Source organism: Methylobacterium sp. WL12 (assembly GCF_008039475.1).
GTDB lineage: Bacteria > Pseudomonadota > Alphaproteobacteria > Rhizobiales > Beijerinckiaceae > Methylobacterium > Methylobacterium cerastii.
In genome coordinates this window covers 55,662-106,807 of the sequence record NZ_VRUW01000010.1, presented here as the reverse complement: position 1 = coordinate 106,807, position 51,146 = coordinate 55,662, and the positions used below count along the sequence as shown (strand labels likewise).

Sequence of the window (51,146 nt, the reverse complement as noted above, 5' to 3'; positions counted from 1 at the left end):
AAGCAATATATATTTGTTTCGTTTTGACTTAATTGTATATTGCTGTTCAGATCGTGATCCTTGAACAAGAAACCGGACCTTGGAACTCAACACGTCAATTTCTATAGATCCGAAAATAATATTTATGAAAATGTTATATCTAATAAACAATATTCTTCATAATCGAAGAACGTACGGAATATGACTCAGCTGCCTTTTAGTAAATAGCTTCATAAGGTCGTTACAGAGCGCTTGGCAACTGTTTGCCAAAGGCCGCGTTATTTAGTCCCCATAGCACCGAGTTCTTGCAGGCTTACCATCGGGCCGAAGCCTATATCGACGCCTCAAACCCCTGGCTCTCGGAAGCTGCGATTCGTGCCAAAGCGGTGATCCAGGCATTCCATCTCGTTGAACCACCTTGGCTGTGATGGGGTGGTCAAGCAGGGGTCAAGCTTGTCACACTGGTGTCACAACGGCAGGGCGGAAGCAGCTTAAATCGAGGTCCTTGCTTGAAGTCCGGCCTTGAACTACGATTGTCCAATCCACGGCGTAACAGATTGGTCTTATTCGCGAATTTCTTGTGGGATACTGGTGTCGCACGGTCAGCACCCGTAGCTCAGCTGGATAGAGCGTTGCCCTCCGAAGGCAAAGGTCACACGTTCGAATCGTGTCGGGTGCGCCATTTCCATAGAAAACCGCGAACACGATGCGCGGCCGATGAGTCGGCGTCAGCGATGACGGTTTTACGGATTGGCTTTGTCCCCTCCAATCCAGAGTAAATCGATCTCGACGCGATCGGCACGCCTCGAAGCCAAGCTTCGTCGAACGGGTTTCGACCGCCTGTAATGCGCTCGCGTCTGAACGCACCGAAGCCTTCGATCAGTCTGCGGTAGATCAACCCGCCGGAAGAACCCGACGAGGTGCGGGGCAGGGGCTGCGAGCTGCCGGCGCGGGGCAGGTGTTTCGCGAGCATGTCCGCGTGGCGCTGGGCCGCGCCTTGGAGGGCATGCGGACCGACGGGGCGGCTTTGCGACGAACGCCTGCTCCCGGCCTCGTCGAGAGACCGGGAGGGTCCGCGAGCCCGGGCATACCGGGCGCGATCAATCGACGGCCGCGGCCTCGAGCGTCACGGCCTTGGTCCGGGACGGCTGGACCAGGATGCGGTCGCCGGCGCGGCTGATCTCGATCGTCTCGGCAGGCGCGTCGGCCTGGCGGGGGGTCGAGAGCGTGACGCTCTGGTCGTCGGCCAGCACCGTCTCGAAGCGGACGGCCGGGGCGGCGGCCCGGGGCGCCAGGGTGACGACGACGCGGTAGCCCTTCGGCTCGGCCGTGTAGTAGGCGACGCCCGAGAGCGTGCCGAGATCGACGCTGCCGGCCTGGGCCGGCTTGATCTCGGCGGCGGCCGCCGTGCCGAGGCCGGCGGAGAGGGCGAGGATCGCGGCGAGGGCGACGGTGCGGCTGCGGGTCTTGGTGAACATGGTCGTGTGACTTTCGTGCTGCGAAGGGCCCGATGCCCTTGCCTTGGTCACGAATATGTTCTGCAGTGCAGCATGGATCAAACCGATCGTATCGTTGATGACTATCGATCATATCGATCTTAGCCGCGTCGACCTGAACCTCCTCGTCGCCCTCGACGCGATGCTCGCCGAGCGAAGCGTGACGCGCGCCGCGGCCCGGATCGGCGTCGGCCAGTCGGCGATGAGCTCGAGCCTCGCCCGCCTGCGCCGGCTGTTCGACGACGAGCTGCTGACCCGCGCCCCCGACGGGATGCGCCCGACCCCGCGCGCGCTGGCGCTCGCCGAGCCGGTTCGCGCGGCCCTGCGACAGATCCAGGCGATCGTGCGCCGCGAGGCGGCGTTCGACCCGGCGACGACCGAGCGGACCTTCACCGTGAGCCTGCCGGACAGCACCGAGGTGCTGCTCGGGCCGCGGCTGCTCGGTTACCTGCGCGCGGAGGCGCCGGGCATCCGCCTGCTGCTGCGCTCGGTCGATCGCACGCACATCCTGGAGGAGCTCGACGCGGACCGGGTCGACCTCGCCATCGGCTTCGGGTTCGAGGGCCAGACCCATCACAAGCAGCGGCTGCTCTACCGCGACACCTACGTCTGCCTGTTCGACGCCGGCCAGGTCGGGCTCGTACCGCCGATCTCGCTCGACGACTACCTGCGCTTCCCGCACATCCTCACCAGCCTGCGCGAGACCGCCCACGGGGTCGTCGACGACGCGCTGGCCAAGATCGGCCGGGCGCGCACCCTGGCGCTCACGACGCCGCGCTTCCTGGTGGTGCCGTTCCTGGTGCGCGCCGCACCGGTGATCACGACGATGCACGCGCGCCTCGCGACCTACTTCGCCGACGCCCTCGGCCTGACGGTGAGCCCGGCGCCGGTGCCGCTCGAAGAGGTCGCCGTCTCGATGCTCTGGCACGCCTCCTACGACGACGACCCGGCCCACCGCTGGCTGCGGCAGGTGCTGGTGCGGCTGGCGGGGGAGGCGGCGGAGGCCGAGCGGCTTTGAGGGGGTGGAGGCGGGCCAGCGGCATTCGCATCGCGCGGTCGTCGATCGACGCATATCCTGGGATATGCCGGGCCTCGCATTGAACCTCGGCAGAGAAAGCCGCGCATCCCCTCTCTCCGCACGCGGGGAAAGGGCATTGCCGACCCCGTCGTCGGCAACACGAGGCGGCAGCCGAAGGCGAAAGGGCGCGAACGGGCGAGACTTTTCCGGCCGCTCCCCCTCACCGCCGCTGCGGCTTCGCCTTCGCTACCCGGCTGCACGACGAGGTGCAGCCGGGCCTCTCCCCGCGTGCAGGGAGAGGGGAGACCCGCGCCGTCCGCTCACGCCAGCGTCGTCAGGTCCTGGAACCAGTGCTGGGCCTGGGTGTAGCTCTTCACCTTCTTCGAGAGCGCGTGCGGGTTGGTGTCGTGCACGACCCAGACCTGCACCGCCTCGTCGACCACGATCTCGTGGATGCGGGCCAGGAGCTTGTCCTGCTCGACCGGGTCGAGGCTGGCCTTGACGTTGTCGCAGAGGGCGTCGACCTCGGCGTTCTTCCAGTGGCTCCAGTTCACCCCGTTCGGCGCGACCTGGCGCGAATCGTAGAAGCGCAGGATCGCGTAGAACGGGTCGGAGGTGACGTAGGCGATGTTTCCGGCCGAGATGCCCTTCTGGCTCGGGTCGGCCGCGCCCTGGCGCCAGCCGGTGTAGGCGACCTCCAGCTCGACGGTCTTGAACTCCACCTGGATGCCGATCTCGGCCCAGCTCTGCTGGATGAACTCGTTGATCGGCAGGGACAGCATCTGCCCGGTGCCGCCGGTGGGAATCAGGATCGTCGCCTTCACCGGGTTCTTCACCGAGAAGCCGGCCTCCTCGACGAGCTTCTTGGCCGCCGCGACGTCGGTCTTGATCTGGAAGGTCGGCTTGCCGAACCACGGGCTCGACGCCTGGACCTGCCCGACGGCCGGGGCGGCGAGGCCGCCCATCAGCTGGACCACGCCGTCGCGGTCGACGGCGAGGTTGGCGGCCTTGCGCAGGCGGATGTCGCGCCAGGGCGAGCCCTCGACCATCGACAGGTGGTAGTTCCACACGTGCGGCGTGTCGTTGCCGACGATCCGCATGCCGGCGGCCTTGAGGCGCGGCACGGCATCGGGCGCCGGCAGCTCGATCAGGTCCACGTTGCCCGAGAGCAGAGCGTTCACCCGGGCGAGGTCTTCCGGCACGCAGGCCAGCGTCAGCTTGGCGAGCTTCGGCGCACGCTTGGGGTTCCAGTAGGCCTCGTTCGCCACCAGTTCGAGGCGGACGCGGGGCTGCAGCACGCCGATCTTGTAGGGGCCGGTGCCGGAGGGCTGGAACGCGAATTTCGACCAGTCGCGCCCGACCGCCTCGAACTGCGCCGGCGACGAGATCAGGAACCACAGCATCTGGTACGGGAACAGGCTGTCGGCCGTCTTGGTGGTGACCTGCACGGTCATCGCGTCGAGCTTCTTGTAGGACGCGACGCCGGGCAGGCGCGGGCGCACCTGGGCGGCCTGGCGCTGGTCGAAATGCGGCGCCTCCTTGTTGAGCACCTTGTCGAAGTTCCAGATCACCGCGTCGGCGTCGAAGGCCGAGCCGTCGTGGAACTTGACCCCGTCGCGCAGGCGGAACGTCCAGTTCTTGCGGTCGGCCGGGTCGCTCTCCCATGCGGTCGCGAGGCCGGGCACCATCTTGCCCGGACGGTCCGAGACGTCGAGCTCCCAGGCGATCAGCGGATCGTAGAGGGTCAGCCCGGTGAATTGGTAGCCGCCCGCGCCCTTGTCCGGCTGGCCGGTGGTGAGCGGCAGGTCCGACATCGAGATGCCGTAGGTCAGGCTGCCGGAGGGCGCACCTGCGGCCGGCGCCGGTGCGCCTTGCGCGAGGGCGCCGGGCGCCGCGAGCGGCCAGCCGGCGGCGAGCGCACCAAGGGCGGCGCTGCCGAGCATGAGGTGGCGGCGCGTGAGCGAAGTCTTGTCCATCGGGCACTTTTCGATCGCGGGGCGGGAACGGCCCGCGCGTCGAAGGACCCGGCGACGCCGCCCGCCAAGCGGTCGGCCTACCGTGTCCGCGGCAAGGAGGAGCCTCCTTGCACCGTGCCGCGCAGGCATGCGCCGGGGAGAGGCACACAATATGCCAAGCGGCGGTTCCGCGCCTTACGACCAGTAGTTTGCGCCGTCGGGCTGTCCCCTCAGGTCACCACGCTCGGCTCGGCCCGGCCGGTGAGCGCCGCGATCTCGGCGAGTTCGCCGGCGACGGCCACCAGGGGGGCCAGCATCTCCGCCACCGGACGCTCGAGCCGGTCCGGCGCGGCCTCGTAGCGCTCGATGTAGACGCGCAGCGTCGCGCCCGCCGTGCCGGTACCGGACAGGCGGTAGACGATGCGGGCATCCTCCGCGAAGGTCACGCGGACGCCCTGGTGCTCGCTCACCGAGCCGTCCACCGGGTCGACGTAGCGGAAGTCGTCCGCCGCCGAGACCGTGAAGTCGCCGATCCGCCGTCCCGGAAGGGCGGCGAGCTTTTCGCGCAGGCCGTCCATCAGGCGGTTGGCGGCGTCGGAGGCGATCTCCTCGTAATCGTGGCGGGTGTAGTAGTCGCGCCCGAAGCGCGCCCAGTGCTCGCGCACGATGGCGTCGGCACGCTTGCCCGTCACCGCCAGGATGTTGAGCCAGAGCAGCACCGCCCAGAGCCCGTCCTTCTCGCGGACGTGGTTCGAGCCCGTGCCGGCGCTCTCCTCGCCGCAGAGGGTGATCAGGCCGGCATCGAGCAGGGTGCCGAAGAACTTCCAACCGGTCGGCGTCTCGTAGGCGCCGATCCCCAGCGCCGCGGCGACCCGGTCGGCGGCGCGGCTGGTCGGCATCGAGCGGGCGATGCCGGCAAGGCCCGCGGCGTAGCCCGGCGCCGAGGTCGCGTGCGCGGAAAGGATCGCGAGGCTGTCGCTCGGGGTGACGAACAGGCCCGGCGCGACGATCATGTTGCGGTCGCCGTCGCCGTCCGAGGCGGCGCCGAAATCCGGCGCGTCTGCCCCGAGCATCAGGTCGTAGAGGTCGTGGGCGTGGACCGGGTTCGGGTCCGGGTGGTGCCCGCCGAAATCCTCCTTCGGCTCGCCGTTGACCACCGTGCCGGGGGCCGCGCCGAGCATGCCTTCGAGGATCGCATGGGCGTAGGGGCCGGTCACCGCGCTCATGGCGTCGAAGCGCATGCGGAAGCCGGAGGCGAACAGGCCGCGGATCGCCTCGAAGTCGATCAGCGCGGCCATCAGCGCGGCGTAGTCGGCGACCGGGTCGATCACCTCCACGACCATGTCGCCGATCCGCGTCGTCCCGACTTGGTCGAGGTCGAGGTCGGGCACGTCGGCGATGCGGTATTCCGTCAGGGTCTTCGTGGCCTCGAAGATCGCCTCGGTGACGCCCTCGGGCGCCGGGCCGCCGTTGGCGGTGTTGAACTTGATGCCGAAATCGCCGTCCGGGCCGCCGGGATTGTGGCTCGCCGAGAGGATGATGCCGCCGATCGCCCCGTGCTTACGGATCACGCAGGAGGCGGCCGGCGTCGAGAGCAGGCCACCCCGGCCGACGAGCACCCGCCCGAACCCGTTGGCGGCGGCGATCTTCAGGGTGGTCTGCACCACAGCGCGGTTGAAGAAGCGGCCGTCGCCGCCGAGGACCAGGGTCGCGCCCTCGCGGCCGGAGACGGACTGGACGATCGCCTGGACGAAAGTCTCGACGTAATGGGCTTGCCGGAAGTGCGTGACCTTCTTGCGCAACCCCGACGTGCCGGGTTTCTGATCGGAGAACGGCGTCGTCGGCACGCGTTTCAGGACCATGGTTCGCTCGATCTCTCAGGGACTTTCCGCCCAACAACCCGGTTTCGCGGGAGCGGTCAATCAGGCGTCCGGTGAGAGGAAGCGGGCCACGAGCATCCGGGCGAGGTCGATGGGCGCCGCGTCCGTCAGCGCCCCGAGCTTGCCCGAGGTAGAGAGCGAGGCGAGCCCGTGGAGCGAGGCCCACAGGGCGGCGACCGCCCGGGCGCGCTCGTCGGCGTCGGGAAGCAGCGGCTTCAGCGTCGCATCTACGAGATCGGTGGCGCCCGCCAGCGCCTCCCAGTACCAGTCCGGCACCGCGGCGCCGCGCGCGGGCGCATGGTCGGAGACGAGGCTCCAGACCGCCGGGTCCGCGGCGACGAAGCCGAGGTAGGCCTCGGCCAGGGCCGCCGCGTTCGCCCGCGGCGACGCCTCGGGATCGATGGCGGCTTCGAGGGCGGCCTTCAGACGGCCGAAGGTGCGGGCGTTCACCCGAAGCAGCACCGCGTCGAGGTCGCCCACCGCGTTGTAGATCGAGTTCGGCGCGTAGCCGATGGCGGTCGCGAGCGGCCGCATCCCAAGGGCGCGCACGCCCTGGTCCCGGACGATGCCCTCGGCGGCCGCGCAGACCAGCGCGACGAAGCCGGCCCGGTCGAGGTCGCCGCGCGGGCCTGCGGCGCGCTTCTTAACGGTCTTCACGCTATGGCCCCGGCTGCATCTCGTGCGGTCGCGCACGGGATCGAGCGATAGATTGCACGGCGTGCAAGAACAAGCTTGCGCGCAGCCGCAGACTGCATAGTTTGCACGTTGTTCAAATTCCGGTGGCGGGGCGCGGCGGACTTCGGTCCTCGGCCAGCGCAGGACCGGGATTTGACGCGACCGCACGGGTTGAGCCAGTCATGGCCCAGCCGGGGAGACCGCCATGTTCCGTTCGCTGATGACCGCCCGGCGTTTCGCGCCGCTGTTTTGGTGCCAATTCTTCTCGGCGTTCAACGACAACTTCCTCAAGAACGCGCTCGCCTTCCTGATCCTGTTCAAGGTCATCCAGGCGGGCGAGTCCGACGCCGGCATCCTGGTGACGTTGGCCAGCGCCGTGTTCATCGGCCCGTTCTTCATCCTGTCGGGCTTGGGCGGAGAGCTCGCCGACCGCTACGACAAGGCGGTCATCGCCAAGCGCCTGAAGTTCGCGGAGATCTTCGCCGCCGGCACCGCCGTGCTCGGCTTCTTCCTCGCCTCGGTGCCGATCCTGTTCGTGGCGCTCGGGCTGTTCGGGACCATCGCGGCGCTGTTCGGGCCGATCAAGTACGGCATCCTCCCCGATCATCTGAAGCGTGAGGAGCTGCCGGCCGGCAACGCGCTCGTCGAGGCCGCGACCTTCCTCGCGATCCTGCTCGGCACGATCGCGGCGGGCTTCGCCAGCGCCATGGGCGGCTCGCACCTCGTCTTCGGTGGCCTGATCATGGCCTTCGCCGTGCTGTGCTGGCTCGCCGCCCGCGCCATCCCGGCGACCGGCGAGGGCGCCCCCGACCTGCACGTCGACCGCAACGTCGCGCGCTCGACCGTGGCGTTGCTGCGCGACCTGTGGGGCGACCGCCGCCTGTGGCGCGGCTCGGTGATCGTCAGCTGGTTCTGGCTCGTCGGCGTCGTCGTGCTGTCGCTGCTGCCGCTGCTGGTCCGCCACGACTTCAACGGCTCCGAGACGGTGGTGACGCTGCTGCTCGCCGTGTTCTCGGTCGGCATCGCGCTCGGTTCCGGCGTCGCCTCGTGGCTGTGCAGCGGGCGGATCGTGCTGTTGCCGACCCCCGTCGGCGCGGTGCTGATGGGCCTGTTCGGCCTCGACCTCGCCTGGACGGTGGCCCACCACGCGCCGGAGACCGGCGCGATGGTCGGCGCCGCCGACTTCCTGCGCACCGGCTCGGGCCTGCGGGTCGCGGTCGATTTCCTCGGGCTGGCCATGGCCGGCGGCCTCTACATCGTGCCGTCGTTCGCCGCGGTGCAGGCCTGGACCGACAAGGACAAGCGCGCCCGCATCATCGGCGCCGTCAACGTGATGACGGCGGCCTTCATGGTCGGCGGCACGCTGGCGCTGGCCGCCCTCCAGGGCGCCGGGTTCTCCAGCGCGACGCTGCTGGCGCTCGTGGCTGTGCTCAACCTCGTCGTCGCCGTGATCGTCCTCGCCACCCTGGAGACGAGCCCGTTCCGCGACTTCCTCTCGATCCTGTTCCGGGCGTTCTACCGGCTCGAGGTCCGCGGCCTCGACAACGTCGAGAAGGCCGGCGCGAACTGCATCGTCGCCCTCAACCACGTCTCGTTCCTCGACGCGCCGCTCGCCCTGTCGCTGCTCGCCCAGGAGCCGGTCTTCGCCGTCGACCATGGCATCGCGCAGCGCTGGTGGGTGAAGCCGTTCCTGCGGGTCACCAAGGCGATGCCGCTCGACCCGACGCGCCCGCTCGCCACCCGCCAGCTGATCAACGCGGTGAAGGGCGGCGAGACGCTGATCATCTTCCCCGAGGGGCGTCTCACCGTCACCGGCAGCCTGATGAAGGTCTACGACGGCGCGGGGCTGATCGCCGACAAGTCCGGAGCGATGGTCGTCCCCGTCCGCATCGAGGGCTTGGAGCGGACCGTGTTCTCGCGGCTGTCACGCGACCAGGTTAGACGGCGCTGGTGGCCCAAGGTCGTCGTCACGGTGATGCCGCCGGTGAAGCTCGACATCGACGCAAGCCTCAAAGGCAAGGCTCGGCGGCAGGCTGCGGGCGCGGGGCTCTACGGCATCATGTCCGAACTCGTGTTCGACACCACCGACATCGACCGCAGCGTGATGACGGCGCTGATCGCGGCCGGCGAGCGCTTCGGATGGCGCCGGACGGCTTTGGAGGACCCGGTCTCGGGCAAGATGACCTATTCGCGTCTGGTGATGGGTGCCAACATCCTCGCCCGCAAGCTGATGCCGATGGTGGCGGAGGGCCGTGCGATCGGGCTGATGCTTCCGAACGCCAACGGCGCCGCGGTGACGTTCTTCGCGCTGGCCTCGGCCGGCCGGGTGCCGGCGATGATCAACTTCTCCGCCGGCGCCGCCAACATCCTGTCGGCGTGCAAGGCGGCGGAGGTGACGAAGATCCTCACCTCCCGCGCCTTCATCGAGAAGGGCCGCCTCGGCCCGCTCGTCGAGGCGATCAAGGACAAAGTGGAGCTGGTCTACCTGGAGGACGTGCGCGCCACCGTTACGGCGGGCGACAAGATCCGCGGCCTTCTCGCGGCCCGAAAGCCGCTCGTCGCGCGCACCGGCGAGGATGCGGCCGCGATCCTGTTCACCTCGGGCTCGGAGGGGACGCCGAAGGGCGTGATGGTGGCCAACCGGGGCATGCTCGCGAACGTCGCCCAGGTCGCCGCCCGGATCGATTTCGGACCGTCCGACAAGGTGTTCAACGTGTTGCCGATCTTCCACGCCTTCGGGCTGACCTCGGCCCTGGTGCTGCCACTGGTCTCGGGCGTGCCGGTCTACCTCTACCCGTCGCCGCTGCACTACCGGATCGTGCCGGAGCTGGTCTACGGCTCGAACGCGACGGTCCTGTTCGGCACCGACACCTTCCTCACCGGCTACGCCAAGGTGGCGCACGCCTACGACCTGCGTTCGCTGCGCTACGTCGTGGCCGGCGCCGAGCCGGTGAAGGATACGACCCGCCGCACCTACGCGGAAAAGTTCGGCCTGCGCATCCTCGAAGGCTACGGCGTCACCGAATGCGGCCCGGTGGTCGCGGTCAACACGCCGATGTTCAACCGCTTCGGCACCGTCGGCCGGCTGGTGCCGGGCATGGAGCACCGCCTCGACCCGGTCCCCGGCATCGACGAGGGCGGCCGCCTCGTGGTGCGCGGCCGCAACATCATGCTCGGGTATCTCCACGCCGAGAACCCCGGCGTGCTGGAGGCCCCAGTGGACGGCTGGCACGACACCGGCGACATCGTCGCGATCGACGCGCAGGGCTTCGTCGCGATCAAGGGCCGCGCCAAGCGCTTCGCGAAGATCGCCGGCGAGATGATCTCGCTCGCCGGCATCGAGGCCACCGCCGCCGACCTCTGGCCCGACAGCCCGAGCGCGGTGGCCGCGGTGCCCGACGCGCGCAAGGGCGAGCGGCTGGTGTTGTTCACGCAAGCCAAGGACGGGACCCGGGCCGCCTACCAAGCCTTCGCCAAGGGCCGCGGCGCCCCCGACCTCGCGATCCCGGCGGAGGTGGTGGTGATCGACGCGATCCCGATGCTCGGCACCGGCAAGGTCGATCAGGTGGCGGTGACCAAGCTCGCGCGGGATCGCGCGGCCGGGCAGGAGGCGACCGCGGCTTGATCACCTGAGAGCCACCGCTTCTTCCTTCCCCCTCTGTGGGGGAGGGAAGAAGCGCCCCAGACTCATATGGCTGAACCATAGCAACGAAGAGGGCTGTCGCCTCCGATCGCGTCTCGCCTATAATGGCGAAAAGCCCGGCCCCGATCGAGAAGACCGCCCATGACCTCCCGCATCCCGAACTTCGCCGAGATCGCCTGGGGCGCGGACGCCGTCGCCGTGCCGCCGCCGCCGTCGGGGGAGCCTTGGATGACCCCCGAGGGCATCCCGGTGAAGACCCATTACGGGCCGGAAGACCGGGCGGGGCTCGAGTTCGTCGACACCTATCCCGGTGTCGCGCCCTATCTGCGCGGGCCGTATCCGACGATGTACGTCACCCAGCCCTGGACGATCCGTCAGTATGCGGGGTTCTCTACGGCCGAGGATTCGAACGCGTTCTACCGGCGCAACCTCGCCGCCGGGCAGAAGGGCCTGTCGGTTGCCTTCGACCTCGCGACCCATCGCGGCTACGATTCCGACCACCCGCGGGTGTCTGGCGACGTCGGCATGGCGGGCGTCGCGATCGATTCGATCTACGACATGCGCACGCTGTTCTCCGGCATCCCGCTCGACGAGATGACCGTGTCGATGACGATGAACGGCGCGGTGCTGCCGATCCTCGCGCTCTACATCGTCGCCGCGGAAGAGCAGGGCGTGCCGCCGGAGAAGCTCGCCGGTACGATCCAGAACGACATCCTCAAGGAGTTCATGGTCCGCAACACCTACATCTATCCCCCGAAGGGATCGATGCGGATCATCTCGGACATCTTCGCCTACACCTCGAAGAACATGCCGAAATTCAACTCGATCTCGATCTCCGGCTACCACATGCAGGAAGCCGGCGCGACCAACGACCTCGAGCTCGCCTACACGCTGGCCGACGGCGTCGAGTACATCAAGGCGGGTCTGGCCGCCGGCCTGACGATCGACCAGTTCGCCCCGCGGCTGTCGTTCTTCTGGGCGATCTCGACGAACTACTTCATGGAGATCGCCAAGATGCGGGCCGCGCGCCTGATCTGGGCCAAGCTCGTCAAGGAGTTCGAGCCCAAGAGCGAGAAGTCGCTGCCGCTGCGCACCCACTCGCAGACCTCGGGCTGGTCGCTGACCGCGCAGGACGTGTTCAACAACGTCACCCGCACCTGCATCGAGGCGATGGCGGCGACGCAGGGCGGCACGCAATCGCTCCACACCAACGCGCTCGACGAGGCGCTGGCGCTGCCGACCGACTTCTCGGCCCGCATCGCCCGCAACACCCAGCTGTTCCTCCAGCAGGAGACCGGCACCACGCGCATCGTCGATCCGTGGGGCGGCTCGTACTACGTCGAGAAGCTCACCGCCGACATCGTCGCGCGCGCCTGGGAGCACCTGCGCGAGGTCGAGGAGCTCGGCGGCATGGCCAAGGCGATCGAGGCCGGCATCCCGAAGCTCAGGATCGAGGAGGCGGCGGCGCGGGCCCAGGCGCGGATCGATTCCGGCCGCCAGACCATCGTCGGCATCAACAAGTTCAAGCCCGACGACGAGATGAAGATCGAGCTGATGCGCGTCGATAACGGCAACGTGCGCACGCTGCAGATCGACAAGCTCAAGCGCCTGCGCTCCGAGCGGAACCAGGCCGACGTCGACGCGCGGCTCGCGGCCCTCACCAAGGCGGCGGAAGGGGAGGGTAACCTGCTCGAGCTCGCCGTCGAGGCGGCGCGCGCCAAGGCGACGGTGGGCGAGATCTCCGATGCGCTGGAGAAGGCCTGGGGCCGGCACCGCGCCGAGATCCGGTCGATCTCGGGCGTGTACAAGCGGGAGGTGGGTGGCATGTCGCCAGCGGTCGAGCAGGTGCGTGGGCTGGTCGAGGCCTTCGAGGAGAACGACGGGCGCCGCCCGCGTATCCTCGTCGCCAAGATGGGTCAGGACGGGCACGACCGCGGCCAGAAGGTGATCGCTTCGGCCTTCGCCGACCTCGGCTTCGACGTGGATATCGGGCCGCTCTTCGCCACGCCGGCCGAGGCCGCGCGGCAGGCGGTGGAGAACGACGTGCACATCGTCGGCGTGTCGTCGCTCGCCGCCGGCCACCTGACGCTGGTGCCGGAGCTGAAGGCGGCGCTCACCGAGCAGGGCCGCGGCGACGTGATGATCGTGATCGGCGGCGTGATCCCGCCCGGCGACTACGACGCGCTCTACGCGGCCGGCGCCTCGGCGATCTTCCCGCCGGGCACGGTGATCGCGGAAGCCGCGGTCAAGCTGATCGAGGAGCTGAACGGCCGGCTCGGCTACGTCGCGCAACAGGCCGCCGAGTAAGGCTACTCCGACGGCGTCCGCGTCGGCAGGGCCGGCGCGGCCGGGGTGATCGAGCCGGTGGCCTCGGGGCCGCCGGCGCGGAACAGGGCCTGGGCGGATTGCTCGGCCCGCTCACGGTCGAGCTTTTGCGCGGCCAGCAGCGCGCAGACCACGAGCAGGGCTACCCCGAATACCGCCTTGGCCGTCGTCCAGATGCGATCGAGCATGCCCCGTGGTGGCATGCCGTCGGTTAGCGGGATGAGAACGCCGGCACCTTTTCCACCGGCGCTTTCCCGCCAGCGGGTCTTGGGCCTGCGCCGCGCTACTTCGTCTTCTTGCCGGCGGTCTTGATCGCGGCGCTGACCATGTCCTTGGTCGAGGGCGCCGCAGCAATCGTCTTGGAAACCGCCTTCTTCGGCTTTTTCGTCTCGCGGTTTCCGCGCTTGTTCTCGGTCGCCATCACGTTCTCCCGTTTGCGTTCGCGGTGATGATGGCACGGTTTTGGGTGTGCGCGCCGACAAAAGACTTTTTGCGCGCTTTCGTGATGCACACGGATACATCGGGACGGTCGGAAATTCGCTGGCGAAGCACGTCGGTAGAGGGATGGAACGATCCGCAAAGTGATGCGCCCCGGCAATGCGGACCCGCGTCGGAGCACAGCCACCCGGCAGCGTATTAAACCGCAGGTTGCAACAAATCGCTTGCCGGATTCGCAGGCTCGGGTTACTTTGCATTGCAAAGCATGATCCGGTCCGGAGAGCTTCATGCACGACCTCGACAAGGCCCTGGCGGACATCGTCGCGATCCGCTCGCAGATCGCGCGGGACACCGCGTTTCGCGGCCTCGGCTCGGCGGCCCTGGCCGCCACCGGGGTGCTGGCGCTCGCCACCGCCTGCGGGCAGGCGCTCTGGCTCGGCGATCCGAGCGCGCGGCCGCTGCTGTTCTTCGGCCTGTGGATCGCAACGGCCTGCGCCGCGGGTGGGCTGATCGGCATCGAGACCGTGCGGCGCTCGCGCCGGCTGCATTCGGGCCTGGCCGACGCCATGGTCTGGAACGCGATCGAAGGGTTCCTGCCGGCTGCGGGCGCGGGCGCCTGCCTCGCCGTGGTGATCGCCCGCTTCGCGCCGGATGAGATCTGGATGCTGCCCGGCCTGTGGCAGGTTCTGGTCGGGCTCGGCCTGTTCGCCTCGGCGCGGATCCTGCCCCGCGCCGTCCAGGGGGCCGGCGCGTGGTATCTCCTAGCCGGCCTGACGGTGCTGGCGATCGCCAGCGAAACACGGGCGCTCTCGCCCTGGCTGATGGGGCTGCCCTTCGCGGTCGGGCAGGGCTGGCTCGCCCTCGTCATGTCGAACGCGGGAGGCGGCGATGGCGACCTCTGACCGGGCCGACGGCCGCTTCTCCTACGAAGGGCTCGATCGGGTGATCCACGAGAAGGCGCGGCTGAGCGTGCTGACCTCGTTGGTCGGCCACCCGAAGGGCCTTCCGTTCCCCGACCTCAAGCGCCTGTGCGGGCTCACCGACGGCAACCTCAGCCGGCACCTCGCGGTGCTGCAGGAGGCCGACTTGGTCAGCCTGGAGAAGGGCCACGCTCACAACCGGCCGCAGACCCTGTGCCGGCTGACCCCGGCGGGGCGGACGCGCTTCCTCGATTATCTCGCCGTGCTGGAACAGGTGGTACGCGACGCGGCCAAGGCCGCCCGCGCGCCGGATTCCGGCCGGCTCGATGCCAACCCAGCCTGACCGCCGAACGCCCCTTTTGCGCCTCCGCCTGCCACGCCGCTTCCCGTCCGGAGCCTTCACACGATGCAAAGCCCATCCGACCCCAGGCCGGGCCTCCACGCGGCGATCATCATGGACGGCAACGGCCGCTGGGCGACCCGTCGCGGGCTGCCGCGCGCCGCCGGCCACCGCACCGGCGTCGAGGCGATCCGGCGCACGGCCGAGGCCTGCCCAGGGCTCGGGATCGGCACGCTGACCCTCTACGCCTTCTCCAGCGATAACTGGCAGCGCCCGGCCGACGAGGTCGGCGGCTTGATGCGGCTCCTGCGCGTCTACCTGCGCAACGAGACGGCGCGGCTCGCCCGCACGGGCACCCGCCTCAGCGTCGTCGGCCGCCGCGACCGGCTGCCGGCCGGCCTGCCCGAGGCGATCGAGCGGGCCGAGGCCGCGACCGCCGAGGGCCGCAAGCTCCACCTGCGCATCGCCGTCGACTATTCCGCCCGCGACGCGATCCTCGCCGCCGCCGCGCGGCTCGCCGGAGAGCCGACGTCGCGCGCGGCGTTCGGGGCCGAGGTCGCCGGCGCGATGCACGGCTCGCCGGTCGACGTCGACCTGCTGATCCGCACCGGCGGCGAGAAGCGTCTGTCCGATTTCATGCTCTGGGAGGCGGCCTACGCCGAGCTCCACTTCACCGAGCGGATGTGGCCCGATTTCGGCGAGGACGACCTCGCCGCCGCGATGGCCGAGTTCACCCGCCGCGACCGCCGCTTCGGCGGCCTGACCAACCCGAAGGTCTCCGCCGCGGCCTGAGACCGGCCCGGATCGCACTGGACAGGCCGGGGGGTCGGCGCCAGATCGGCGGTGTCGCCACCCAGGCTCGAAGATCGTTGCATGTCCGCTGACGCACCCCCGCCCGCCCTCGACGACGAGACCGTCGCGTTCGCCGGCCGCCTGTTCCAGTACGCGCGGATGGGTCATGCCGCGGAGTTGGCGGAGCTGTTCGGGCAGGGCCTTCCGGCCAACATCCGCAACGACAAGGGCGACAGCCTGCTGATGCTGGCGGCCTATAACGGCCAGGCCGAGACCGCCCGCGTCATCCTGGAGGCGGGCGGCGACCCGGAACTCGCCAACGACCGCGGCCAGACGCCGCTCGCCGGCGCCGCCTTCAAGGGCGACATCGCGATCGCCACGCTGCTGCTGCTGCATGGCGCCGCCGTGGACGGCACCGGCGACGGCAGCCGCACGGCCCTGATGACCGCTGCGATGTTCGACCGTACCGCGATCGTCGCGCTTCTGCTCGCCCACGGCGCCGACCCAGGTCGGCGCGACGCCGCCGGCCAGTCGGCCGCCGACATGGCGCAGGCGATGGGCGCGCAGAACACCCCGGCGCAGCTCGCGAACGCGCGGCGGCTAGGCGCCTAATCGATCATTCGCCGTCGGGCGGCAGCGCTTCGGTGACCTGGACGCGCTGGGCCGGCTGCTCCTGCACGGGCTCGGCCGTCTCAACCGTGGGCGCGATGGCGGTGACACCTTCGTAGCGAGACAGGCGCCGGTCGATCATGCCGTCGATCCGGTCGTAGACCTCGGCCACCGTGAGATGGCGGCGGGCCTTGCCGGCGGCCTTGTCGGCCTTCTGGGTGAACAGCGCCCGGTTGGCCCGGGCCGCGTTGCGGAACTCGCGCTCGGCGACCTCGTCCGGGCGATCGACGTTCATGGTGAGGAAGCGCCCGGCGCTCGACGTGCCGAGGAAATGCGCGAAGTACAGCTCCGAGGTGGTCAGCACCCGGCCGACGCGGGCCTCGATCCGCCCGCGGTCGCGCTTGATCAGCTCGGCCGCCATCAAGGCGGCGACATAGGGGTCCTTGCGGAGCGACAGCACCCGCTCGCGCATCGGCGCGGCCACGGTGATCGCGGAGCCGCGCCCCTTCACTGCGGCCGCCTCGGCGTCCAGCCCGTAGCGGGCGCCGAAGTCGCGGATCATTTCGAGCCAGGTGGCGGTGACGAACTGGAACAGGCCTTCGGCGGACGAGGTCTGCGCCTTCACGTCGGTCGAGAAGCTCGACTCCTTGTCGGCCAAAGCCATCAGGTAGACTGGGTCGACGCCGGAGGCGGAAGCAGCCTTCAGGATCGTGTCGACGATCCGGCGCGGCACGCCGACCTTGCCGAACCGGATCGTGTCGTCGGTCTCGGGCGAGGGCCGGGGCAGGGCGGCGAGATCGCCGGCGATCAGCGCGCTGGTGGCCGGCTCCTGCTCGACGACCGGAACGCCGCTCCACGCGGCAGGGTTGTCGGAGGGCTCGGCCCTCGCAAGTTCGGTCGCAGCACGCGGGCTCTGGTCGATCCGGTCGTGGGCCAAGGCAGCCGGGGCGAAGGCAGTCTGCGGCAGGGCGAAGCCGGCGAGCAGGGCGGCCAGCCCCATGGCCGCGGTGCGGCGGCGCAACGGCGAAGGGCGGCGGAATTTAGCGTCGTTCCGCTGCGTCCCGCAGGCGGACCGCGGCAGCCAAGCCACGGTATCATCTTCACAATTCGACCCGTTGGGCACGAGTCGGCTCACGTCGTCGGCGCAACGCGCCGGCTCCGGGAAAACCCCCATTGCTGGTCCTTTTCGTGCCGCGGCGTTCATGGGCCGGGCTTCGATCGAGCGGCGGCTCTATCGCCGGATGCCGTGACCAGAATGGGACGGCTCGGTGATCCAACCGTGGCGCGCTTAAGGAGCCGTTAACGCTGACGTTTCACGGTTTCTTAACCAGTCGTTCGGGCGCCATTCAGCCGTAGGTTGGCATCAAGATGTCGCATTCGGGCTTGGAACGTTGCCCCCGAGCGCCAGTTAGCTAGGGCCACGCAGGGCGGTCCGCCTCGGCCCGTTCGAAGCTCTGCGTCCGAAGCGTTTAAGGAATTTTCTCCCCATGAGCATGCAGACCGGTCGTCGCGTCGGCGTTGCGTTTGTCGGCATGGGTGGCGCAGTCGCCACCACCGCCATCGCCGGCATCGAGATGATCAAGTCCGGATCGAACCGCCTCGACGGGCTGCCTCTCGCCGGCGTCTCGGTGGCCGGGATGGCCGACTACAAGGATCTCGTCTTCGCAGGATGGGACCTCAACGGCGACGACCTCGCCTCCGCCGCGCAGGGGCACGGCGTGCTCACCAAGCAGGACATCGAGAACGGCGCCCAGGTGCTCAAGGGCATCCAGCCCTGGCCGGCGGTCGGAAGCGCGAAGTTCTGCAAGAACATCGATGGCGCCAACCGCATCGTCGCCGCCGACCACCGCGAGGCGGTGTCGATCATCGCCGCCGACCTGCGTCGCTTCAAGCAGGAGAGCAACCTCGACGAGGTGGTGGTCGTGAACCTCGCCTCCACCGAGCGCTGGCCCGACCTCACCGCCGCCGTGCTGAACTCGACCGAGGCGTTCGAGAAGGGCCTCGACGCCAGCGACGAGCACATCTCGCCGGCGATGCTCTATGCCTACGCGGCGATCAAGAGCGGCGTGCCCTACGCCAACTTTACCCCGAGCATCGCCGCCGACGTGCCGGCTCTGCTCTCGCTCGCCACCGAGATGAACGTGCCGGTGGCCGGCAAGGACGGCAAGACCGGCCAGACCATGATGAAGACGGTGCTGGCGCCGGCCTTCAAGGCCCGCGCCCTCCACGTCGACGGATGGTTCTCGACCAACATCCTCGGCAACCGCGACGGCCTCGCCCTCAACGACCCGGCCTCGCTGCAATCGAAGCTCAACACCAAGGGCACGGTGCTCGACTCCATCCTCGGCTACCCAGTCGAGGATCATCTGGTCCACATCCACTATTACCGCCCGCGCGGCGACGACAAGGAAGCCTGGGACAACATCGACATCACCGGCTTCATGGGCCAGCGCATGCAGGTGAAGGTCAACTTCCTGTGCAAGGACTCGATCCTGGCGGCGCCGCTCGTCATCGAGATCGCCCGCGTCCTCGACCTCGCCAAGAAGCGCGGCGATGGCGGCGTGCAGGAGCAGCTCTCGACCTTCTTCAAGGCGCCGATGGTCAAGAACGGGCACGGCCCGGAGCATGACTTCGGCAAGCAGGGCAAGATGCTGCTCGATTGGCTGGACGGCGACCGCTGATGTCGGACGGCGTTCCGGTGAACGGCGCGTCCGGGCCTGCCGCGCCGGCCGAGCTTCGCGACCTGTTCGTCGAGATGAACGACCTCAAGCGCGTCCGGTCCGCCGGGCGCGTCGGCTCCATCGCCGAGCGCTTGTTCGCGCAGGGCTGGAGTGCGCTGACCGGGGGTGCCTCGGCGGAAGACGTCGCCCTCGACATCACCGCCACAGCGCTGGCCGCCACCCGCCTGTGCGACCTCGACGCCGCGTTCCTCGCCTCCGCCGGCCTGTCCGACGAGGCGGTGTCCGGCGTGCTGGTGGACGGGTTCGACAGCGTCACGCCGAACCTAGATCCCGGCCTGCGCGAGACGCTGCGGGGCAGGCTCTCGCGCCGCATCTCGCATCGGCCGGGCCCAGTGCCGGGCTTCGTCACGGCCCTGGCGCAGCAGCCGCGGGCGGGTGTCACCTGCCCTGGACGCGCCCGGATCCTGCTCGAGCCGCCGGAGAACCACGCCGAGCACTGCCTCGTCGTCGCGGTTTACGGCGTCGTGCTGAGCCCGTTCTACCGGGCGGACCCGGCGACCGTGTTCCTCGCGGCAATGGCGCATCACTTCCACAACGCCGCGATGCCCGACGCAGGCTTCACCGGCGAGATGCTGCTCGGCGACCATCTCGGGCCGATCATGGCGCGGACGACGCAGTGGGCGTTGGACGAGTTCGACGGCTCGCTTCGCGAGACGGTAGCGCGTGCCCGCGCCGTCTTGCCGGACGACGCGACGGCGGAAGGCCGCGCCTTCCACGCCGCCGACTGCGTCGATCGCGTCCTGCAGATCGCGCAGCACCTGCAGGCGGCCTCCCTCACCATGCAGACGGTGCTGGGCGACATGGAGCTCGTCCACGCCGGCCCGGTCAGAGGCTTCCACGACCGCGTGCTCGCGGATATGCGCATCCCGTAAGTCTCACGTCGTGCGGAAGTGCCCCGTCGTGAGGCCCCCGCATGACGTCCCCGCCATGACCGCGCAGGCGGCATCAGAGTTGCGATGATCCCCTTCGACCTGCGGTCGCCGACGACCGGCAACGCCTTGAAGCCCGACACCGCGCATTCCCTGCGCGATGCCGAGGCAAACGAGCGCTGGCCGGTGATCGACGGCATCCCGTACCTTCGCATCGGCCGCGCCGACCTTGTCGCCCGCGCCCTCGTCCACCTCGACGCCAAGGAGGCAGACGCCGCGCTCGCGCTGCTGCTCGCCGACCAGGACGACTGGTGGACAGGCCCGCCGGCCGACCCGGCCGAGCTCGCCGAGTTGATCGCCGGCCGCGCGACGGCGACGTTGCGCGATGCCGTCCGCCTGCTCGGCTGGGGCCGCGTCGGCGACTACTTCCTGCATCGCTGGAGCGACCCGACCTATCTCGCCGGCCTCGCCCTGCTCGAAGCGCATTGGAACGATCCGATCTGCGTCTTCGAGTTCGCCTGCGGCATCGGTCACTACCTGCGGACCCTGAAGCAGCGCGGCTGCAAGGTGGCGGGGGCCGACGTGGTCTTCGCAAAGCTCTGGGTCGCCCGGCATTGGGTGGTCGGGCCCGGTGCGCAGCTCGTCTGCTTCGACGCCGGCTCGGAGCATTGGCCGATCCCCGGCGCGCCGGTGGACCTCGTCGTCTGCAACGACGCGTTCTACTTCCTCGACGACAAGGCGACGCTGCTCGACAACCTGCGCCAGAACGCCGGCGACGACGGCTGGCTCGCGCTCAGCCATATCCACAACAGCGACAGGCCCGGCTTATCGGCCGGCCGCGCGGTCTCGGCCGACGAGATCGCGGAGCTGTTCCCCGACGCCCTCGTCTACGACGACGACGAGCTGACCGCGGCGCTCGCCGCGGCGCGGGCGCCGAGCCCGCGGGCGCCGTCGGAGCTCCGCGGCTGCGAGGCCTTCTCCGTGGTCGCCGGCCCCGGCATGCGGCCGGCTCCGCGCTCGGTGATCGACGGGCTGACGCTGCCGAAGGCCGGCGCGGACCTCGTCCTCAACCCGCTCTATCGCCGCGACGCGGCGGGGGCGTACCGCATCGCCTGGCCGTCGGAACGCTACGAGGCGGAATACGCCCGGTCCGTCACCTACCCGTTGCGGTCGGACGGTCCCGAAAGCCTGGTCTTCGCCGGCGGCGTCGCGGCGCCGGAGGTCGGACGGGTGCGCAGCCGCGAATTCGTCGACCTGCCGGAGCGCTGGTGATGGATGCAGTCCGCTGGGGCATCGTCGGCTACGGCTGGGTCGCCCGCGACTACATGGCGCCGGGCATCCGCGCGGCCGGCCACCGGCTCGTCGCGGTGTGCGATCCGGGCGCGGCCTCGCGCGCCGCCGCCGAAGCGGAGGGCGCGCGCGCCTACGACAGCTTGGACCGCCTCATCGCCGACCCGGAGGTCGAAGCAGTGTACGTGGCGACGCCGAACCACCTCCACCGCCAGGCGGTCGAGGCGTTGTCGGCATCCGGCAAGGCGATCCTGTGCGAGAAGCCGATGGCGGCGACCTTGCGCGACGCCGAGGCGATGGCCGAGGCGGTCGGGCGTGGGCGCGCGTTCTACGGCACCGCGTTCGACCAGCGCCATCATCCCGGCCATCGCGCCATGCGCGACCGGATCGCGCGAGGCCAGCTCGGCACGGTGACGGCGATCCGCATCGTCTACGCCTGCTGGCTCGGGCGCGACTGGGCCGCCTGTCCCGGCCAGGACAACTGGCGCATCGACCCTGCCCAGGCCGGCGGCGGCGCGTTGATGGACCTGGCGCCGCACGGGATCGACCTCCTCGACTACCTCGTCGGCGAGTCTCTGGTGGACATCACGGCCCTCACGCAGATCCGCGCGCAGGATTACGCGGTCGACGACGGCGCGCTGCTGATCGGCCGGACGGCGGACGGCGTGCTGGCGAGCCTCAACGTCGCCTACAACTGTCCCGACGCGCTGCCGCGCCGCCGCCTGGAAGTGGTCGGCACCAAGGGCCTGCTCACCGCGATCGACACGATGGGGCAGACCGCCGGCGGCACCGTGACCTTCACCGACGGGGCCACCGGCCGCTCGGAGCCCGTCGCCTTCGACGCCGAGGCGTCGCCCTTCACCGAGCAGGTGCGGGCCTTCGGCTCGGCGCTCAGGCGGCCCGCCGAGCGGGACGCCTACTCGGCGGCGCGCGACCTCCACACCATGCGGCTGATCGCGCGGGCCTATGGCGCCGCGTCACAAGCAGACGGATCGAACACGTGACCGAGAACGACCAGGACACCCGGGCTCGCGATCCGCGCATCAAGGCGCCGCGTCCCTACGGCTTCGGCGGCCCACGCAAGATCGAGGGCCTGCCCCAGAACCTGCCGGAGCCGGTGCGGGCCTATCTCGACATCCTGCCGCCGGGGCGGATCGTCGGCTTTCCTCTGGCGCCCCTCGACCGCACCGGCATCCCGGTGTGGTTCGTCTCGCTGTTCCTCGACGACCCGTTCTTCGTCGGTGCGATGCCCTCCGGCATCGGCTACGGCGCCACCGACGACGAAGCGTTGATCGGCGCGGTGGCCGAGATCGCCGAGAACCTGATGCCGTCGCTCGCGGTGATGCCGCGCAAGAAGGAGCGCGCGAGCTACGACGACCTCGTGCGGGTCTACGGCGCCGGTTCGGTCGCCGACCCGCTGACCCTTTGCCTTCCGGCCGGCTCGCCGGTCGGGCGCGGCACGGTGATGGAATGGACCGCCGCCACGCGGGCCAAGACCGGCGAGATCGTGCTGATGCCGCTCGACGTCGCGGCCACCGACTATTTCGAGCTGTCGGAGGGCTACAAGCCCTTCACCAACCTGATCACCAACGGGCTCGGCGCCGGCCCGGACGTGCCGTTCGCCCTCGGCCACGGCGTATTGGAACTACTTCAGCGCGACGGCAATGGCCTGCTGTTCCGGGCGCTCGACCAGGGCGTGATGCTCGACGTCTCGCAGGGCCTGGGCCCTGAGACGCAGGCGATGCTCGACCGCCTCGATGCCCTCGGCATCCGGGCGCTGCCGAAGTTCGCCACCGACCAGTTCGGGCTGACCAACCTCTACGTCGTCGGCTACGACAAGAACCCCGCCGACACGCCCGTACCGATCGCGCTGTCGGCCTGCGGCGAGGCCTGCGACCCGGACCGCGAGCGGGCGCTGCGCAAGGCGCTGCTGGAGTTCCAGGCCGCCCGCGTGCGCAAGGCCTTCGGCCACGGACCGCTGGCCTTCGCCGAGCGTGTGACGCCGCCGGGCTACGTCGGCGCCTTCATCGAGAAGGCGCTGCCGAGCCTCGACCTGGAGGAGAGCCGCGCCCTGAAGGCGATGCTGGAATGGATCGTGCTGCCGCCCGAGGGCCTGCGCGACGTCCTGAAGGACACGGTCTATTCCGAGCGCGCGACGAAGGCGTTCACCGACCTGCCGACGACCCCGGCCGCCGACGGCCACGCCCGCGGAGAGATCGCCTGCGAACGCCTGGAGCAGGCTGGGTTCGACATCCTCTACGTGGACTGCTCGCCCGCGGGCGGCGCCGTCGGCGTGGTCAAGGCGATCGTGCCGGGGCTCGAAGTCGAGACCATGAGCTACTACCGCATCGGCGAGCGCAACGTGCGCAAGCTGATCGAGCGCGACCACCCGTTGATCAAGTTCGGCACGCCGAGCGAGACCCTGCTGCCGGTTCGCCTGACGCCGGAGGCGCTGGACCGGTTCGGCGGCCAGCCGCTGTTCGACACCGCCTTGGCGGAATCGATCGTCGGCAGCCACTATCCACTCTACCGCGAACCGGAATCGCATCACGCCCCGTTCCGCCTGGAGCAGCAGGGGAGGGCCGCATGAGCTTGCGCTTCGCCTACAACACCAACGGCGCGGCCAACCACCGCCTCGACGATGCGATCGACCTGATCAAGGGCGCCGGCTACGATGGCGTCGCGCTGACGCTCGACATCCACCACCTCGACCCGTTCGCCGAGGGGTGGGCGACGGAAGCCGGCCGGGTGGCGAGCCGTCTGGAAAAGCTGGAGCTCGGCTCGGTGATCGAGACCGGCGCCCGCTTCCTCCTCGACCCGCGCGCCAAGCACGAGCCGACGCTGGTTACCGCCGACGCCACGGCGCGCGCGCGCCGCGTCGGCTTCCTCAAGCGCGCGATCGACATCGGCGCGATGCTGAACTCCGAGGCGGTCTCGTTCTGGGCCGGCGTGCCGAAACCCGGAATCGACCCAGCCGAAGCGCGGGGCTGGCTCGTCGACGGCTTGACCGAAGTGGTCGCCTACGCCGCCGTGAAGGGCGTCGTGCCCTGCCTTGAGCCCGAGCCGGGCATGCTGATCGAGACGCTGGACGACTTCGCTGCGCTCAAGGTCGAGGGCCTGCGGCTCGCGCTAGACACCGGCCACTGCCTCGTCACCGGCGAGCGGGACCCGGCGGCGGCCGTCCACGAGTTCGCCGGCCGCGTCGGCACGGTGGCGATCGAAGACATGAAGCGGGGCGAGCACATCCACCTGCCCTTCGGCGAGGGCGACATGGACGTGCCCGGCATCCTCGACGCCCTGGAGGCGATCTGCTTCGACCGGTTGATCTGCGTGGAGCTGTCGCGCGAGAGCCACCGCGCCGACGCGATGATCCCGGCCTCCCTCGACTACCTCCGCAGCTGCCGGCGCGACGGGCCGGCCCTCCCGGACGACCAGGAGACCCGGCGGCAATGAGGATCTGCTTCGTCAGCCGGCGCTACTTCCCGGCGATTTCCGGCATGAGCGTCTACGCGCAGAACCTGTTGCGGGAGCTGGTCCAGGCCGAGCACGACGTGACGATGATCTCGCAGTATCGCGGCGACGCCTTCGGCACCCGCGTCTACGGCGGCGGCCCGCCGCCACCGGTCCCGGGCGTGCGGGTGATCGGCCTCGAACAGGTCGGCGAGCAGACGGACGGAGACTTCGAGCGCGACATCGACACGATGGTCGCGACGATCCGCGCCGAGCACGCAGCCAAACCCTTCGACGTGCTGCACGCGCAGTACGGCTACCCGACCGGCTGGGCCGTGCTCCTGGCCTCCAAGGCGCTCGGCGTTCCGAACGTGGTCTCGATCCAGGGCGGCGACGGGCACTGGGTCGGGTCGTGCTGCGAGACCCACCGCGTCGCGATGTGCGAGGTGCTGGCCCACGCCAACGCCCTGCTGATCGGCGGCGCCTCGTTCGTGGACGAGGTTTGCGAGCGGCTGGGGTCCGATCCGGCGCGCTTCACCATCGTGCCCGGCGCGGTCGACACCGCTCGTTTCACTCGAGGCGGCGACGGCTTGCCTGCGCCGCATGACGGTCCGATCCGCCTGTTTTATCACGGCCGCGTCGACCGCCGGAAAGGCGTGCTCGACTTCATCCGGGCCCTGGCGATCCTGCGCGAGCAGGGTACACCGTTCGCCGCCACGATCTCCGGCATCGGCCCCGACGTGGATTCATCTCAGGCCCTGTCGGCCGAACTCGAATTCGGGGAACACGAGATCCGCTTCACCGGCTACGCCGACTACGACGCCGTGCCGGCCCTCTACGCACAGGCCGACGTGTTCGTATCGCCGACCTATGCGGAAGGCTTCTCCAACACGATCCTCGAGGCGATGGCAGCGGGCCTCGCCGTCGTCTCCTGCCACGCGGTCGGCGTCTCGGACTGCCTGCGTGACGGGGAGAACGGCCTGCTGACGATGCCGGGCGACGTGCCGGCGCTCGCCGAGTCGCTGACGCGGATCGTCACCGACGCCGCCTTGCGCCGCCGTCTCGCCGGGGCCGGCCTGGAGGAATGCCGCCGGGTCTATTCGTGGACGGCAGTCGGCCGGCAGATCATGGCGGTCTACGGCGACATCGTCCGCGATACGCCGGCGACGGGCTTCTCGAACACGCTCCCGCATGATCCAAGCTGCCGGTTCCGGGCCGAGCCGCACCTGCTTTAGACCGATGCCCACAGCGCTTGCCCTCTCGCCCCACCTCGACGACGCCGCATTCTCCTGCGGCGGGACGCTGGCGACGCTGGCCGCGTCCGGCTGGCGCGTGGTGATGGCGACGGTGTTCACCCAGAGCGTCGCGGAACCCGCCGGGTTCGCGCTCGCCTGCCAGCTCGACAAGGGGCTCGACGCGTCGGTGGACTACATGCGCCTGCGCCGCGCCGAGGACGCGGCGGCGGCGGCCCACCTCGGGGTCGAGGTGCGCCACCTGCCGTTCCGCGAGGCCCCCCACCGCGGCTACGGCTCGGCACCGGAGCTCTTCGCCGAGGTCCGGGCCGACGACGCGATCGTCGAACACCTGGCCCCGGCCTTCGGGGCGCTGATCGCGGAGACCGCGCCGGATTTGATCCTCGCGCCGCAGGCGATCGGCGGCCACGTCGATCACCTGCAGGTGGTCGCGGCCTTGCGCAGGATCGCGCTGGATCGCCCGATGCTGTGGTGGCGCGACTTCCCCTACACCGTGCGCCAGGCGGTGCCGAAGGCCCCGCTCGCCAGCGCCTTCGCCGGGTTGCCGGTCCGCGAAATCGTCCTCGACGCGGGCGCGCAGGCGGCCAAGGCCGAGGCTTGCGCGGCCTACGCGTCGCAGCTCGGCTTCCAGTTCGGCGGCCGGGCCGGGCTGGTGGAGCGCCTCGGCGCGGAGGCCGGGCGCGAGCGCTTCGCGGTCGAGGGCATCCTGTCCGACGGCTGCCCCGGGTTCGATGCGGCCGCCTGAGCCGGCGACGCCCAAGAGCCTCGCCGACCCGGAGGCGCTGGCGGCGCGGCGCACGCTCCGCGACGGCGCACACGGCGCGCCGCTGCGCGTGCTGGCGGCCCGGATCGCCGCGGAGTTCGGCGCGCCCGTGCCCGATCCGGACCCCCTCGACGGCGGCGTCCGCGCGCGCCTGCTGCTCCTGCTGGAGACTCCGGGGCCGGCGATCGAGCGCACCGGATTCGTATCGCGGGACAACCGGACCGGGACCGCGGCCAACCTGTTCCGCTTCCTCGCGGAGGCGGACATCGCCCGCGCCGACACACTGATCTGGAACGCGATCCCCTTCGTGATCCATGCCGAGGGCGCGCTGAACCGGGCGCCGCGCCGCTCGGAGATCAAGGCGGCCGCGCCCTGCCTTGCTCCGCTCATCGCGTTGCTGCCCGACGTCGCCGTCGTCGTGCTCGCGGGCCGCGTCGCCGGCATGGCCGGCGACACGATCGCCGCACTACGGCCGGACCTCCCGGTGCTCATGATCCCGCATCCGAGCCCGACCTATGTCTGCACAGCGCCCGATGTCTCCGCGCGCATCCGCGCCGGGCTCAGGCAGGCCGGCGTCATCCTGCGGACATGCGGCGCGGCGAGAAGCGGCGGGGCAGCGCCCGGATGAGACCGCCGCGGTCGCCGGCCACAGGTGGCTGAACGCGCGTCGCTGGCCTTGGAGCGCCGATGGTCCTACATGCGGGGCAACGGGCAACGGCCCGAAACATCCGGCATCGAACCCGCGGCCCGCTCGCCGGCCGGGCGGGATATCCGGCGGAGGCGGACGCCGATCGGAATGAACGTCCACGACCAACATCGCGGAACGCGCGATCATGCCGAGCGGGATCCCACCGGGACGACCTTGCCCGACGCAACGACCGCGGCCGAGGGCGCCGCGAGCAAGCGCTCGCGCAGCCGCTACGCGTGGCTCGGCACCGCCGCCAGCATCATCCTGTTCGCCGTCTCGCTCGGCGTCCTGTGGAAGCTCGTCCAGACCGTCACCTGGGCGGACCTGCGCAAGGCCTTCGTCGACGCGAGTTCCGACCAGCTCGGCCTCGCCTTCCTGTTCGTCTTCGTGAGCTACCTCTTCCTCACCGGCTACGATGCCCTGGCGCTCCGGCAGCTGCGGGTGACGGTGCCCTACCGGATCACGGCGCTCGCCTCGTTCACGAGCTACGCGGTGAGCTTCACCCTCGGGTTCCCGCTGCTGACGGCGGGCACGATCCGCTACTGGATCTACTCGCGCCAGGGGCTCACGGCTGCGAAGATCGCGGCGCTGACGGTGATCGCGGGCTTCACCTTTTGGCTCGGCATGGGCGTCGTGCTGGGCTTAAGCCTGATCATCGAGGCGAGCCAGCTCGCCGGCCTCGCCTTCACCTCGATCCGGATCAACCAGGGCGTCGGGCTGTTCGCGCTGGCGCTGGTACTCGGCTATCTCGCCTGGGTCTCGGCCAAGCGCCGGCACGTCACCATCCGGCAATGGCGCCTGGAGCTGCCGGGCGCATCGGTCTCCCTCGGGCAGATGGTGGTCGGCATCGGCGACGTCTGCGCGGCGGCGGCCGTCCTCTACGTGCTGATGCCGGCCGGCCTCGCGATCGGCTTCACCACCTTCCTCGCGATCTACGTGCTCGCCGCGATGCTCGGCATCGCATCGAACGCGCCTGGCGGTCTCGGCGTGTTCGAGGCGACGATCCTGCTTGCGCTGTCGAGCCTGCCGCGGGAGCAGGTGCTCGGCTCGCTGCTGCTGTTCCGGATCTGCTACTACGTCGTCCCCTTCGTCACCGCGCTGGCGATGCTCGGCGCCTACGAGATCGTGAAACGGGCGGGCCGTTCGCGCGGAGACCCGTGATCCGCGGCGGCCCCGGCGATGCCTGAGCGCGCGATCGGCCGGGCGGCCTGGACCGGCGCCGCGACGGCCGTGTCGTTCGTCGGCCTGTTCGCCTACCATCGCGACCTCCTCGACGGGCCGCTGATCGCCGCGGGCCTCGCGGCCGTCTGCGTCGGCGGCGTTCTTGCCGCCCGCGGGCGCGACGCCATCGCCGCCGCGCCGAGCCTGCGGCAGACCGAGCGCCACGCGGTGGCCGAGGCGCTGCTCGCCAACATCCCCGACCCGGTGATCCTGGTCGATCGCCGCGCGGTGGTGATCGAGGCGAACCCGGCGGCGCGCGCCCTGCTCCCGACGCTGCGCCTGCGCCACCCGCTCTCCTTCGCCCTGCGGGCGCCGGACGTACTCGACGCGGTCGAGGCGGTCCTGCGCACGGGTGCGCCCTCGAAGACCACCTACGCCGTCCGGGTGCCGACGGAGCGCGCCTTCGAGGTGCAGATCGGCGCATTGCCGATGCCGGACGGCGGCCAGGCCAACGTGGTGCTGTTCCTGCGCGACCTCACCGCCGCGCGGCGCCTGGAGGCGATGCGCGTCGACTTCGTCGCCAACGCCAGCCACGAGCTGCGCACCCCGCTGGCCTCGTTGCTCGGCTTCATCGAGACGCTGCAGGGGCCGGCGCGGGCCGACGCGCCGGCGCGCGAGCGCTTCCTCGGCATCATGCACAGCCAGGCGCAGCGCATGACCCGGCTGATCGACGACCTGCTCTCGCTCTCGCGGATCGAGCTGCGCGAACACGTGGCGCCGACGCAGGTGGTCGACCTCGGCACGATCGCCCGCCAGATGGTCGACGCGCAGGGCGCGCTCGCTGCCGCCCGCGGCGTGGCCATCACCCTGGAAGCGGGCGAGGGGGCGTACCCGGTGCTCGGCGAGCCGGACGAGTTGCTCCGCGTCGTCGAGAACCTCATCGAGAACGCGGTGAAGTACGGCGGCCGCAGCGTCGTCGTCGCCCTGGATCGGACGCGGGACGCGCTGCACGGCAGCCGCATCGTGCTCAGCGTGCGCGACGACGGGCCGGGCATCGCCCCGGAGCACCTGCCGCGCCTCACCGAGCGCTTCTACCGGATCGACGTGGCGTCGAGCCGGCAGAAGGGCGGCACCGGCCTCGGGCTCGCGATCGTCAAGCACAGCCTCAACCGCCACCGCGGCCGCCTCGCCTTCGAGAGCGAAGTCGGCGCCGGCACCGTGGTGCGGGTCACTTTGCCCGAGCACCGCGCGCGGGAAGCGTCCGAGCCGACGGACGCCGCAGATCAGCCGTAGGCGGCGATGGCCCGGGCGCAGCCGGGCTCGGCCACATCGAGCCCCGAGCCGACGTATTCGTTGAGCTTGTTGCGCAGCGTCCGGATCGAGATGCCGAGGATCTTGGCCGCATGGGTGCGGTTGCCGAGGCAGTGGTCGAGGGTGTCGAGGATCAGGTCGCACTCGACCTGCGCCACCGTGCGGCCGACGAGGCCGCGGGTGGCGGCCTCCGCCACCTGCGCCGCCCGGGTCGCGGCGCCGACGGGCGCGGCGATGGAATCGCCCTCCGGCGTCAGGATCGCGTCGGCGCCGATCTCCGGGCCGGAGGCGAGCAGCACCGCCCGGTGCAGGGTGTTCTCGAGCTCGCGCACGTTGCCGCGCCACGGGTTCTTGACCACCATCTCCTGGGCGGCGCGGCCGAGCGGCCGCACCGGCACGCCGTTCACCTCGGCGTACTTCTTGGCGAAGTGCGCGGCGAGTTCGAGGATGTCGGCCGGGCGCTCGCGCAGGGGCGGCAGCCGAAGGTGGACCACGTTCAGGCGGTAGAACAGGTCCTCGCGGAACGTGCCCTTGCGGACCTCCTCGGCGAGGTTGCGGTTCGAGGTGGCGAGCACGCGGATGTCGACCTTGACCGGGGCCGAGCCGCCGACGCGGTCGATCACCCGCTCCTGCAGCGCCCGCAGCAGCTTGGATTGCAGGCGGACGTCCATCTCCGAGATTTCGTCCAGCAGCAGCGTGCCGCCGTTGGCCTCCTCGAACCGGCCGATGCGCCGGGCGACGGCGCCGGTGAAGGCGCCCTTCTCGTGGCCGAACAGCTCGGATTCGAGCAACGCCTCGGGGATCGCGGCGCAGTTGACCGAGACAAACGGGCGGTTTCCACGCGCCGACTTCTGGTGGACGTGGCGCGCCAGCACCTCCTTGCCGGTGCCGCTCTCGCCGGTGATCAGCACCGAGGCCTCCGAGCGGGCGATCTGCTCGGCCAAGCGCACCACCTTCTCCATCGACGCGTCGCGCCAGACGAAGGCGCGCCCGTCCGCCGAGACCGCCTCGAGCACGGCGGCGATCAGGTCCGGGTCCGGGGGGAGGGGGATGTACTCCTTGGCGCCGGCCTGGATCGCGGCCACGGCGGCCTTCGCGTCCGTGGTGACGCCGCAGGCGACGACGGGGGTGCGGATGCGCTCCTCGGCGAGCGCCGCGACGAGGTCGCGGATCGAGAGCCCGACGTCGATCATGACGAGGTCGGCGCCCTTGGCGCGCAGGACGTTCATCCCCTGCGCCACGCCGTCGGCTTGCGTCACCGCCGCGCCGCGGTTCATCGCGATCTTCGAGGCGGTGATCAGCTCGCCGTTGAGCCGTCCGATGATCAAGAGCCGCATCGCGGTGTCTCCGTTCCAGGTGTCGTGGCGCCGCGGGCCGCTCCGCCGTCGAGGGCGAGGCGCAGGCTGCGAATTTCAGGGGGTCAGCGGTCGCCCTTGACGATCTCGGTCATCGTCACGCCGAGGCGATCCTCGACCAGGACGACCTCGCCGCGGGCGACGAGGCGGTTGTTGACGAAAATGTCGACCGCCTCGCCGACCTTGCGGTCGAGCTCGAGAACCGCCCCGGGGGCGAGGCGCAGCAGGTCGCCGATCGGCATCCGCACGGCGCCGAGCACCGCCGAGACCATCACCGGCACGTCGAAGAGCTGTTCGAGGTCGGAGGCGCTCTTCGGGGTGGTCGGCGTGTCGCGGATGGATTCCTCGCCCGCCAAGGACGGGTCCTGGTCGCCGAGCTGCGGCAGGCTGAAATCGTCGGACATCGGGTTCTTTCGATCGCTCAGGGTTCGACGGACGTGCCGAGGGCATCGAGCACCGCGGCCTCGATGCGGGCGCGCTCGCGCACGATCCCGCCGTCGGCCCACTCGATGCGGGCGTCGCCCGACGGCATGTCGGGATCGCCCAGCACCACCAGGCGGCCCTCGTAGCCGCGCTCGCGCGCCAAGCGCTTCATCAGGCTCTCGGCCTCCTCGACCAGCCCGTCGTGGACGCGCACGACGAGGTGGGGCACGCCGCGCAGGTGCTGCAGGGCGGCGCGCGCCGCCTCGCCGATCGCGGCCAGCGGCCGGGCGTCGAGGGCATCGCCCGCGATCTTGCGGGCGAGCAGCACCGCCACCTCGACCGCCTGGTCCTCGCGCTCGGCGTCGCGGGCGTCGGCCTGGGCGATGAGCCCGGCGGCGGCGAGCGACAGGCGGGTCATCGCGTCCGACAGGCGCGCCTGCGCCTGCGCCTCGGCCTGGGCGCGGCCCTCCTGCACGCCGCGGGCGTGGGCCTGGGAAGCGGCCTCGTCGGCGGCCTCGGCCGCGCGCATGCTCTCGCGGCTCGGCTGCGGCCGGCGGAAGTCGGTCTCGAACAGGAACGGCGTCGTGGTCGCGCTGGATCGGGCGTTCAATAGACCAGCTCCTCTTCGGCACTGTTCTTGGCGATCATGATCTCACCCTTGTCGGCGAGGTCCTTGGCCAGCTCGGTCATCTTGGCCTGGGCCTCGTCCACCTCCTTGAGGCGGATCGGGCCGATCGAGCCCATCTCGTCGGTGAGGTTCTTGGCGGCGCGCGTCGACATCTGCGCCAGGAAGAAGCCGCGCACGCGCTCGTCGGCGCCCTTTAGCGCCCGGCACAGGGTCTCGTTGTCGACCGAGCGCATCAGCGTCTGGACGCTGCCGGGATCGAGCTTGAGCAGGTCCTCGAAGGTGAACATCAACTCGCGGATGCGCTTGGCCGAGCCGCGGTTGCCCTGGTCGAGGGCGGCAAGGAAGCGGCTTTCCGTCTGGCGGTCGAAGGCGTTGAACACGTCGGCCATCATCTCGTGCGCGTCGCGGCGGGCGGATTGCGCGATGGTGGCGACGAACTCGACCCGCAGCGTCTCCTCGATGTGGCGCAGCGCCTCCTTCTGCACCGTCTCCATCCGCAGCATCCGGTTGAGCACGTCGATGGCGAACTCCTCCGGCAGCAGGGTGAGCACCTTGGCCGCGTAGTCGGAGCGCACCTTGGACAGCACGACGGCCACGGTCTGCGGGTACTCGTTGCGCAGGAACGCGGCGAGGATCTCGGGGTCGACCTGGGCGATCGAGGCCCAGACGCGTTTACCCGAGGCGCCCTTGATCTCGGCCATGATCAACGAGACCTGCTCGGTGGGAAAGATCTTCAGCAGCAGCGATTCGGTGCGCTCGAAGTTCGAGGTGATGCCGCCGCCGCTGGAGAGGCGCGAGACGAAGTCGATGATCAGCTTCTCGACGGTCTCGGCCTCGAGCGATCCGAGTTGGACCATGGCGTGCGAGACCGTCTTGATCTCGTCCTCTTCCAGGCGCTGCCAGATCGGCGCGCCCTCGGCCTCGCCGAGGAGCAGCAGCAAGGCGGCGGCACGCTGGGGCCCGGGCATCGACGCGAACGTCGTCCCGCCGAGATCCTGCAAGCTCTGACCCAGTCCCGTACCCGCCGCCATCGTTCCGTTCTCTCCTCAAGCCACCGAAATCTTCGCTCGAACCACACCGCCTACGGCGTCTCCTGGATCCAGTTGCGCAGGACCTCCACAGTCTCGGACGGGCTGGCGCGGACCATGTCGACCACACGCTGCACCGTGTCGGCTTGGATCTGCCCGTTGATCTTGGCGAACTCCATGAGCTTGGCGGTCTTGCTCTCGGGCACCAGGATGGTGCCGTCGGCGGCGGCCTCGATCCCTGCGCCGGCCACCACCGTGATCATCGGCGTCGCCGACGGGTCGGAGGCGAGCACGCGGCGCAGGAGCGGGCGCACCACCGCCATCAGCACGATCAGGGTGAGCAGCGCGAGCACGCCCAGCTCCACAATCCGCAGCACGTCTTCCTTGCTCGGGCTGAGCAGCGACTGGACCAGCGTCGGCTCGACGAAGTCGGCGGGCGCCGGCGCCTCGGCGAAGCGCAGGTTCACCACCTCGATCTGGTCGCCGCGCGCCTTGTCGAACCCGACGGTGCTGCGCACCAGGGCGGCGATCCGCTCGATCTCGGCGGCGGGGCGGGGCTGGTAGGCGACCTTGCCGTCGGCCCCCGCCACGTAGGCGCCGTCGACCAGCACCGCCACCGAGAGGCGCTTCACCCGGCCGCCCTCGACCACCTCGGTCCGGGTGACCTTGGAGATCTCGTAGTTGGTGGTCTCCTCGTTCTTGTTCGAGGAATCCTTGGGCGCCGGCGCCTTGTCCTGGTTCGCGCCCGGCAGCTCGTTGCCGACGCTGACCGAGCCCTCGGAGTTGGCGGTCTGCGAGGCCTCGGTGCGGGTCTGGCTGGAGCGCACGACCCGGCTCTCCGGGTCGAAGGTCTCAGACCGGCTCTCGACGCGGTTCAGGTCGAGCTCGGCCGAGACCTGCACGCGGGCCCGGCCCGGCCCGACGATGCCGGCGACGATCTCCTCGATCTGCGAGCGCAGGCGGCGCTCGAGGCCGGTCTGCTTCTCCTCGAAGGCGCCGGCCTCGCCCTGCTCGCCCCGGGCGCCGTCGGCCAGCAGCCGGCCGCGCTCGTCGACGATCGAGACGCGCTCGGGCTTCAGGCCCTCGACCGCGGAGGCCGCCAGGTGCCGGATCGCGCGGACCTGGCCCGCGTCGAGGTCGCCCATCAGCTTCAGGACGATGGCGGCGCTCGGCTGCTCGCGGTCGCGCTCGAACAGGCGCCGCTCGGGCATGACGAGGTGGACGCGGGCGGCCTGGACCCGGCCGATCGCCCGGATCGAGCGCGACAGCTCGCCTTCGAGGGCGCGCAGGTGATTCACGTTCTGGACGAAGTTGGTCGAGGAGAAGGCGTCGCCCTTGTCGAAGATTTCGTAGCCGACGCCGGCCTGGCTCGGCAGGCCCTTGCCGGCGAGGTCCATGCGCAGGCGCGGGAGGTCGGCGCGCGGCGCCAGAACGGTCTGGCCGGTGTCGCCCTTGGTCTCGTAGCGGATGCCGCGGGCGTCCAGGTCGCGCACGACCGCGGCCGCGTCCGAGGCCGAGAGGTCGGCGAACAGCACGCCCATGTCGGGGCGCGAGACCCGCAGGATGACGAAGGCGAAGAAGCCGATCAGCGTCAGCGTCACCGCGGCCATCGCCGCGAGGCGCGCCGGTCCGAGCTTGGTGACGAGATCGAGAACCGGCTTCACGGCTGTTACGCACCCACCCCTGGGGGGCGCCGACGACGGCGCCACCCGGCAGAATTTGCCCAGGCCGTGGTTAGCGTGTGGTTAACGAAGTGGAGGGCTTGGTCCCACGCGAAGCCCGGAACGCAGCGAAGCCGCATCCGCGGGGTGGCGGATACGGCTTCGCGTGAAACCGGCGTCGACCGCGCGGACTGGACCGCGTCGGACGGGGCACGGGGTCGAGTCAGTGGCGGTAATGCTGGATGCGCGTGGTGCGCAGGCCGGCAAGGCCGTGCTGGTCGATCGAGAACTGCCAGCTCAGGAACTCCTCGGTGGTGAGGGTGTAGCGCTGGCAGGCCTCTTCCAGGCTCAGGAGGCCGCCGCGAACGGCGGCGACCACTTCGGCCTTCCGGCGGATCACCCATCGACGGGTGCTCGTAGGCGGCAGGTCGGCGATCGTCAGTGGACTTCCATCTGGCCCGATCACGTATTTCACTCTCGGGCGGTGCGGTTCGGTCATGGTACGCTCTACAACTCGACTGACCTGTCGAGACACCAACCTACTTGCGCGAGCTTAAAACATGTTGAAGCGGATCACTCGGAAGTGATTCGTCAGCTCGAGGTTGTGGACAACCCGATTCCGGTGACGCTGGACAGGGGCACGCGCGAGGTGCCGATGATCAGAACCGGGCTCGCGCCGCTGAGGTCGACCTTGTCGACGCTGCCGCTCGTCGCCGTGGCGACCTGCACCGTGGCGCCGGTGGCGTCCGAGGCCGAGACCTTGATCGTGTAGGTACCCTCCGGCGCCGCGAGGCCGGACGAGTTCTTGCCGTTCCACGAGAAGGTCTGGCTGCCGGCGGCGAGCGACGTCGTCTGCGTGCCAACGACGTTTCCCTTTGAATCGGAGATGGTCACCACCGCCTTGGTCGCGTCGCGCGCCGGCGTCAGGTTCCAGGTCGCCGAGCCGTCCTTGAGGTCTGCGGTGGTGCCGTCGGTGGTGACGGTCTTGCCGATGTAGCTCGTGGCGGAAGCGGAGCTCGCCGCCTTGCTGTTGGCCAGGATGCTGTCGAGGCGGTCGTTGCCCTTCAGCTGCTGCTCCACCTGGGCGAACTGCACCAGCTGTTGCGTGAACTGGTTGGTGTCCATCGGGTCGAGCGGGTTTTGGTTCTTGAGCTGCGTCGTCAGCAGGGTCAGGAACTGCGTGAAGTTGCTCGCCAGCGTCGCGCTGTCGGCGGTCTTGCCGGCAGCGCTCGACGCGGCCGCGCTCGTCAGGCTGGAAATGCCGCTGGTCATCGGTGGGCCTCCTCAGATCCGGATGTCGAGGCCGCTCAGGCCGCGGAGCGTGCGCAGGGGCGCGACCTCCGAGACGGCGGCGTCGGAAGGGGTGTTGGGCAGGGCGTTGCCGCGGCCGGGCCGGCCGTCGCGTTGCGCGGCCTCGCCGCCCGAGCCGCCGTCGCTTCGCAGCGACATGGTGATGCCGCCCTGCGACGGGTCGAGCCCGGCCTGGGCCAGCGCCTGCTGCAGGCTGCCGGCGTCGCGTTGGAGCATCGCCAGGGTCTCGACGCGCTCGACCACGAGATGCGTGGTCACGGTGCCCTTGTCCTTGTCGATGTCGAGGGTGACGTCGACGCGGCCGAGCTCAAGCGGATCGAGCCGGATCTGGAACTCGCTCGAACCGGCGAGCGAGCGCAGTCCGATCGTCATCGGGACTTGTCCGAGCGGCACGGGCGGCGCGGCCGCCGCGACCGGAGCCTTGTCCGCGGCGGCCGACGCCTGACCAGAAGACGCGGCCTGGGTCCTGGCGACCGGATCCGGGGTGCCGGGCCCGGCCGAGGCCACATCGGTCAGCGCGGCGAACAGGTCGGCCTTAGTCGCAGGCGCGGCACCTGCATCCGTTCCCGCGACCGCGTCGTCGCCCTTCGCGCTCGCCGCAGCGCCCGGCCGGCCGGCGGCCTCGGCCGGAGCGGCGCCCGCTGCCGTCCCGGCGATGCCGACGGCCGCCGCTGCGCCTGCAGTAGTGGCGGGCGGCGTCGCGGAGCGGCCGGTCGGCGCCGGTGGTGATGGAGGCGGAGCATCTAGGATGAGCGCGATCGTCGGCGCAGCGAGCTGGATCTCCGGCGCCTTCGCCTCGGCAGTCTTCGCATCAGAGGCCTTCGTGTCGGATGACGGCGCCTCGGCCTTCGCCTTGGCGTCCTCGGGCGCCGCCGCGGCAAGCTCCGCCTTGCCGTGGTCCGACGCGGAGGGGCCGCCCTCGAGCTTCGCCGCTTCCGTGGGCGGGGGCGCCGCGGCGTCCTGGACGGTAGCCGGCTTCGTCTCGGATGGCGCGTCGGCCGTGGGCCGCGCCGTATCGGCGTCGCGGGTGACGGGTCCTGTCGAAGCCGTCGCGGGACGCGGCGTCCCAAAACCCGTCCGATGTGGGCTGGCCTTTGCCGGCGCGGCGGGCGCGTCGCGGGTCGCAGCAGCGGATTGGCCCGCCGGCCGGGCGGCCTTGGCGTCGGCTGCGGCGAGGTCGGCAGCTTTAGCGCGGTCGGCGCGTCCGAGCGCGGCCGCGTCGGCGCTGCGCCCACGCTCGCCGGCGTTGCGGGCCTGGGCGTCGTCCCTGGCGGTCGCCGCGTCGAGGTCGCGGCCGAAGCGGGCGCGGGCCGCCGCCGCATCCGTCGTGTCGCGCGTCGCCGTGCGGGCGGAGGCCCACGCGGTCGCATCCACGAAATCCATCGTCCCAACTGCCATGCCCGGCCTCCTCCACCGATAGGAGCAAACGGCAGGCCAGCGCCGGAAATTGTTCAAGGCACTGATAAGTTTGATTTTTCTGAGACCGATCGAGCAGTTCGCGCGGTGGGCGAGGGCGGTTGCTGCCGTGTGCCCGGCAGGACTTGCCGGCTCAAGGCGCCCGCGGAGCGGGCCGCGCCCTGGAAACGCCGGGCGACACACACTATAGACAGCCCTGGGCGGCGGGACCTTAAGAAGGCCCGCGCCGCCGTCAGAACCGGCGCCATGAATTCCCTCGACCTTGCCAAGCCTCCGCACGAGACGCGCGTCGTCGTCGCCATGTCCGGCGGCGTCGATTCCTCCGTCGTGGCCGGGCTGCTGAAGCGCCAGGGTTACGACGTCGTCGGCATCACCCTGCAGCTCTACGATCACGGCGCTGCGACGCATCGCAAGGGCGCCTGCTGCGCCGGCCAGGACATCCACGACGCCCGGCGCGTCGCCGAACGCATCGGCATCCCGCACTACGTCCTCGACTACGAGGACCGCTTCCGCGACGCGGTGATCGACCGGTTCGCCGAGAGCTACCTCGCCGGCGAGACGCCGATCCCCTGCGTCGAGTGCAACCGCTCGATCAAGTTCCGCGACCTGCTCGCCACCGCGCGCGACCTCGACGCCGACTGCCTTGCCACCGGCCATTACGTCGCGAGCCAGGCGCTGCCGGGGGAGGGCGGTCGTCGCGCGCTCTATCGCGCCCTCGATCCGGCGCGCGACCAGAGCTACTTCCTCTATGCCACCACGCAAAGTCAGCTCGACTTCCTGCGCTTCCCCCTCGGCGAGCTGCCGAAGGACGAGACCCGGCGGCTGGCGCGCGAGCTCGAGCTCGTCGTCTCCGAGAAGCCCGACAGCCAGGACATCTGCTTCGTGCCGCAGGGCCGCTACGCCGACGTGATCGCGCGGCTCCGCCCCGACGCCGCGCGCCCCGGCGAGATCGTCGATCTCGACGGCCACGCCCTCGGGCGTCACGAGGGCATCATCCACTACACCGTCGGGCAGCGGCGGGGCCTGCGCCTGGCCTCGCCCGAGCCGCTCTACGTGGTCCGGCTGGAGCCCGACACCGCCCGCGTTGTGGTGGGCCCGCGGGCGGCGCTGGCGACGCACCGCATCCGGCTGACGGAAGTGAACTGGCTCGGCGCTCCGGGTCCCGTCGCTGACATGGCCGTCGCGGTGCGGGTGCGCTCGACCCGCGAGCCCCGCCCCGCGCGGCTCGACTACGACCCCGCGACCGACACCGCCGAGGTCGTCCTGGCCGTCCCCGAGGATGGAGTCTCGCCGGGGCAGGCCTGCGCGATCTACGCCGACGAGTCCCCGCGTGCGCAGGTCCTTGGCGGCGGTACGATCCGGCGGGTGGCCGCCGCCTCGGCGGACGCCGCGAAAGCCGCCTGATACAAGAGCTGCCTGATAAGAGCCGCCCGATCCGCCGCGGCCCGAACCGATCATCCCCTCGAAAATCACGAGAGAACCTGAATGCTGAGCGAGCCGGAGGCCGGGCCGAGCACCGCCCTGATGCGCAAGGCCTATGCCCGCTGGGCGCCGGTCTACGACGTGGTCTACGACAAGCTCACCGAGCCGGCGGCCCGCGCAGCGGTGGCCGCCGCCGCCGAGAGCGGCCCGCGGATCCTCGAGGCCGGCGTCGGCACCGGCCTGTCGCTCGGCTACTACCCGCGCACCAGCTTCGTCTGCGGCGTGGACCTCTCCGAGGACATGCTGAAGCGGGCGCGCCGCAAGGTGCAGCGCCGCGGCCTTTCCCACGTGAAGGGCCTGCAGGTGATGGACGTGTGCCGCCTCGGCTACGCCGACGCCTCGTTCGACGCGGTGGTGGCGCAGTTCCTGATCACCCTCGTGCCCGACCCGGAAGCGGCTTTGTCCGAGTTCCTGCGGGTGGTCCGGCCCGGTGGCGGCATCGTGCTCGCCAACCATTTCGGGCAGACCGAGGGGCCGGTGGCCAAGGTCGAGGAGATCGTCGCGCCGCTCTGCACCAAGATCGGCTGGTCTTCGGACTTCAAGTCGACGCGGATCGAGGCCTGGGCGCGGCGCAACGGCGCCGAGTTCATCGGCGTCGCGCCGACCTTCCCGGGCGGGTTCTTCAAGATCCTGCGGATGCGAAAGCCCGCGTGATCGCGGACGGCGCGACGCCGCCCGGTCCTCCGCCCTCAGCCCGGCGCCGGCTGCTGCGCTGGTTGCCGCTCGCCCTGCTGGTGGCGCTCTCGATCGCGGTGCTGGTCTCGGGCGCGTCGCAGCTCCTGAGCCTAGACCGGCTGCTGGAGTCGCGGCAATGGCTGCGCGCCTTCGTCGAGGCCGACCGTCCGCGCGCATTGGTGCTCGCCTACCTGGTCTACGTCGCCGCCGTCGTCGTCTCGGTGCCGGCGACGCTGATCCTGACGATGGTCTGCGGCTTCCTGTTCGGCATCGTCGCCGGCGCCCTCGTCGCGGTCTGCGCCGCCACCACCGGCGCCGCGATCGTGTTCTCGATCGGCCGCGGGCCGGCCTCGGACCTGCTGCGGCGGGTGGCCGGGCCGCGGCTCGGGACGCTGGCCGAGGGGTTCCGCGACGACGCCTTCGGCTACGTCGTGTTCCTTCGGCTGCTGCCGCTGTTCCCGTTCTGGATGACCAACCTCGCCCCGGCCGCCTTCGGCGTCGCGCTGCGCACCTTCGTGCTGGCGACCGCCTGCGGCCTGCTGCCGGGAGCCTTCGTCTACGCCGCCACCGGCGCCGGCATCGAGGACGTGGTCGCCGCGCATGCGGACGCGAAGGTGGCGTGCCTCTCGGCCGGCGGCACCGATTGCGAGAACGCCTTGAGCTTCCGCGCCCTGGTCACGCCGCGCATGGTGGTCGGCCTCGGCGGCCTCGGATTGTTCGCGCTGCTCTCGATCGTCCTGCGCCGGCGCTTCGTCCGGCGCGGCGCGCACTGACCGGGAGACCCGCGCCGACCCTCGCGTTTGCGTACTGAAAACGCGCGCCGACGCCGGTCCCACTGGCGATGCCCCCTCGACGCTTCGCAGGCGCGCGCGCTACGAGGCTTGTCGATGCCGCCGTCCCGGCCGGGATGCGGGCGGCGTCGGGACGTTCGCGAAGGGGCACGGGGTCGCCGCGCTTTCCGGGGCCGGGACAGCAGTGGTCGCACGCTCAGACACGCAACCGACCGAGTCGCCGACGATCGAGCCCGCGGCGCCGGCAGCGGCGCGGCCGCGATCGACGCGCTGGCTTCGGCACCTCGGCCTTTCCGGCCGGCTCTTCCTCGTCACCGTCGCCTTCGTCGCCACGATCGAGGTCCTGATCTTCGTGCCGGCGGTGGCGAACTACCGCCTGTCCTGGCTGTCCGACCGGATCAGCGCGGCGCAGGTCGCCGCCCTCGTCCTCGACGCCAGCGAGGGGCACCCGGTGCCCGACGAACTCGCCCGGCGCCTGCTCGCCGGCGTCGGCGCCCGCGCGATCGCGGTCCGCGACGGCGACACCCGCCAGCTCCTGTCGATCGACCCGGTGCCGGAGCGGGTCTCGGACACGGTCGACCTGCGCAAGCAGACGATCCTGTGCGCCATCCGCGGCGCCTGGCGGACGCTCACCGAACCGGTCGACGACCCGATCCGCGTCGTCGGCCAAGGCTGGGAGGGCTTCGACCTCGTCGAGATCCTCCTCGACGACGCGCCGCTGAAGCAGGCGGTGGTCGACTTCGCGATTCGGCTGGCGGTGTCCTCGCTCATCATCGCGACGGCGGCCGCCGGCCTCGTCTTCTTCGTGCTGCAGACCCTTATCGTGCGGCCGGTGCGGCGGCTGGCGCGCAACATCACCGCCTTCGCCGACGACCCGGAGGGCGCCGACCGGGTCATCGCGCCCACGAGCCGCAGCGACGAGATCGGGCTCGCCGAAACCGCGCTGGCGCGGATGCAGCGGACGCTGGCCGACCAGCTCCGCCAGAAGCGGCGGCTCGCCGAGCTCGGGCTCTCGGTCGCCAAGATCAACCACGAGCTGCGCAACCTGCTCACCGGGGCGCAGCTCCTCGGCGACCGCCTGGAGGACATCTCCGACCCGACGGTGCAGCGGGTCGCGCCGCGCCTCGTGGCGACCCTGGGCCGGGCGATCCGATTCTGCGAGGCGACGCTCGCCTACGGGCGGGCCGCCGAGCGCACGCCGCAGAGCCGCGAATTCGCGCTGGCTCCGGTGATGGCCGAACTCGCCGACCTTGCGGCGCTCTCCGCCCACGGCCGGGTGCGGGTCGTCACCGAGGTCGCCCCCGATCTGACCGTGTTCGCCGATTCGGAGCAGATCGCGCGGGCGGTGGGAAACCTGGTGCGCAACGCCGTCCAGGCCCACGACTTCACAGAGGCCGACATGGCCGCGCCCGAGGTGCGCATCGCGGCCGGACGCGAAAGCGCGGACGCGGTGACGATCCTGGTGAGCGACAACGGGCCGGGCCTGCCGGCGCGGGCCATGGAGCACCTGTTCGAGGCGTTCCAGGGCTCGATGCGCTCGGGCGGGACCGGGCTCGGCCTCGCCATCGCCTCCGAGCTGGTGCGCCTGAACGGCGGGACGCTGTCGCTCGATCCCGGAACGGAAGGTACCCGGTTCCGGATCGTCCTGCCCGACGCCGCCGCGGCCTAAGCCCTACTCGGCGGCTTCCATCATCGGCGCGGCGACCGTGATGCCGATGTCGCGCAGGAGCGCGGCGTCGGAATCGGTCTCGTTGTTGGCGGTGGTCAGCAGGCGCTCGCCGTAGAAGATCGAGTTGGCGCCGGCGAGGAAGCACAGGATCTGCGCCTCGCGGGTCAGCCCCTTGCGGCCGGCGCTGAGGCGCACCCGCGCCTTCGGCATCACGATCCGCGCCGTCGCGCACATGCGCACGAGGTCGAGCGGGTCGACCGGCGGGCGGTCCTCCAGCGGCGTCCCCTCGACGGCGACCAGCGCGTTGATCGGCACGCTCTCGGGATGCGGCGCGTGGTTGGCCAGCACCTGAAGCATCGCGGCCCGGTCGGTCACGCCCTCGCCCATCCCGACGATGCCGCCGCAGCACAGGCCGATGCCGGCCTCGCGGACGTTCTCCAAGGTCTGGAGGCGGTCGGCGTAGGTCCGGGTCGAGATGATGTCCTCGTAGAAGTCCGGGCCGGTGTCGAGGTTGTGGTTGTAGGAGGTGAGCCCCGCCTCGGCGAGGCGCCCGGCCTGCGACGGCGTCAGCATGCCCAGGGTCACGCAGGCCTCCATGCCCATGCCCCGCACGCCGCGGACCATGGCGAGCACCGCGTCGAATTCCGGCCCGTCCTTCGGCTGGCGCCAGGCCGCGCCCATGCAGAACCGGTGCGCCCCGGCGGCCTTCGCCTCGGCCGCCTCGCGCAGCACCGCGTCCACCGGCATCAGGCGCTCCTTGGCCATGCCAGTGCCCTTGTGGTGGGCCGATTGCGGGCAGTAGGCGCAATCCTCCGGGCAGCCCCCGGTCTTGATCGAGAGGAGCGAGGCCCGCTGGATGTCGGCCGGATCATTGTGGGCGCGATGCACGGAAGCCGCCCGGAACACGAGGTCGAGCAGCGGCAGGTCGTGGATCGCGCGGATCTCCTCGACCGTCCAATCGTGGCGGATGGCAGGGGCGGCGGGGGCGGAGGTCGTCAGCATCATGCGCCCATGAGGCGAATCCGCGGACGAAAATCAAGCCGTCAGGCTCGGGCGGAAGCCCCACGCAGGCGCGACAGGCCGTGCCAGGCCGGCGCGATCACGAAACTCGTCAGCGGAATCAGCAGGCCGCCGACGACGAGGCCGACCACGCCGGAGCCGGCGGCCGTGACAAGCCATTCGACGAAGCCCGACAGGGCGGGCGGCAGCGCGCCGGCGACCGCGCTGGAGGCCGCGTGCAGGGCGTGGGCGACCTGCGGCAGGCCGTAGGTCTCGAGCCCGTGGACCAGGATGCCGCCGCCGACCCAGATCATCGCCGCGGTGCCGACGATCGCCAGCAGCGCGAGGAAGGGCGGCATTCCCTTGACGATGCCCCGCCCGAGGGCGCGGACGAAACTTCCGAACGCGGATCTCGACGTGCTCGCGGCCATCGCCATGCCGGCGTCGTCCGCCTTCACGATCAGCGCCACCGCGCCGTAGACGAAGGCGGTGATGCCGACGGCCACCAAAGCGAGCACGGCAGCCTTGGTGACGACGCCGCCCTCGGGGAGCGCGGCCAGCGTGATCGCCATGATCTCGGCCGACAGGATGAAGTCGGTCTTGATCGCGCTCGAGACCTTGCGGTCCTCCATCGCCCGGCCGTCGCCGCCGGCGTCGGGCTGGGCGTCGTGCGCGTGGCCGGCATGGGGGACCAGCGCCTCGTAGACCTTCTCGGTTCCCTCGTAGCAGAGGTAGGCGCCGCCGAGCATGAGCAGCGGGGTGATCGTCCAGGGCGCGAAGGCGCCGAGCGCCAGGGCGGCCGGCGTCAGGAACAGCAGCTTGTTGCGCAGCGAGCCGACCGCGATCTTGGCGACGATCGGCAACTCGCGCTCGGCGGCGAAGCCGACGACGTAGCGCGGCGTCACCGCCGCGTCGTCGATCACCACGCCGGCGGCCTTCACCCCGGCCTTAGCCGCCTGGCCGGCGACGTCGTCGAGGGAGGCCGCGGCCACCTTGGCGATCCCGGCGACATCGTCGAGGAGGGCGATCAGACCGATGCTCACGTGAAGGCGTCCTCCGAAAGGTCGAGCCTTCTGTGCAGAGGACGTTCACGAAGTCGATAGCGGATCGTCACCGACCGCGGCGTCAGCACCGGAAGAGAAGAGCGTCAGTTCGTCGGCTCGCCGGCCGAGACCTTCGCGGTCCAGTCGTCGAAGGCGATCACCGGCTGGCGCTGCTCGCCGAGGCGATCGATGCGCACCACCATCTCGTCCCCGGCCTTGAGGTAGCGCGGCGGCTTCATGCCGAGTCCGACGCCCGGCGGGGTGCCGGTCGTGATCACGTCGCCGGGCTCCAGCATCATGAAGTGCGAGACGTACGCGACGAGCTGCGGCACATCGAAGATCATCGTCGCGGTGGAGCCGGTCTGCATGCGCTGCCCGCTCACGTCGAGGCTCATCGCGAGACTGCCGAGGTCGGGCACCTCGTCGAGCGTCACCAGCCACGGCCCGAGCGGCCCGAAGGTCGGGCAGCCCTTGCCCTTCGTCCAGGTCGGGCCGCGCTCCATCTGCCATTCGCGTTCGGAGACGTCGTTGCAGATGCAGACGCCGGCCACGTAGTTCAGCGCCTCGTTGGCGTGGACGTAGGAGGCGCGGGAGCCGATCACGACGGCGAGCTCGACCTCCCAATCGGTCTTGGCCGAGCCCTTGGGGATGATCACGGTGTCGTTGGCGCCGACGATGCAGGACGGCGCCTTGTTGAACACGATCGGCTCGGACGGGATCGGCGAGCCGGTCTCGGCGGCGTGGTCGGCGAAGTTGAGGCCGATCGCCACGAAGTTGCGGGTGCCGCCGACGCAGGGGCCGAGCCGGGTGGATTCCGGCAGCAGGGGCAGCGTCTCAGGGTCGATCAGGCGGAGCCGGTCGAGGGATTCGGGCGAGAGGCCCGGCCCGGCGATGTCGCGCAGGACGCCGGATAGGTCGCGCAGTCCGCCGCCGCCGTCGATCAGACCCGGCTTCTCGTCGCCGGTCGCACCGTGCCGAACCAGTTTCATCGTCCGTCCACTCCCTGCGTTCCGCAACCTCGTGCGCAGGAAGGTGGGTGTCGTGGCAGCCGGGTCAAGCGTGACGAGGCCGGCGCCCCCGTCGTCGGCGATGGCGCCCTGGAATATCCGGCGGGAGCCATCCGGGACAAAGGGTGCACCGGAGGCGGGTGCCGGCATGTGGCAGAAAGCGCACATGGCTCGCCCAAAGACGCCCGGCGGCGCAAAGGGTAAATAGTCCTGTACGCTACCGCAGATCGTTTACATATGAACGAAGATTGGTGGATACCTTCGTTTCAACCGATCTACAAATCTAAGAATATTAAAACTAGTATTTTTATCAATTTATACTGATAAAATTTAGCGACTGTCGGGCGTTGTGTCTCCTGCCGAATATTGGCACAGATTTAACCGAGGCGACGGCCCGAATGGGCGGCACCGAACGAGTGCACCGCCGGATCGTATGGGGAGACGACCATGGCAAAGACATTGCGCGCATTCGCGACGGCCGGCGTTTCGGCGGCCGCGTTGATGATCGGCACGGCGGGCGCCCAGGCCGGCGCCTTCGGATTGCGCGAGCAGAGCGCCATCGCGGTCGGCATGGCCGATGCCGGCGCGGCCTCCGGCGGCGGCGGCGTGTCCTCGATGTTCTGGAACCCCGCCGTGGTGACGATGCGTCCCGGCTGGGTCACCGAGCAGAACCTCACGTATGTCGGCCTGTCCGGTAAGATCACGCCGACGACCCCGACCAATCCGGGCTTCATCGGCCTCGGCGGATCGGGCGAGATCGGGCAGGGCGCCGTGCTGCCCTCGAGCGCCACCGCCTACCAGCTCAACGACCGCCTCTGGATCGGCATCCAGACCGGCGCGCCGTTCGGCCTCGTGACGAAGCCGCAGCAGACCTGGGCCGGCGAGGTCTACGGCCGCTCCAACCGGATCTTCTCGCTCGCCTTCAACCCGGTCGTCGGCTTCAAGGTCAACGATTGGCTGTCGGTCGCCGCCGGCCCGAACATCGAGTATTTCCGCCTGACCCTGCGGCAGGCGCTGCCGATCCCGGGCCTGTCCCCGACGGCGTATCCGAGCAGCTTCCTCAAGGGCGATTCCTGGGGCGTGGGCTTCACCGCCGGCGTGCTGGTGACGCCCTGGGCCGGCACCGCCATCGGCGTGGGCTATCGCTCCTCGGTGCATCACGACATCGAAGGGTCCATCGGCGTGCCGCTGGTGGCGCTGGCGCCGCTCGCCGGCCAGGTCCGCTCGAACCTCAACACCCCCGAAAAACTCAGCGTCGGCCTGACGCAGTCGCTGGCTCCGAACTTCCGGATGAACCTCGGCTTCGAGTGGGACAACTGGTCGAGGCTCGGCACCGTCGGCATCGTGTCCGAGGCCCGCAACGTGCCGGTCAGCTTCCTGCCGCTCAACTACAAGGACGGCTACACCTATTCGATCGGCGGCGAATACGACTGGTCGCCGGCCCTGACCGTGCGCGCGGGCGTCTCCTACGAGCAGTCGCCGATCGACTTCTCGAACCGTTCGGTGCGGCTGCCCGACGGGGACCGCGTCAACCTCGCCGTCGGCGGCAGCTACCGCTGGAGCGACAAGCTCCTGCTGACGCTGGCCTACTCGCACCTGTTCGTGGAGCGCAGCCGAATCCTCGCCGGACCGGGCCGCGACTACAACACCGGCAACATCGTCTTCGCCGGTCTCGTAGACGGCAGCGCGGACATCGTCTCAGTGGGCTTCCGCTACACCTTCGACGCCCCGGCGGCCCCCGCGCCCGTCCCGCTCGTCCGCAAGTACTGAGGCCCGAACGACCGGTCCGGGGCGGAGCCGTCCCGGACCTACGCAGGAACCGGCCAAGGCGGCGATTAGGCCGTCGTCAGGCTTTCATGCGCACGTAGGTGCCGGGCGCCGGCGCCAGCGAGGGCAGGGCGTCGCCGCCCGGCTTGCGCGCGGGCACCCGCTCGGGGGCCTGGGCCTCCAGCCACTGGAACCAGTACGGCCACCACGAGCCCTTGGTCTCGGTGGCCGCGGAGATCCAGTCCTCCAGGCGCCCTTCCGCCTTGCCGCCGGTCCAGTAGCCGTATTTCGGCTTGGCTGGCGGGTTGACCACGCCGGCGATGTGGCCGGAACCGGCCAGCACGTAGTCGACCGGGCCGCCGAACTTCGACGAGCCCTCGAACACCGAGATCGCCGGCGCGATGTGGTCCTCGCGGGTGGCGAGGTTGAACACCGGCACCGTGACCTTCTTCAGGTCGAGGCGGATGTTGCCGAGCACCATCTTCCCCTGCGCGAGGTTGTTCTCGAGGTAGCAGTTGCGCAGGTAGAAGGCGTGGTTCGCCGCCGGCATCCGGGTGGCGTCGGCGTTCCAGTACAGCAGGTCGAAGGCGCTCGGCGCCTTGCCCTTCACGTAGTTGTTGACGACGTAGGACCAGATCAGGTCGTTCGGGCGCAGCATGTTGAAGGCGTTGGCCATCTTGGCGCCGTCGAGGTAGCCGCGCTCGGCCATCTGGGTCTCGATCTGCCGGATCTGGCCCTCGTCGGCGAAGACCTTCAGGTCGCCGGCATGGGTGAAGTCGACTTGCGTCGTGAGGAAGGTGGCGCTCTTGATCCGCGTGTTTCCGGTGGCGGCCTGCATGGCGAGCGTCACCGCGAGCAGCGTTCCGCCGACGCAGTAGCCGGCCGCAGCCACCTCGGTCTCGCCGGTGGAAACGCCGATCGCGTCGATCGCCGCCTCGATGCCCTCGCGCATGTAGGACTCGAAGTCCTTGTCGCGGTGACGCTCGTCCGGGTTCACCCAGGAGATCACGAAGACGGTCAGCCCCTGGTCGACCATCCAGCCGATCAGGCTTTTGGCCGGGTTGAGGTCGAGGATGTAGAACTTGTTGATCCACGGCGGCACGATCAGGAACGGGCGCTTCAGCACCGTCTCCGTGCGCGGCGCGTACTGGATCAGCTCCATCAGGTCGTTGCGGAACACCACCTCGCCCGGCGTCACCGCCACGTCGACGCCGAACTTGAAGGCGTCGCGGTCGGTCTGGCGCACCCGCAGCTCGCCCGACCCGGCCTGGATGTCCTCCTGCAGCATCTTCATGCCGCGCACCAAGTTGGCGCCGTTCTCCTGCAAGGTGTGCCGGATCAGCTCCGGGTTGGTCATCACGAAGTTCGAGGGCGAGAGCGCGCCGGCAAGCTGGCGCAGGTAGAATTGCGCCTTGTGCCGTGTGTGGTCGTCGATGCCCTCGGCCTCGTTCACCAAGCCCTCGGCCCAGCGCGTGGTGATCAGGTAGCCCTGCTTGATGAAGTCGAAATACGGGTTCGACGACCATTCCGCGTCCGAGAACCGCGCATCCTTCGGCTCGGGCTGCGCCACCGGCGGCGCCTCGCGGCCCTGAAGCCGGAACCAGGTCGAGCCCCACAGGGCGACGAAGGCCTCGCTGAGCTTGGTCTGCGCCTCCAGCGTCCGCTTCGGGTCGGAGAGCCAGGTCTCGGCGATCGTCCCCAGCGTCCGCACGAGGTCGCTGGCTTCCTGGGGCGGCTTGGGCTGCACCGGCAGCCCGTCCTCGGGGGCGACGTAGCGCGCGGCGGCGCGGCCGAGCTCCTCCATGAACTGGCCCGCGTTGCGCGACAGGGCCTCGAAATCGGGCATCGCGGGCGTCGTCGGCTGCGTCGTCACGCGTGATCCACTCCCAGCTTCCCTCCGCGCCGTCGGCGCGGCGGACCCGAGCGCCCGCCCTTGGGACGGTCCGAGCCTCGTTTCCGACAAATTAACGCGCCAACCCCTGATTTGCCCAGCGCGGCAGGCGCGAACGGCGATATATCTGCGGTATGAACTCAACGTCCGACAAGGTTCCGAACCCGGTTACGACGTCCCCGGGCAGGCCGTCGCATCCGGCCGGCTCCGCCGGGCGCGCTGGTGCAGTCCGCCGGCTGCTCGGCGCGCTCGCGCTCTGCGCTGCGGCGGCGACCGGCGCCTGCTCCTCCGACCTCTCGCCGATCAAGACGCTCGCGGTCGAGGCCGGCTACGGCCCGAAGCCAGTCGCGGCGCCGGACTTCGTCGCGAACTCGCGCTCGAAGGCGGACCCCGAATTCATGCCGGTGGGCGTGTCGGCCCCGGCCCGTCCCGTGCGGGCGAAGTCGGCCGAGAGCCAGAAGGCGCTGGAGGCCGAGCTCGAGGGCGCCCGCGGCCGCAACGAATCGAAGGGCCGGGCGGCCGAGAGCGCCGGCAAGGCGACGAAGCCCGCGAGCGCGCCGGCGCAGCCGGCACAATAAGTCAGCGATTCGGGGTCGGCGGCGGCCCGCTTCGATGGTAGAGAGGCCGACCGCCACCCGTCGGGGCCGCCCGTGCCGCCCCGCGGGATCCGCGCCGATGGACAGATGGCCATGACCGATTTTCACCGCATCAAGCGCCTGCCGCCTTACGTGTTCGAGCAGGTCAATCGGATCAAGGCCGCCGCCCGCGCCAACGGCGCCGACATCATCGACCTCGGGATGGGCAACCCCGACCTCGACGCCCCCAAGCACGTCATCGCCAAGCTGTGCGAGACGGCCGGGCGTCCGCGCACGGACCGGTACTCGGCCTCGAAGGGCATCGCGGGCCTCCGCCGCGCCCAGGCCGGCTATTATCAGCGCCGCTTCGGCGTGAGCCTGAACCCGGACACCCAGGTCGTCGCGACGCTGGGCTCGAAGGAGGGCTTCGCCAACATGGCGCAGGCGATCACCGCGCCCGGCGACGTGGTGCTGGTGCCGAACCCGAGCTACCCGATCCACGCCTTCGGCTTCCTGATGGCGGGCGGCGTGATCCGCTCCGTCCCGGCCGAGCCGACGCCCGCGTTCTTCCCGGCCCTGGAGCGCGCCATGGCGCACTCGATCCCGAAGCCCGTGGCGCTGGTGGTCTGCTATCCGTCGAACCCGACGGCCTACGTCGCGACGCTGGATTTCTACCGCGACCTCGTCGCCTTCGCGAAGCGCCACGAGATCATCCTGCTGTCGGACCTCGCCTACGCCGAGGTCTACTTCGACGGCGAGCCGCCGCCCTCGGTGCTGCAGGTGCCGGGCGCGATCGACGTGACGGTGGAGTTCACCTCCCTGTCCAAGACCTATTCCATGGCCGGCTGGCGCATGGGCTTCGCGGTCGGCAACGAGCGCCTGCTGGCGGCGCTCAGCCGCGTGAAGTCCTACCTCGACTACGGCGCCTTCACGCCGATCCAGGTGGCCGCCACCGCCGCCCTCAACGGCCCGGACGACTGCATCCACGAGATGCGGGCGATCTACAAGAAGCGCCGCGACGCGCTGGTCGAGTCCTTCGGCAAGGCCGGCTGGAAGATCCCGGCGCCCGCCGCCTCGATGTTCGCCTGGGTGCCGATCCCGGAGAAGTTCAAGGAGATGGGCAGCCTGGAGTTCTCGAAGCTGCTGCTGGAAAAGTCCGACGTGGCGGTGGCGCCGGGCATCGGCTTCGGCGAGTTCGGCGACGACTACGTCCGCATCGCGCTGGTCGAGAACGAGCAGCGCATCCGGCAGGCCGCGCGCAACGTCCGCCGCTTCCTCGAGACCGCGGACAAGACGCTGCACAACGTCGTGCCCCTGGCCAAGAGCGCCTGATCGCCCGAAGCGTCCGTTCGGCCGAGGGCGGTTGTTGCGGCCGGGCGACACGCCCGGCCAAAGCACGGCGCGCGGGCCCGAGGCGGTTGTCAGCCGCCGCCCGGGTGCGCAGGGTCTCCGGCAATGATCCGTTCCCGCGTCACCGAGGCCCGCATGCGTCGCCTGTCCCTGCCCGCCGCCCTGCTGCTGGCGGCAGCCGCCTCGGCCTGCGCGCCGAACCCGATCGTCGCCCGCGATCCGATCCCGGCGCCCGGGCCCGACGCGGCCTTCGCCTGCGACTCGCGCCCGCTGGTGCTCAACGCCTTCGAGACCACCTGCAAGCCGATCGCTCGGCAACCCGTGGTCGTGCTGCGCTCGAAGGGCTGACCGGCGACGGTCCCGGCCGGATTTCCCGGGACGAAGGCGCGGCCCGCGCGTCGCGCCGACGGACATGTCGGTCCGCATCGGGCATGGTGCCCCGACGATCGAAGCCGGCCCCCAGCGACGGAGTACGCGAA

General features: G+C 70.4%; 46 protein-coding genes and 1 tRNA gene (1 of these 47 only partly in view). 28 read left to right on the top strand and 19 right to left on the bottom strand.

Annotated features, from left to right (window positions below; translation table 11 throughout):
• The first annotated feature begins 584 nt into the window (after positions 1 to 584).
• Positions 585 to 661, top strand: a tRNA-Arg gene (locus FV226_RS06650).
• A gap of 418 nt (positions 662 to 1,079) precedes the next feature.
• On the opposite strand, the gene FV226_RS06645 is transcribed toward FV226_RS06650, so the two are convergent.
• A complete protein-coding gene (locus tag FV226_RS06645) occupies positions 1,080 to 1,457 on the bottom strand; it encodes a hypothetical protein (RefSeq protein ID WP_147762273.1) in 378 nt (125 codons plus the stop codon).
• 97 nt (positions 1,458 to 1,554) lie between these two features.
• Here FV226_RS06645 and FV226_RS06640 point away from each other — a divergent pair, with 97 nt between their 5' ends.
• Positions 1,555 to 2,493, top strand: a complete 939-nt coding sequence (locus FV226_RS06640; protein ID WP_147762272.1) for a LysR family transcriptional regulator — start codon at positions 1,555 to 1,557, stop codon at positions 2,491 to 2,493.
• 320 nt (positions 2,494 to 2,813) lie between these two features.
• Here the strand turns inward: FV226_RS06640 and FV226_RS06635 are convergent, their stop codons facing one another.
• From FV226_RS06635 to FV226_RS06625, 3 genes are all read right to left on the bottom strand, one after another.
• A complete protein-coding gene (locus tag FV226_RS06635) occupies positions 2,814 to 4,469 on the bottom strand; it encodes an ABC transporter substrate-binding protein (protein WP_147762271.1) in 1,656 nt (551 codons plus the stop codon).
• Between the two features lie 209 nt (positions 4,470 to 4,678).
• A complete protein-coding gene (locus FV226_RS06630) occupies positions 4,679 to 6,310 on the bottom strand; it encodes an alpha-D-glucose phosphate-specific phosphoglucomutase (RefSeq protein ID WP_147762270.1) in 1,632 nt (543 codons plus the stop codon).
• Positions 6,311 to 6,370: 60 nt separating this feature from the next.
• The gene (locus FV226_RS06625; protein WP_147762269.1) at positions 6,371 to 6,985 is read right to left on the bottom strand and encodes a TetR-like C-terminal domain-containing protein; all 615 of its coding nucleotides are present in this window, start codon (positions 6,983 to 6,985) and stop codon (positions 6,371 to 6,373) included.
• A gap of 223 nt (positions 6,986 to 7,208) precedes the next feature.
• Here FV226_RS06625 and FV226_RS06620 point away from each other — a divergent pair, with 223 nt between their 5' ends.
• Positions 7,209 to 10,628 (top strand): acyl-[ACP]--phospholipid O-acyltransferase, encoded by a 3,420-nt coding sequence (locus FV226_RS06620; protein ID WP_147762268.1) that lies wholly within the window; start codon positions 7,209 to 7,211, stop codon positions 10,626 to 10,628.
• Between the two features lie 159 nt (positions 10,629 to 10,787).
• Positions 10,788 to 12,953, top strand: a complete 2,166-nt coding sequence (scpA, locus tag FV226_RS06615) for a methylmalonyl-CoA mutase (protein WP_147762267.1) — start codon at positions 10,788 to 10,790, stop codon at positions 12,951 to 12,953.
• A gap of 2 nt (positions 12,954 to 12,955) precedes the next feature.
• Here the strand turns inward: scpA and FV226_RS06610 are convergent, their stop codons facing one another.
• Both FV226_RS06610 and FV226_RS27895 read right to left on the bottom strand, forming a co-directional pair.
• Positions 12,956 to 13,159 carry a hypothetical protein gene (locus FV226_RS06610; RefSeq protein WP_147753348.1) on the bottom strand — a complete coding sequence of 68 codons (204 nt, stop codon included), beginning with the start codon at positions 13,157 to 13,159 and terminating at the stop codon, positions 12,956 to 12,958.
• 95 nt (positions 13,160 to 13,254) lie between these two features.
• Positions 13,255 to 13,392: a hypothetical protein gene (locus FV226_RS27895; protein ID WP_187273601.1), complete on the bottom strand. Its 138-nt coding sequence runs from the start codon at positions 13,390 to 13,392 to the stop codon at positions 13,255 to 13,257.
• A 304-nt stretch (positions 13,393 to 13,696) separates the two neighbouring features.
• On the opposite strand from FV226_RS27895, the gene FV226_RS06605 reads away from it, so the two are divergent.
• The 4 genes from FV226_RS06605 to FV226_RS06590 all read left to right on the top strand — a co-directional run bounded on the left by FV226_RS06605 (position 13,697) and on the right by FV226_RS06590 (position 16,073).
• Positions 13,697 to 14,311, top strand: a complete 615-nt coding sequence (locus FV226_RS06605) for a hypothetical protein (protein WP_147762266.1) — start codon at positions 13,697 to 13,699, stop codon at positions 14,309 to 14,311.
• Positions 14,298 to 14,672, top strand: a complete 375-nt coding sequence (locus FV226_RS06600; RefSeq protein WP_147762265.1) for a transcriptional regulator — start codon at positions 14,298 to 14,300, stop codon at positions 14,670 to 14,672. The genes FV226_RS06605 and FV226_RS06600 overlap by 14 nt, the downstream gene beginning before the upstream one ends.
• 63 nt (positions 14,673 to 14,735) lie before the next feature.
• On the top strand, positions 14,736 to 15,461 hold the full coding sequence (locus FV226_RS06595; RefSeq protein WP_147762264.1) for a di-trans,poly-cis-decaprenylcistransferase: 726 nt from the start codon (positions 14,736 to 14,738) through the stop codon (positions 15,459 to 15,461).
• An 81-nt stretch (positions 15,462 to 15,542) separates the two neighbouring features.
• Positions 15,543 to 16,073 (top strand): ankyrin repeat domain-containing protein, encoded by a 531-nt coding sequence (locus tag FV226_RS06590; RefSeq protein WP_147762263.1) that lies wholly within the window; start codon positions 15,543 to 15,545, stop codon positions 16,071 to 16,073.
• A gap of 4 nt (positions 16,074 to 16,077) precedes the next feature.
• Here the strand turns inward: FV226_RS06590 and FV226_RS06585 are convergent, their stop codons facing one another.
• A complete protein-coding gene (locus FV226_RS06585) occupies positions 16,078 to 17,091 on the bottom strand; it encodes a transglycosylase SLT domain-containing protein (protein ID WP_348644090.1) in 1,014 nt (337 codons plus the stop codon).
• 466 nt (positions 17,092 to 17,557) lie between these two features.
• On the opposite strand from FV226_RS06585, the gene FV226_RS06580 reads away from it, so the two are divergent.
• From FV226_RS06580 to FV226_RS06530, 11 genes are all read left to right on the top strand, one after another.
• Positions 17,558 to 18,751: an inositol-3-phosphate synthase gene (locus tag FV226_RS06580; protein WP_147762261.1), complete on the top strand. Its 1,194-nt coding sequence runs from the start codon at positions 17,558 to 17,560 to the stop codon at positions 18,749 to 18,751.
• A complete protein-coding gene (locus FV226_RS06575; RefSeq protein WP_147762260.1) occupies positions 18,751 to 19,683 on the top strand; it encodes an HD domain-containing protein in 933 nt (310 codons plus the stop codon). The genes FV226_RS06580 and FV226_RS06575 overlap by 1 nt, the downstream gene beginning before the upstream one ends.
• A gap of 84 nt (positions 19,684 to 19,767) precedes the next feature.
• Positions 19,768 to 20,952 (top strand): methyltransferase domain-containing protein, encoded by a 1,185-nt coding sequence (locus FV226_RS06570; RefSeq protein ID WP_147762259.1) that lies wholly within the window; start codon positions 19,768 to 19,770, stop codon positions 20,950 to 20,952.
• The gene (locus FV226_RS06565) at positions 20,952 to 21,974 is read left to right on the top strand and encodes a Gfo/Idh/MocA family oxidoreductase (protein ID WP_147762258.1); all 1,023 of its coding nucleotides are present in this window, start codon (positions 20,952 to 20,954) and stop codon (positions 21,972 to 21,974) included. Before FV226_RS06570 ends, FV226_RS06565 begins: the two co-directional genes overlap by 1 nt.
• Entirely contained in the window at positions 21,971 to 23,560 is a 1,590-nt protein-coding gene (locus tag FV226_RS06560) for a YcaO-like family protein (RefSeq protein ID WP_147762257.1), read from the top strand. Before FV226_RS06565 ends, FV226_RS06560 begins: the two co-directional genes overlap by 4 nt.
• Entirely contained in the window at positions 23,557 to 24,423 is an 867-nt protein-coding gene (locus FV226_RS06555; protein ID WP_147753968.1) for a sugar phosphate isomerase/epimerase family protein, read from the top strand. Before FV226_RS06560 ends, FV226_RS06555 begins: the two co-directional genes overlap by 4 nt.
• Positions 24,420 to 25,655, top strand: coding sequence for a glycosyltransferase family 4 protein (locus FV226_RS06550; protein ID WP_147762256.1), 1,236 nt, complete (start codon positions 24,420 to 24,422; stop codon positions 25,653 to 25,655). The genes FV226_RS06555 and FV226_RS06550 overlap by 4 nt, the downstream gene beginning before the upstream one ends.
• Before the next feature lie 4 nt (positions 25,656 to 25,659).
• Complete coding sequence (locus FV226_RS06545) at positions 25,660 to 26,418, top strand: PIG-L family deacetylase (protein ID WP_147762255.1); 759 nt, start codon at positions 25,660 to 25,662, stop codon at positions 26,416 to 26,418.
• Entirely contained in the window at positions 26,405 to 27,064 is a 660-nt protein-coding gene (locus FV226_RS06540; RefSeq protein WP_147762254.1) for a uracil-DNA glycosylase, read from the top strand. Before FV226_RS06545 ends, FV226_RS06540 begins: the two co-directional genes overlap by 14 nt.
• A 234-nt stretch (positions 27,065 to 27,298) precedes the next feature.
• A complete protein-coding gene (locus FV226_RS06535) occupies positions 27,299 to 28,285 on the top strand; it encodes a lysylphosphatidylglycerol synthase domain-containing protein (protein ID WP_238272158.1) in 987 nt (328 codons plus the stop codon).
• An 18-nt stretch (positions 28,286 to 28,303) separates the two neighbouring features.
• On the top strand, positions 28,304 to 29,578 hold the full coding sequence (locus FV226_RS06530; RefSeq protein ID WP_147762253.1) for an ATP-binding protein: 1,275 nt from the start codon (positions 28,304 to 28,306) through the stop codon (positions 29,576 to 29,578).
• Here FV226_RS06530 and FV226_RS06525 read toward each other — a convergent pair.
• From FV226_RS06525 to FV226_RS28520, 8 genes are all read right to left on the bottom strand, one after another.
• The gene (locus tag FV226_RS06525; RefSeq protein ID WP_147762252.1) at positions 29,569 to 30,933 is read right to left on the bottom strand and encodes a sigma-54 dependent transcriptional regulator; all 1,365 of its coding nucleotides are present in this window, start codon (positions 30,931 to 30,933) and stop codon (positions 29,569 to 29,571) included. The two genes, FV226_RS06530 and FV226_RS06525, sit on opposite strands and share 10 nt — an antisense overlap.
• Positions 30,934 to 31,016: 83 nt before the next feature.
• Positions 31,017 to 31,355 (bottom strand): flagellar motor switch protein FliN, encoded by a 339-nt coding sequence (gene fliN / locus FV226_RS06520; RefSeq protein ID WP_147754029.1) that lies wholly within the window; start codon positions 31,353 to 31,355, stop codon positions 31,017 to 31,019.
• Between the two features lie 17 nt (positions 31,356 to 31,372).
• Positions 31,373 to 31,984, bottom strand: coding sequence for a FliH/SctL family protein (locus FV226_RS06515; protein WP_147754028.1), 612 nt, complete (start codon positions 31,982 to 31,984; stop codon positions 31,373 to 31,375).
• Positions 31,981 to 33,033 (bottom strand): flagellar motor switch protein FliG, encoded by a 1,053-nt coding sequence (locus tag FV226_RS06510; protein WP_147754027.1) that lies wholly within the window; start codon positions 33,031 to 33,033, stop codon positions 31,981 to 31,983. Before FV226_RS06510 ends, FV226_RS06515 begins: the two co-directional genes overlap by 4 nt.
• 50 nt (positions 33,034 to 33,083) lie before the next feature.
• The gene (gene fliF, locus FV226_RS06505; protein ID WP_147762251.1) at positions 33,084 to 34,694 is read right to left on the bottom strand and encodes a flagellar basal-body MS-ring/collar protein FliF; all 1,611 of its coding nucleotides are present in this window, start codon (positions 34,692 to 34,694) and stop codon (positions 33,084 to 33,086) included.
• A 220-nt stretch (positions 34,695 to 34,914) separates the two neighbouring features.
• Positions 34,915 to 35,190: a DUF1153 domain-containing protein gene (locus tag FV226_RS06500; protein WP_147728884.1), complete on the bottom strand. Its 276-nt coding sequence runs from the start codon at positions 35,188 to 35,190 to the stop codon at positions 34,915 to 34,917.
• A gap of 92 nt (positions 35,191 to 35,282) precedes the next feature.
• Positions 35,283 to 35,963 carry a flagellar hook capping FlgD N-terminal domain-containing protein gene (locus tag FV226_RS06495; RefSeq protein ID WP_147762250.1) on the bottom strand — a complete coding sequence of 227 codons (681 nt, stop codon included), beginning with the start codon at positions 35,961 to 35,963 and terminating at the stop codon, positions 35,283 to 35,285.
• Between the two features lie 12 nt (positions 35,964 to 35,975).
• Positions 35,976 to 37,400 (bottom strand): flagellar hook-length control protein FliK, encoded by a 1,425-nt coding sequence (locus FV226_RS28520; RefSeq protein ID WP_246691515.1) that lies wholly within the window; start codon positions 37,398 to 37,400, stop codon positions 35,976 to 35,978.
• 264 nt (positions 37,401 to 37,664) lie between these two features.
• Here FV226_RS28520 and mnmA point away from each other — a divergent pair, with 264 nt between their 5' ends.
• From mnmA to FV226_RS06470, 4 genes are all read left to right on the top strand, one after another.
• Entirely contained in the window at positions 37,665 to 38,822 is a 1,158-nt protein-coding gene (gene mnmA, locus FV226_RS06485) for a tRNA 2-thiouridine(34) synthase MnmA (RefSeq protein WP_147762249.1), read from the top strand.
• An 81-nt stretch (positions 38,823 to 38,903) separates the two neighbouring features.
• The gene (locus FV226_RS06480) at positions 38,904 to 39,554 is read left to right on the top strand and encodes a class I SAM-dependent methyltransferase (protein ID WP_147762248.1); all 651 of its coding nucleotides are present in this window, start codon (positions 38,904 to 38,906) and stop codon (positions 39,552 to 39,554) included.
• The gene (locus FV226_RS06475; RefSeq protein WP_147762247.1) at positions 39,551 to 40,348 is read left to right on the top strand and encodes a VTT domain-containing protein; all 798 of its coding nucleotides are present in this window, start codon (positions 39,551 to 39,553) and stop codon (positions 40,346 to 40,348) included. Before FV226_RS06480 ends, FV226_RS06475 begins: the two co-directional genes overlap by 4 nt.
• A 244-nt stretch (positions 40,349 to 40,592) precedes the next feature.
• A complete protein-coding gene (locus FV226_RS06470) occupies positions 40,593 to 42,035 on the top strand; it encodes a HAMP domain-containing sensor histidine kinase (RefSeq protein WP_147762279.1) in 1,443 nt (480 codons plus the stop codon).
• Between the two features lie 3 nt (positions 42,036 to 42,038).
• On the opposite strand, the gene bioB is transcribed toward FV226_RS06470, so the two are convergent.
• From bioB to FV226_RS06455, 3 genes are all read right to left on the bottom strand, one after another.
• The gene (gene bioB, locus FV226_RS06465) at positions 42,039 to 43,040 is read right to left on the bottom strand and encodes a biotin synthase BioB (protein WP_147751832.1); all 1,002 of its coding nucleotides are present in this window, start codon (positions 43,038 to 43,040) and stop codon (positions 42,039 to 42,041) included.
• Positions 43,041 to 43,078: 38 nt separating this feature from the next.
• Positions 43,079 to 44,077, bottom strand: coding sequence for a DUF808 domain-containing protein (locus tag FV226_RS06460; RefSeq protein ID WP_147762246.1), 999 nt, complete (start codon positions 44,075 to 44,077; stop codon positions 43,079 to 43,081).
• Between the two features lie 104 nt (positions 44,078 to 44,181).
• Positions 44,182 to 45,066, bottom strand: a complete 885-nt coding sequence (locus tag FV226_RS06455; RefSeq protein WP_147762245.1) for a fumarylacetoacetate hydrolase family protein — start codon at positions 45,064 to 45,066, stop codon at positions 44,182 to 44,184.
• A gap of 465 nt (positions 45,067 to 45,531) precedes the next feature.
• Between FV226_RS06455 and FV226_RS06450 the strand changes: the two genes are divergently transcribed.
• The gene (locus tag FV226_RS06450) at positions 45,532 to 46,854 is read left to right on the top strand and encodes an outer membrane protein transport protein (protein ID WP_147751829.1); all 1,323 of its coding nucleotides are present in this window, start codon (positions 45,532 to 45,534) and stop codon (positions 46,852 to 46,854) included.
• Positions 46,855 to 46,930: 76 nt separating this feature from the next.
• Here the strand turns inward: FV226_RS06450 and phaC are convergent, their stop codons facing one another.
• Entirely contained in the window at positions 46,931 to 48,724 is a 1,794-nt protein-coding gene (gene phaC / locus FV226_RS06445) for a class I poly(R)-hydroxyalkanoic acid synthase (RefSeq protein ID WP_147762244.1), read from the bottom strand.
• Positions 48,725 to 48,876: 152 nt separating this feature from the next.
• On the opposite strand from phaC, the gene FV226_RS06440 reads away from it, so the two are divergent.
• The 4 genes from FV226_RS06440 to FV226_RS06425 form a co-directional block, all read left to right on the top strand.
• Complete coding sequence (locus FV226_RS06440; RefSeq protein WP_246685453.1) at positions 48,877 to 49,320, top strand: hypothetical protein; 444 nt, start codon at positions 48,877 to 48,879, stop codon at positions 49,318 to 49,320.
• Between the two features lie 111 nt (positions 49,321 to 49,431).
• Entirely contained in the window at positions 49,432 to 50,649 is a 1,218-nt protein-coding gene (locus FV226_RS06435; protein ID WP_147751827.1) for an LL-diaminopimelate aminotransferase, read from the top strand.
• 153 nt (positions 50,650 to 50,802) lie between these two features.
• Positions 50,803 to 51,015, top strand: coding sequence for a hypothetical protein (locus FV226_RS06430; protein ID WP_147751826.1), 213 nt, complete (start codon positions 50,803 to 50,805; stop codon positions 51,013 to 51,015).
• A 130-nt stretch (positions 51,016 to 51,145) separates the two neighbouring features.
• A protein-coding gene (locus tag FV226_RS06425) for a hypothetical protein (RefSeq protein ID WP_147751825.1) crosses the window boundary here: on the top strand, position 51,146 shows a 1-nt sliver of it. The gene runs 347 nt beyond the window's last position; only 1 of the gene's 348 nt is visible here; only part of the start codon is in view: it crosses the right edge, with 1 base visible at position 51,146; its stop codon lies beyond the right edge, outside the window.

Bases quoted from the DNA above. Each gene is read 5' to 3' on its own strand.
- FV226_RS06580 (WP_147762261.1), top strand. From the start codon at position 17,558: ATGAGCATGCAGACCGGTCGTCGCGTCGGCGTTGCGTTTGTCGGCATG.
- FV226_RS06620 (WP_147762268.1), top strand. From the start codon at position 7,209: ATGTTCCGTTCGCTGATGACCGCCCGGCGTTTCGCGCCGCTGTTTTGG.
- FV226_RS06530 (WP_147762253.1), top strand. From the start codon at position 28,304: ATGCCTGAGCGCGCGATCGGCCGGGCGGCCTGGACCGGCGCCGCGACG.
- FV226_RS06590 (WP_147762263.1), top strand. From the start codon at position 15,543: ATGTCCGCTGACGCACCCCCGCCCGCCCTCGACGACGAGACCGTCGCG.
- FV226_RS06555 (WP_147753968.1), top strand. From the start codon at position 23,557: ATGAGCTTGCGCTTCGCCTACAACACCAACGGCGCGGCCAACCACCGC.
- FV226_RS06495 (WP_147762250.1), bottom strand. From the start codon at position 35,963: ATGACCAGCGGCATTTCCAGCCTGACGAGCGCGGCCGCGTCGAGCGCT.
- FV226_RS06565 (WP_147762258.1), top strand. From the start codon at position 20,952: ATGGATGCAGTCCGCTGGGGCATCGTCGGCTACGGCTGGGTCGCCCGC.
- FV226_RS06510 (WP_147754027.1), bottom strand. From the start codon at position 33,033: ATGGCGGCGGGTACGGGACTGGGTCAGAGCTTGCAGGATCTCGGCGGG.
- FV226_RS06630 (WP_147762270.1), bottom strand. From the start codon at position 6,310: ATGGTCCTGAAACGCGTGCCGACGACGCCGTTCTCCGATCAGAAACCC.
- FV226_RS06450 (WP_147751829.1), top strand. From the start codon at position 45,532: ATGGCAAAGACATTGCGCGCATTCGCGACGGCCGGCGTTTCGGCGGCC.
- FV226_RS06575 (WP_147762260.1), top strand. From the start codon at position 18,751: ATGTCGGACGGCGTTCCGGTGAACGGCGCGTCCGGGCCTGCCGCGCCG.
- FV226_RS06525 (WP_147762252.1), bottom strand. From the start codon at position 30,933: ATGCGGCTCTTGATCATCGGACGGCTCAACGGCGAGCTGATCACCGCC.
- FV226_RS06440 (WP_246685453.1), top strand. From the start codon at position 48,877: ATGAACTCAACGTCCGACAAGGTTCCGAACCCGGTTACGACGTCCCCG.
- FV226_RS06545 (WP_147762255.1), top strand. From the start codon at position 25,660: ATGCCCACAGCGCTTGCCCTCTCGCCCCACCTCGACGACGCCGCATTC.
- scpA (WP_147762267.1), top strand. From the start codon at position 10,788: ATGACCTCCCGCATCCCGAACTTCGCCGAGATCGCCTGGGGCGCGGAC.
- FV226_RS06550 (WP_147762256.1), top strand. From the start codon at position 24,420: ATGAGGATCTGCTTCGTCAGCCGGCGCTACTTCCCGGCGATTTCCGGC.
- FV226_RS06500 (WP_147728884.1), bottom strand. From the start codon at position 35,190: ATGACCGAACCGCACCGCCCGAGAGTGAAATACGTGATCGGGCCAGAT.
- FV226_RS28520 (WP_246691515.1), bottom strand. From the start codon at position 37,400: ATGGCAGTTGGGACGATGGATTTCGTGGATGCGACCGCGTGGGCCTCC.
- FV226_RS06430 (WP_147751826.1), top strand. From the start codon at position 50,803: ATGCGTCGCCTGTCCCTGCCCGCCGCCCTGCTGCTGGCGGCAGCCGCC.
- FV226_RS06540 (WP_147762254.1), top strand. From the start codon at position 26,405: ATGCGGCCGCCTGAGCCGGCGACGCCCAAGAGCCTCGCCGACCCGGAG.
- FV226_RS06645 (WP_147762273.1), bottom strand. From the start codon at position 1,457: ATGTTCACCAAGACCCGCAGCCGCACCGTCGCCCTCGCCGCGATCCTC.
- FV226_RS06570 (WP_147762259.1), top strand. From the start codon at position 19,768: ATGATCCCCTTCGACCTGCGGTCGCCGACGACCGGCAACGCCTTGAAG.
- bioB (WP_147751832.1), bottom strand. From the start codon at position 43,040: ATGATGCTGACGACCTCCGCCCCCGCCGCCCCTGCCATCCGCCACGAT.
- mnmA (WP_147762249.1), top strand. From the start codon at position 37,665: ATGAATTCCCTCGACCTTGCCAAGCCTCCGCACGAGACGCGCGTCGTC.
- FV226_RS06455 (WP_147762245.1), bottom strand. From the start codon at position 45,066: ATGAAACTGGTTCGGCACGGTGCGACCGGCGACGAGAAGCCGGGTCTG.
- FV226_RS06640 (WP_147762272.1), top strand. From the start codon at position 1,555: ATGACTATCGATCATATCGATCTTAGCCGCGTCGACCTGAACCTCCTC.
- FV226_RS06635 (WP_147762271.1), bottom strand. From the start codon at position 4,469: ATGGACAAGACTTCGCTCACGCGCCGCCACCTCATGCTCGGCAGCGCC.
- FV226_RS06435 (WP_147751827.1), top strand. From the start codon at position 49,432: ATGACCGATTTTCACCGCATCAAGCGCCTGCCGCCTTACGTGTTCGAG.
- FV226_RS27895 (WP_187273601.1), bottom strand. From the start codon at position 13,392: ATGGCGACCGAGAACAAGCGCGGAAACCGCGAGACGAAAAAGCCGAAG.
- FV226_RS06480 (WP_147762248.1), top strand. From the start codon at position 38,904: ATGCTGAGCGAGCCGGAGGCCGGGCCGAGCACCGCCCTGATGCGCAAG.
- FV226_RS06610 (WP_147753348.1), bottom strand. From the start codon at position 13,159: ATGCTCGATCGCATCTGGACGACGGCCAAGGCGGTATTCGGGGTAGCC.
- FV226_RS06595 (WP_147762264.1), top strand. From the start codon at position 14,736: ATGCAAAGCCCATCCGACCCCAGGCCGGGCCTCCACGCGGCGATCATC.
- fliN (WP_147754029.1), bottom strand. From the start codon at position 31,355: ATGTCCGACGATTTCAGCCTGCCGCAGCTCGGCGACCAGGACCCGTCC.
- FV226_RS06605 (WP_147762266.1), top strand. From the start codon at position 13,697: ATGCACGACCTCGACAAGGCCCTGGCGGACATCGTCGCGATCCGCTCG.
- FV226_RS06600 (WP_147762265.1), top strand. From the start codon at position 14,298: ATGGCGACCTCTGACCGGGCCGACGGCCGCTTCTCCTACGAAGGGCTC.